Here is a 56,524-nt window from a genome sequence, read left to right as displayed (position 1 = left end):
ATCCTGTCGTGCAGAAGGTCGGTCTCCTGCCCCGAGGCGCGCAGGGAGGCCAGGGCCGCCTCGGCGCGGGACGCGGCCAGGTTCAGCTCGTTGACGGCGCCGGCGAAGGCCATCTGACCCTCGCGCAGGGTCTTCAGCCGCCGTTCCAGCCGCACGCCATAGCCCAGGGCGGCCGCCAGCAGCAGCATCAACAGGGCGTCCATGACCACGCCGATCATCGGCTTTTCCTCATCAGGGATCCGGCCGCCTCGGGGTTGATCGGCCCTTCGACGCGCACGGCGATATGCTGGCCCTTGCGACCCATCTTGCCGGTCGTCAGGGGGATGGAGCCGGCGCGGATCGAGATGTGGGAATCCGGCGTCGCGTTCAGCATCAGGGTGTCGCCGACCTTCAGGTCCAGCACCTTGGACAGGGGCGCCTGCTGTTCGTCCAGCACGGCGCGGACCTCGGTGTCGGTGGTCCAGAGCTCGGTGGCCAGGTGGCCTTCCCAGATGTTGTCGCGGCCGAATTTCTCGCCCATGAACTGCTGCAGCAGCATCTTCCGGATCGGCTCCAGGGTGGCGTAGGGCAGCAGCAGTTCGATGCGCCCGCCCCGGTCCTCCATGTCGATCCGCAGCTTGACCAGGATGGCGGCGTTGGCCGGCCGGGCGATGGCCGCGAACCGGGGGTTGGTCTCCAGCCGGTCCAGGTTGAAATGCACCGGCGTCAGCGGCTCGAAGGCCGATGAGGCGTCGTTCAGCACGACCTCGACCATCCGCTGCACCAGCACCCGTTCGATGGTGGTGTAGGGCCGGCCCTCGATCCGCAGGGCCGCGGTGCCCCGGCGTCCGCCCAGAAGCACGTCGACGATCGAATAGATCAGGTTCGAATCGACCGTCAGCATCCCGTAGTTGTCCAGCTCCTCGGCGCGGAAGACGGCCAGGATGGCGGGCAGGGGGATGGAGTTCAGATAGTCGCCGAAGCGGATGGAGCTGATGTTGTCCAGGCTCACCTCGACATTGTCCGAGGTGAAGTTGCGAAGGCTGGTGGTCATCAGCCGCACCAGGCGGTCGAAGACGATCTCCAGCATCGGCAGGCGTTCGTAGGACACCAGGGCCGAGTTGATGATGGCGCGTATGCCGGTGCGTTCGCCGTCGTCCCCCTCGCCGAGTTCGAAGCCCAGAAGGCTGTCGATCTCGTCCTGGTTCAGCACCCGCTCCGAACCGGGGAGGGGGCGGTGTTCGGCCTCGTCGGCGACGGGCGGATCCTGGACCGCGTCGTTCATCGCCTACTGCACCAGCATTTCTTCGATCAGCACGGCGTCCACCTTGCCCGGCGCGGCGATCAGATTGACCCGGCGCAGCAGTTCGGCCTTCAGCTGATAGGTGGCGGCCGAGCCCTGCATCTCCTCGGGGCGCAGTTCGCGCAGGAAGCCCTGGAACATGTCCTGCATCCGCGGCGACTCGGCCTGAAGGTGCTCGGCCAGGGCGGCGTCCTTCATCTCCAGGGTCAGCTTCAGCTTCAGGAAGGTGGGCCGGCCGTCGGCGGCCTGAACGTTCACCACCAGGTCGGGCAGGGTGTAGAAGGTGACGCCGTCCGGCCCTTCGGAGATCACGCCCTTGGACGGATCGGCCGCGCCCTCCTTGCCGCCGCCGTGACCGCCGCCGCCCTTCTTCTTCTCGGACTTGCCGTGGCCGCCGGCCTTTTCGCCGTGATCCTCGCCGGCCGCCTCGGCGCCGTGGGCCTGGGCCGGCTTGGGCTTCATCAGGAAGAAGGCCGCGCCGCCGCCGCCGCCCAGCACCACCAGGGCCGCCGGGACGATGATGAACAGCAGGGGCAGTTTCTTCTTCTTGGGCGCGGCCTCGCCCTCGCCCTCGACGCCGGGCTCGCCCTCGACGACGGCCGGAACCTCGGCGTCCGAGGCGGCGGCCTTGTCCTTCTTCTTGCCCAGTTTCAGCATGCGCGCGCGACGCCCCGGATGATCCCACCCTCAGATGGGGCGGTTTTGGTTAACGGGACGTTTAGGAACGGCAAATCCTGCCGGGCGCCGGGGGGCTGCATCAGGCTCAAATCCCCGCCACGCCTGCATTAACCCTGTTGGCACGGGGGTTGCGAGAGCGAGGGGCGAAGGAGCCCTTTCGTGGAAAACGCCGCCTACATCGGACTGTCCCGCCAGATGACGCTTCGCCGCGAACTCGACATCGCGGCGAACAACATCGCCAATGCGGACACCACGGGCTTCAAGGCCGAGCAGCTCCTGCTGGGGACCGAGGTCGGCCAGCGCGCCCGCAACGACGCGGTGCGGCCGGGCGTCAGCTTCGTTCTGGATAACGGGGTGGGCCGCGACTACGGCCAGGGCGCCCTCAGCCAGACCGGGCGGCCCCTGGACTTCGCCATCGAGGGCGAGGGCGTCTTCTTCGAACTGCAGACGGGCCAGGGCCTGGCCTACACCCGCGACGGCGCCTTCACTGTGGACCCGGAGGGCCGGCTGGTCACCGAGGCCGGCCATGCGGTCCAGGGCGAGGGCGGCGAGATCGTCCTCGACCCCGCGCGCGGCGAGGCCGCCGTGGCGGCGGACGGCACGGTCAGCCAGCAGGGCCAGGCGGTCGGGCGGCTGAAGCTGGTCCGGTTCGACGCCCTGTCGGCCCTGTCGAAGGACGGGGACGGCCTCTACCGCAACGCCTCCAACGCCGCGGCCGTGGACGCCGCCGACGCCCGCGTCCGCCAGGGGATGCTGGAGGCCTCGAACGTCAATTCGATCCTGGAAATCACCAATCTGATCGAGATCAGCCGCGCCTACGAGCGGATCACCCGGATGATCGAGAACACCAACGACCTGTCCCGGCGCGCCGTCGAGCGCCTGGGCCGGGCTTCATGATGACCGTCGCTCAAGCAGCGAGGCGCCGCGCGCCGAGCGTTAGCGACAAGGAGGAACAGACATGCGCGCTCTGAGAACCGCCGCCTCGGGCATGCTGGCCCAGCAGCTGAACGTGGAGGTCATCTCCAACAACATCGCCAACATGAACACGGTCGGCTTCAAGCGCCAGCGGGCCGAGTTCCAGGACCTGCTGTATCAGAACGTCGAACGGATGGGGGCCCAGTCCTCGACCCAGGGCACGGTGGTGCCGACGGGCATCCAGATCGGCGCGGGGGTCAAGGCCGGCAGCGTCTATCGCATCACCGAACAGGGCACCCCGACCCAGACCGGCAACCGCTACGACCTGGCCATCGACGGGCGCGGCTATTTCCAGGTCATCCTGCCTTCGGGCGAGACGGCCTACACCCGGGCCGGGAATTTCGCCGTCAACGGCGAGGGCCAGCTGGTCACCGACGACGGCTATCAGGTCCAGCCGGCCATCAGCATCCCCCAGGACGCGGTCGACGTCTCCATCTCCAAGTCGGGCCAGGTCCAGGTCATCACCCAGGGCCAGACCGAGCCGTCGATCGTCGGCCAACTGGAGCTGGCCACCTTCTTCAACGAGGCGGGGCTGGAGGCCATCGGCGACAACCTGATGCTGGAGACCACGGCGTCCGGTCCGGCCACGGCCGGGGCGCCGGGCGAGGTCGGCTTCGGCCAGGTGCTGCAAGGCTATACCGAGGCGTCCAACGTGGACGCGGTCAGCGAGATCAGCGCCCTGATCGTGGCCCAGCGCGCCTATGAGATGAACTCCAAGGTCATCACCACCGCCGACGACATGCTGTCGGTCGCCGCCCAGGTGAAGAACTGATGAGCATCCTCTTCCCCCTGAACCCGCCGCCGCGTCCGCCGCTGCTGGGCCGCCGCGGCCGCTGGACCGCCGCCCTGGTCGCCGCCGTCGCCGCCCTTATGGCCGCCACCCCGGCCCTGTGCGGGCCGGTCGTCCTGAAGGCCCAGCCGGTCGATTCCGACGGGCGGGTGACCCTGGGCGACCTGTTCGACGGGGCGGGGGCCGCCGCCGATGTCCAGGTGGCCGTCCGCTCCGGACCCTCGGTGGTGCTGGAGGCCGGCCAGCTGCAGCTGTTGGCGCGCCAGTCGGGCCTGGAATGGTCCAACCCCCAGGGACTGCGCCGGGTCGTGGTCCGCAACGCGGCCCTGTCGCCGGGCGCCGCCCAGCCGCAGGCGGGGGCGCCCGCCGCCGCCGCGCCCGCAGCGGCCGCCGTGGCGCGGCCGGCCGCGAACGCCGAGCGGGTGATCGCCCGCAACGACATCGTCACCGTCGCCTATCAGGTCGGCGGGGTGACCCTGACCGTCATGGGCCGAGCCCAGAGGAACGCCGCCGTGGGCGAGCCGGTGGCGGTTCTGAACACCACCTCGGGCCGGCTGATCGACGCCGTCGCCATCGGCCCGGGCCAGGCCATGGCCGGCCCCGCCGCCCAGGCCGCCCGCAACGCCGCCCTGCAACAGTTCGCCGCCCGCTAGGAATCTCCGTCATGCGTAAGTTTCTGATCGTGTCCGCCGCCGCCCTGATCCTTGGGGCCTGCTCGACCGTGGCCGAGACGGTGCGCGGGCCCGAACTGGCGCCCATCGGCTATCCCGCCGCCCTGGTGCCGGTGCAGCAGGCCTATCTGCCGTCGCCCCAGGCGCGGGTGGAGGCGACCCCGGCCAGCGCCAACAGCCTGTGGCGCTCGGGCGCCCGGACCTTCTTCGGGGACCAGCGGGCGCGCCATATCGGCGATATCCTGACGGTCAACATCAATATCGACGACCGGGCCCAGACCCAGAATTCGACCAACCGCAGCCGCTCCAACGACATCTCGGGCGGGGTCAGCAATTTCTTCGGCCTGGAGAACAGTCTGGGCCGGGCCTTCCCGGGCGGCTTCGACCCCCAGAACATGATCGGTCTGGAAGGCCAGTCCAACGCCACCGGCTCGGGCTCGGTCAACCGGGCCGAGAAGGTGAACCTGACCATAGCCGCGGTGGTTACCGAGGTGCTGTCCAACGGCAATCTGGTGATCCAGGGTCGGCAGGAAGTGCGCACCAACCGCGAAGTGCGCGAACTGACCGTCGCCGGCATCGTCCGGCCCGAGGACATCTCGGCCGGCAACACCATCAGCCACACCCAGATCGCCGAGGCGCGCATCAGCTATGGCGGGCGCGGCGACATCAGTCGGGTCCAGGCCACCCCGGCGGCCCAGAGCCTGGTCGAACGGTTCAGCCCGTTCTAAGGGGCGCTATGCTCGCGACGCGGTCGCTCGCGGCTTGAGCGCGAAAGGGCCCCAGCTTTGCCGTGAACCGTTAACGGACGCCCGCGTTCAGCACTCGAATGCGAGCGCCCATCATGCTGAAGACCCTGATCCCCGCCGCCGCCGCCCTGGGCCTGGCCGCCTTCGCGGTCCAGTCCTACGGCGCCGATCCCGCCACCGAGGCCGCGGCCGAGGCGTCGCCGGCCATGGGCTGGCATCTCAGCCATGAAGGGACGATGGCCAAGCTGGCCTATGGCGTGGCCAATTCCGACCAGCTGGCCATCATGATGACGTGCGAGCCCGGCGCCACCCAGGCCGTCGTCTATGGCGAGGTCCAGCCCCTGGGCGCGCGCCTGATCCAGGCCTTCATGACCTATCCGGCCGCCATCGACCCGATGACCGGCGGACTGGAGGCGGAAACCCGCATCGGCCTGAACGATCCGGCCCTGACCGGCCTGGCCCGCGACGGCGTGCTGCCGGTCGGCGGCGACGCGGGCCGGGGCGTGCTGCCGGCCACCAAGGACGAGCGTCGTCTGGCGGCCGAATTCCTGGCCTATTGCGGAGCGCGCCGCGCCTGAGCAAAATCCGCCGGAAGGCAAGCGGGGCGCTGCGACCATGATCCATCTGCTGGCGGCCGTTTCGGCCTTGGCGCTTCAGGCGGCGGCTCCGGCCTGGACCTGGAGCCTGTATGAGGGCGACGGCCCCGTGGTCCTGGCCAATGACGTCCCCGACACGGCCCGTCTGCGCGCCACCCTGGAATGCCAGCCGGGCGACGGGGTGGCCCAACTGGCCCTGTACGGCCAGACGGGCGAGGGCGGGGCGGCGACCCTGCGGTCTGGCGCGGCCTCGGCGGCGACACAGGCCGAGGTGGGCCGCACAGGCCGGCTGAAGGCCGCCCTGCGCGTGGACCATCCCGTCTTCGCCGCCTTCGTCGACAGCGGCCGGCTGACCCTGGCGGTGGCGGGGCAGGAACGGTCGGTCGAGGTTCCGGCCGCCCATATGGCCAAGCTGCGCCGTTTCGCCGAACTTTGCGGCGGCTAGGGGAGGGCGACCGATGACGATCCGCACCGTTCGGCCGATCCTGGCCCTGGGCGCCCTGGGCGCCCTGGCCGCCCTGGTCTCGGCCTGCGCCACCACCCCGTCCGTCGAAGGAGCGGCGGGCGAAGGCGGCTCGGCTCCGGCGCCGGTGGCCGGCTACGACTGGTTCCTGAACGACCACGACGGCTCGGTGCAGCTGGTCTATGGCCAGGCCGAAAGCGACGACGTGCGGCTGAGCCTGGTCTGCGAGGGCGGCCGCGAGGCGCGGCTGGAGGTGGCCGCCCATGCGGCCCAGGCCCGACCGGCCGAAATCCATCTGGAATCCGGCGGCGAGACCGAGCGTTTCCAGGCCGAGGCCGAACCCTATGGCGTCGGCGACGGCTACTGGCTGACCGCCATGGCGCGGACGACCGAACCGGTGTTCCAGCGCTTCCGTCAGACCCGCTGGATCGCCCAGTGGGAAGGCCAGGACCGGCACGTCTATGCGGCCCACCCCGGCTCCGGCGACCGGATCGAGACCTTCTTCAGCCGCTGCGGCTGACCGCGGCCAGGGCGCCCAGACCCACGGCGACGGCGCCCAGGGGCCCGGCCCGGTCGCCCAGGCCGGGATGAAGGATCCGCTGGCCCATCTGGCCGTCGATCAGCCGCGCCTGGGCATAGCCGCCCAGGCTTTCGCTCAGGGCGCGGCGGATGCGCGGCAACAGGTGCGGCTGGCCCATGCCGACGCCGCCGCCGATCAGGATGCGCTGGGGCGCCAGGGTGTAGATCAGGTTGTGGCAAAGGGCCGCCAGCACATGGACCGGCTCGTCCCAGGCCGGATGGTCGGGCGCCAGGGTCTCGGCCGGGCGTCCCGCCCGCGCCGCGATGGCCGGACCGGCCGCCAGCCCCTCGGCGCAGTCGCCATGATAGGGGCAGACCCCTGCGAACCCCTCATGCCCCCTCAACCGGGGCGAACGCAGGTGGCCGGCCTCCATATGGCCCAGTCCGCGCACGGTGCGTCCGGCGACGACCGCCCCCACCCCGATGCCCGTGCCCACGGTGACATAGGCGAAGTCCGACAGGCCCCGGGCGGCGCCCCATCGGCCCTCGGCCAGGGCGGCGCCGTTGACGTCGGTGTCGAACCCGATGGGCAGGCCCAGGCCCTTCAGCGGCGCCAGCAGGTCGATCCCGTCCCAGCCGGGCTTCGGCGTGCCGATGGCCGAACCATAGGTCGCCGAGCCGGGGTCGATGTCGATCGGCCCGAAGCTGGCCACCCCGATCGCGTCCAGGCCGTGCGCCGCCTTCCAGGCCGTCAGCTGGTCCGAGACGGCGGCCAGGGTCGTGTCCGGGTTTCCGGTGTCGATCCGCGTCTGGGCCAGTATGTCGTCCGGCCCGCGCGCCAGCAGGCAGGCCACCTTGGTGCCGCCCAGTTCGACCCCGGCGATCAGGGGATGTCGCGTCATCCGGCGGCCCTTCGGCGAATCGGCGCCCCGGCGGCGCCCCCGAAACCTATAGCCGGTCCCTTGCCAGCCTCGCACGGGAGGCCATGTTAAAAACCGGGACGAAGGAGCGGCGCCATGACCGATCAGGCCTTCGAAGACGATGCGGCCCCCGAAGGCCCGCCGCGCGCCCCCTTCTGGGCGCGGCCCCTGCTGGTCCGGCTGGGGCGGTTGTGGGGTCGGGGGCGGCTGGACGTGGTCCTGCCCGGCGGCGGCCGCTGGCGGCTGGGCCGGGAGGCTCGCCCCCATGCGGTCTGGCGGGTGCGGCGCTGGCGCGCCCTGGCGCGGATGGTCGGGCGCGGCGACATCGGTTTCGCCGAAGGCTATCTGGCCGGCGACTGGGACACGCCCGACTTGACCGGCCTGCTGGTCGCCTTCGCCGACAACTACGAGGGGCTGGCGCGGATCGTGACGGGATCGCGCCTGCTGCGCGGGCTGGACGCCGTCGGCCACGCCCTGTCGCGCAACAGCCGCCGGGGCGCGCGGCGCAACATCGTGGCCCACTATGACCTGGGCAACGCCTTCTACGCCGGCTGGCTGGACCCCGGCATGACCTATTCCTCGGCCCTGTTCGACCGGCCGAACCTCGACCTGGAACAGGCCCAGAGCGCCAAATACGCCGCCCTGGCCGACGCCGCCGGGATCGGTCCGGACAGTCATGTGCTGGAGATCGGCTGCGGCTGGGGCGGCTTCGCCGAATACGCGGCCCGCGAGCGGGGGGCGCGGGTCACCGCCATCACCCTGTCGCCCTCCCAGAAGGCCTATGCCGAGGCGCGGATGGCCGCCGCGGGCCTGGCCGACAGGGTCCAGATCCGGCTGATCGACTATCGCGATGTCGCGGGCCGGTTCGACGCCGTCGTCTCCATCGAGATGTTCGAGGCGGTGGGCGAGGCCTACTGGCCCGTCTTCTTCGGCCGGGTGCGCGACCTGCTGGCGCCGGGGGGGCGGGCGGCCCTGCAGATCATCACCATCCGCGACGACCTGTTCGACAGCTATCGCCGCCGCCCCGACTTCATCCAGATGCATGTCTTTCCCGGCGGGATGCTGCCGTCCCGGTCGGTGTTGGACCAGCTCATGGCCGAGGCCGGGCTGGCCGCCCGGGTCGAGCGCCGCATGGGGCCGGACTACGCCCGCACCCTGGCCGAATGGCGCGAGCGGTTCGACGCCTGGGCCGCCCGCGCGGACGACCCGCCGACCCCCCGCTTCCAGCGGCTGTGGCGCTATTATCTCGGCTATTGCGAGGCCGGTTTCCGCACCGGCCGCATCGACGTGGTCCAGGTCGCCGCCGGGCGGGCGCCGTGATCTAGCCGTCGATCAGGGCCTGCAGCACCTCGGCCATCCGGTCGACCATGCGGCGGCACTGGTCTGCGTTCAGCCCATAGCCGCCGGTGACTTCGCGGCTGACGGCCATGCCCATGATGAAGCCCGCCGCCAGCCGGGCGCGCACCGCGCCGTCGGGCCCGCCGACCCAGTCGGCGAAGGGGCGGTGGAAGCGGGTGTCGGCGTTTCTCTGAATGATCTCCATCGCCCTGGCCGAGGCGATCGACCGCAGCAGGATCATCAGCCCGCGCAGCTTGCCGGCGTGGGTCGGCTGCAGGATCACCGCCTGGGCGACGCGACGGCCGAAATCGGCCCGGTCGCCGTCCATCAGGTCCAGCCCCTTGTCGCAACTGTCCAGGACGATCTCGAACAGTTCTTCCTTCGAGCCGAAATAGCGGGACACCAGGGCCGCATCCACGCCGACGTCGCCGGCGATGTCGCGCATGCCGACTTCGTCATAGCTCTGGTTCGAAAAGCGCTCTTGCGCCGCGGCCAATATGGCGGCGCGCGTCGCCTCGGCGTTGCGTGGACGCGGAACGTTGCAGAGCAAGATGTTCGGGTCTCCAGAAATATCCCCACCGCACATATGGCTTTGTCATCAGGCGTTGACAAGCGCCGCGACGCTCACCATTAAGTCACCGGGCGTTGACTGCGGCCTCCCCCTTGCCGCGCATCTTCCGAAATTCAGGGACCGATCCTCCATGCGCACCGTCAAAATCGCGGTTGCGTCCGTCCTCGTGGCGGTCGCGATGCAGAGCTGCACCCAGCGCAGCGAGGCCCAGGCCCCGCCCGCCCCGGCGGTCACCGTGGCCCAGCCCCTGGCGCGCCAGGTCCAGGACTGGGACGAGTTCTCGGGCCGGTTCGAGGCGACCCAGACGGTCGAGGTGCGCGCCCGCGTGGGCGGCTATGTCTCGGGCGTCCATTTCCGCGACGGCGACTATGTGCGGCGCGGCCAGCTGCTGTTCACCCTGGACCCGCGCCCGGCCCAGGCGGCCCTGGCCTCGGCCCGCGCCTCCCTCGCCCAGGCCCAGGCCCAGCTGTCTCTGGCCCAGGCCAACCTGACCCGCTCCGAAGGGCTGCTGGCCTCCCAGGCCGTGTCCCGGGCCGAGGTCGACGCCAATCGCGCCGCCGTGGGCCAGGCCGAGGCCGCCGTGGCCGCCGCCAACGCCGCCATCCGCGCTCGCCAGCTGGATCTTGAGTTCACCCGCGTCACCGCCCCGATCGCGGGCCGGATCTCGGACCGGCGCGTCGATCCGGGCAATCTGGTCGGCGGCGGATCGTCGGCCGCCGACGTGCTGACGACCATCGTGTCCAGCGCGCCCATCTATTTCGTCTTCGAAGGCTCCGAGGCCCTGCTGCTGAAATACCAGCGCCAGAGCCGCCAGGGCGACGCCCCGATCGAGGTGCGGCTGCAGGACGAGTCGGACTACAGCCGCACCGGCCGCCTGACCTTCACCGACAACGCCGTGGACCCCGCCTCGGGCGTGATCCGCTTCCGCGCCCTGATCGCCAACGCCGACGGCTTCCTGAAGCCGGGTATGTTCGGCCAGGCGCGACTGGCGGGCGCGGCCGGCTATCAGGCCCTGCTGGTGCCCGACGCCGCCATCGCCACCGATCAGGCGCGCCGCGTGGTCCAGGTGGTCGCCGCCGACGGAACCGTCTCCACCCGCGCGGTCCAGACCGGACCCCTGGTCGAGGGGCTGCGCGTGATCCGCTCCGGCCTCCAGCCGGACGACCGGGTCATCATCTCCGGCGGCCAGCGCATCCAGCAGCCGGGCATGAAGGTCCAGGCCAAGGTCGGCCAGATCCGGCCGGTCGCGACCCCGGCCTCGGCGCCCGTGGCCACCCCGGCCCCGGCGTCCAGCGCCAGCTTCTCCAACAGCCTGGCCGTCGGCGGCTAGATCATGAACATTTCACGCTTCTTCATCGAACGGCCGATCTTCGCGGCCGTGGTCGCGGTGTTCATCACCCTGATGGGGGTGTTCGCCTATCCGCTGCTGCCCCTGTCGCAGTATCCGGAGATCGCCCCCCCGACGATCACCATCAACACCGCCTATCCCGGCGCCTCGGCCGAGACCGTGGCCGAGACCGTGGCCGCGCCGATCGAGCAGGAGGTCAACGGGGTCGAGGGGATGCTGTATCTGTCCTCGTCCTCGACCTCGGACGGCGGGGTGGCGATCACCGTCACCTTCCAGCCGGGAACCGATCTGGATGACGCTCAGGTGCTGGTCCAGAACCGCGTCGCCCTGGCCGAACCGCGCCTGCCGGAACAGGTCCGCCAGATCGGGGTCACGGTCAACAAGGCCGAAAGCGGCTTCCTGATGATCGTCGGCCTGACCTCGCCGAACGGGGCGCTGGATAACGACTACATCGGCAACTACGCCAACTCCCAGCTGCGCGACCGGCTGTTGCGGATCGACGGCGTCGGCAACGTCATGGTGTTCGGCGGCGGCAACTATTCGATGCGGATCTGGATCGATCCGGCGCGCGCCGCCGCTCGCAACCTGACGGCCCAGGAGATCGTCGGCGCCCTGCGGGCCCAGAACGTCCAGGCCGCCGCCGGCGCCATCGGCCAGCCGCCGTTCGCCACCAACGCCGCGGCCTTCCAGCTGCCGGTCCAGGTGCAGGGCCGGCTGACCGATCCGGACCAGTTCGCCGACATCGTCATCAAGACCGACGCCCAGGGCCGGGTCACCCGGGTGCGCGACATCGCCCGGGTCGAACTGGGGGCCCAAGACTATGGTATCAAGGGCTTCTTCGACGGCGAACGCGGCGTCGGCATCGCGGTGATCCAGCAGCCGGGCGCCAACGCCCTGGCCACGGCCGAGCGTGTGCTGAAGGAGGTCGAGACCGCCCGCGAGACCCTGCCTCAGGGGATGGCCATCTCCATCCCCTACAACCCGACCGAATTCGTCGCCGCCTCGGTGGAGTCGGTCCAGCACACCCTGATCGAGGCGATCTTCCTGGTCGTGCTGGTGGTCGTGGTCTTCCTGCAGACCTGGCGGGCGGCCGTCATCCCCATCGTGGCCATTCCCGTGGCCCTGGTGGCGACCTTCGCGGTCCAGCTGCTGCTGGGCTATTCGATCAACTCGCTCAGCCTGTTCGCCCTGGTGCTGGCGGTCGGCATCGTGGTCGACGACGCCATCGTGGTGGTCGAGAACGTCGAACGTTACATCCGCCAGGGCCTCACCCCGCGTGAGGCGGCCCACCGGTCGATGCAGGAGGTGTCGGGCGCCCTGATCGCCATCGGCCTGGTGCTGGTCTCGGTCTTCGTGCCGACCATGTTCGTGCCGGGCATTCCGGGCATCTTCTATCGTCAGTTCGCCATCGTCATCTCGACGGCGGCGGTGGTGTCCCTGCTGGTGTCCCTGACCCTGTCGCCGGCCATGGCGGCCCTGCTGCTGAAGCCGCACAGCCACGAGGCGCCGCGCCGGCGTCCGGGCCTGCTGGGCACGGGTCTGCATTACCTCGGCGAGGCCGGGCGGCGCTTCAACGCCGGTTTCGACTGGCTGTCGGACCGCTACGGCCGGCTGACCGCGCGCCTGGTCCGCACCGTGGGCGTCATGCTGGCCATCTATGTCGGCCTGCTGGCCCTGACCGGCTGGCGCCTGATCGACACCCCCTCGGGCTTCATTCCCGAACAGGACCAGGGCTTCCTGATCGGGGTGGTGCAACTGCCGCCCGGCGCCTCGCTGGATCGCACCGAGGCGGTGATGATGCGCGCCAACCAGATCATCAAGTCCACCGAAGGGGTGGACGGCACCGTGGCCTTCGCCGGGCTGGACGGCTCCAGCTTCTCGTTCGGCTCCAACGCCGCGACCCTGTTCGTCCGCCTGGACGACTTCAAGGAGCGCAAGACGCCCCAGACCGCCGCGGCCGCCCTGGCCGGCGCCATCACCGGCGCGACGGCGGGCATCGAGGACGCCAACATCTTCGTCATCGCCCCGCCCGCCGTTCAGGGCCTGGGCAACGGCAACGGCTTCCAGCTGATGGTCCAGGACCGTTCCGGCGCCGGCTATCGCGCCCTGGAAGGGGCGACCTTCGCCATGATGGGCGCCGCCGCCCAGGCCCCGGACCAGGTCCAGCAGGTCTTCTCGACCTACAACACCGGCTCGCCGCGCATCACCGCCGACGTCGACCGCGAGCGCGCCCTGATGATGGGCCTTCAGCCCGCGGACGTGTTCAACACCTTGGGAATCTATCTGGGCTCGGCCTACGTCAACGACTTCAACTATCTGGGCCGCACCTTCCGGGTGACCGCCCAGGCCGAGCCGTCGGCGCGCGACGACATCGCCGACATCGCCAACCTCAGGGCCCGTTCGGCCACCGGCGCCATGGTGCCGATCGGATCGGTGGCGACCCTGCGCGAGGATTCCGGCCCGGCCCGCGTCGTGCGCTACAATCTGTTCCCGGCTTCCGAGCTTCAGGGGCAGGCGGCGCCGGGCGTCTCGTCCGGCCAGGCCCTGACGGCGATGGAGGCCATGGCCGGCCAGGCCCTGCCCGAAGGCTTCTCCTACGAATGGACCGGCCTGGCCCTGCAGGAGAAGGAGGCCTCCGGCGGCGCGACCATGGTCTTCGCCCTGGCGGTGATCTTCGTCTTTCTGGTGCTGGCCGCCCAATATGAGGCCTTCACCCTGCCGCTGGCGGTCGTGCTGATCGTGCCGATGTGCATCCTGGCGGCCATGATCGGGGTCAACCTGCGCGGCCTGGACAACAACATCCTGGTCCAGGTGGGGCTGGTGGTGCTGATCGCCCTGGCGGCCAAGAACGCCATCCTGATCGTCGAGTTCGCCAAACAGGCCGAGGAGGAGGGGCTGAACCGCTGGGACGCCGCCATCCGCGCGGCCCGGACGCGTCTGCGGCCGATCCTGATGACCTCCTTCGCCTTCATCTTCGGCGTGGTGCCGCTGATGGTGGCCACCGGGCCGGGGGCCGAGATGCGCCAGTCCCTGGGCACGGCCGTCTTCTTCGGCATGCTGGGGGTGACCCTGTTCGGGCTGATCTTCACGCCGGTCTTCTATGTGGCCTGCCGCTGGATCGCCGCCCGGATGCCGCGCCGGCCCGAGCCTGATCCCACCATTCCGACCACCTACGGCTTGCCGCCCCACGACCGTCCCGATGCGGACGGCGCCGCGGCCGCGCCCCGCGTGGGAGACGCCTGATGACCCCGCTCGCCTCCATCCGCTTCCTGACCGTCAGCGCGATCGCCCTTGCGGCGGCCGGGTGCGCGGTCGGGCCGAAGGCGCCTGACGCCGACCTCCCCCCCGCCGCGTCGGGCGCCTTCATCGGGGCCTCGACCCCCGCCGTGTCCAGCGCCGCGGCGCGCGACGACTGGTGGCGGCTCTACGACGATCCGGTCCTGGATCAGCTGATCGCCCAGGCCCTGGCCGAGAACCACGACCTGGAGGCCGCGGCCGCCAATCTGCGACGGGTCCGCGCGGCCCTGGGCGAGGCGCGCACCGGCCGCCTGCCCTCGACCACCACCACCGCCGCGGCGAACCGCAGCCGCGCCTCGGCCGCCACCGTCCCCGGCCTGCCCGCCGGGCAGAGGGCGCCGGAAACCGACGCCTATGACGTCGGCCTGGACGTGGCCTACGAGATCGACCTGTTCGGCCGGGTCGGATCGTCGATCCGCGCCGCCCGCGCCGATGCGGACGCCGCCGCCGCCGCCCTGGAGGTGGTCCAGGTCTCGGTCGCGGCCGAGACCGCGCGCGCCTATGCCGACGCCTGTTCCGCCAACGCCCAGATCGCGGTGGCCGAACGCACCCTGTCGCTTCAGACCGAGACCGCCGGCCTGACCCAGCGGCTGCTGGACGGCGGGGCCGGCAACGGGCTGGACGTGGCCCGCGCCCGCGCCGTTCTGGAGCAGACCCGCGCCAGCCTGCCGCCCCTGCGGGCCCAGCGCGACGGCGCCCTGTTCCGGCTGGCCACCCTGACCGGCCGTCCCCCGGCCGAGGCGTCCGAGGCGGCCCGCGCCTGCGCGACCCCGCCGCGCCTGAGCCAGCCGATCCCGGTCGGCGACGGCGCCGCCCTGCTGGCCCGCCGTCCCGACGTGCGCCAGGCCGAACGCACCCTGGCGGCCGCCGCCGCGCGGGTGAACGTGGCCACGGCCGACCTGTTTCCCAGCATCCGACTGGGCGGCTCGATCGGCGCGACGGCCCTGGATGCCGACGGCCTGGGCGACAGCGAGAATTTCCGCTTCAGCGTCGGGCCGCTGATCAGCTGGTCCTTCCCCAACATCCTGGCCGCCCGCGCCCGGGTCCAGCAGGCGGGGGCGGGGGCCGACGCCGCCCTGGCGGCCTTCGACCAGACGGTGCTGCTGGCGCTGCAGGAGACCGAGACGGCCCTGGCTGACTACGCCAATGAACTGGACCGCAACGCCGCGCTGAAGGCGGCGCGGGACCAGGCGGCGACCGCCGCCCGTCTGTCGCGCCTGCGCTTCGACGCCGGCGCCGACAGCTTCCTGACGGTGCTGGACGCCGAACGCACCCTGGCCGGCGCCGACGCCCAGCTGGCGGCGTCCGACGCCCTGATCACCACCTACCAGATCGGCCTGTTCAAGGCCCTGGCCGGCGGATGGACGTCACAGCCGGCCGGCTGACCGCATCGGATCGCCCCCTGTGACATCACGGGAGATCGTCACGAAATACAACTAAAAGGCGCGTTTCGTTGCGGCGCACAAAAAAGCCGCGCTTTGCTGGGAGACCGGCAAAATCCGAGCGCCTCTCCCCGGGCGCGCGAGCGTAGGCGTGGCGTAGTGGCGTATGTGAACGACAGACAACAGGCCTGTCAGGTTTGGTTGGATCAGGCTCTGCCATTGGCCGCCTCGTGGACCCGCGTCGGGTCCGGAAACGGGGGGCGGCCATGAGGATCGCACTAGTCGCGGGCACCAGGCCCGAGGTCATCAAACTGGCGCCGCTGCACGCGGCCCTGGCCGCGCATCGGCGATTCCAGCCGGTCTGGATCTCCACCGAACAGCAGGGCGAGCTGAACGCCCGCGCCCTGGAGGATCTGGGCATCCGTCCGGACGTGCGCCTGGCCCCGCCGTCACCCGAACGGTCGGTGGGCGGCCGGTTCGCCCAGATCATGGATCGGCTGGACGAGGCCTTCGCCCGGATCGAGCCGGACCTGGTCCTGGTCCAGGGCGACACCTCCAGCACCGGGGCCGGGGCCATGGCGGGCTTTGCCCGTCGCATTCCGGTCGGCCATGTCGAGGCGGGCCTGCGGACCTTCGACCTGGACCGGCCCTTCCCCGAGGAGGCCTGGCGCTGCGTCGTCGGCCAGCTGGCCATGGTGCATTTCGCCCCGACCCAGGCGGCGGCCCGCAACCTGGCGCGGGCGGGCGTGCCCGCCGACCGCATCCATATCACCGGCAACACCGGTATCGACAGCGCCCGCATCGCCGGCGACGGGGTGACGCCCGAGCCCCTGGCGCCCGGCCTGCGGCGGATTCTGGTGACCCTGCATCGCCGCGAGAACTGGGAGACGGGGCTGGAAGGCGTGCTGCGCGCCCTCGTCGCCGTGCGCGACGCCCTGGACGATATCGAGATCGTGTTCGTCGCCCACGCGAATCCGATGCTTAGGACGCGGGTCGACGCCTATCTTGCGGGCCAGCCTCGCATCCGGATCACCGACCCCTTGGACTACCCCGCCTTCCTCGCCCAGCTGAAAAGCGCCAGCCTGGTCCTGTCGGACTCCGGCGGAGTGCAGGAAGAGGCGCCCGTGTTCGGCGCCCCGGTCCTGGTGCTGCGCGAAAGCACCGAGCGGATGGAGGCGGTCGAGGCGGGCGTCGCGCGCCTGGTCGGCGTCGATCCGGACGCCATCGTGCGCGAGACCCTGGCCCTCATGAGCAACGAGCCGCTGCGGATGGAGATGGTGCGGGCGGTCAGTCCGTTCGGCGACGGTCACGCCGCGACGCGCATCGCCGACATCCTGGAAACGGTCCTGCTTCCGGCCCGCGACGCGGCCACTATCCGGGCGGCGGTCTGACGCCATGATCGACGCGGGGGTGGGCGAGCTTCAGTCGGTTCTGGCCGAGGCCGGCGCGTGGTTCGCCGTTCACCGGCCGGACGGCGATCAGGTGCGGAACGGGCTGCTGGACTACTGGAGCCTGCTGCAGGTCGCGGTGATGGTCTCGGCGGTGCTGATCCTGGTCTCGTCGATCGACGACATGTTCATCGACCTGGCCTTCTGGGTCCGGCGCATCGTCCGCTTCTTCACCTTCTGGGATCGGCCGCCGAGACAGGCCTGGCTGGATCGTCATCCGCAAAAGCGGATCGCCATCATGGTGCCCGCCTGGCAGGAGGCGGATGTCATCGCCAACATGGTGGCCAACACCTTCAAGACCTTCGACTACCAGTCGTTCCACCTGTTCGTCGGGGTCTACGCCAACGACGCCGACACCCGGCGCGAGGTCGACAAGGTGCGCCGCCTGTTCCCGAACGTGCACCGGGCCGAGGTCCCGCACGACGGCCCGACCTCCAAGGCCGACTGCCTGAACTGGATCGTCCAGAACATCCTGCTGCACGAACAGAAGACGGGCGAGATGTTCGACGTCTATCTGATGCACGACGCCGAGGACGTGGTGCACCCCTATGGGCTGAAGACGATCAACTGGTTCATCGACGAAGCGGCCATGATCCAGATGCCGGTCCTGTCGATGGACCGCAAATGGACCAAGATGGTCGCCTGCCACTACATGGACGAGTTCGCCGAGTTCCACACCAAGGACCTGCCCGTCCGGTCGGCCCTGTCGGGGATGACGCCGTCGGCGGGCGTGGCCACCGCCTTCCACCGCGAGGCCATGACCGCCCTGGTGCGCGAAAAGAACGGCCAGCCGTTCAACACCGACAGCCTGACCGAAGACTATGACGTCGCCCATCGCCTCAGCGCCCTGGGCTACCATTCCGAATTCGTGCGCTATCACGCCCGCATCCTGCGCACCCGCAAGGCCTGGTTCCGCAAGGGCGAGGTGATCTATCGCCGCCGTGAACTGGTGGCGACCAAGGAGTTCTTCCCCGACAAATTCGCCACCAGCGTGCGCCAGAAGGCGCGCTGGATGCTGGGCATATCCCTGATGGGCTGGCAGCAGCTGGGCTGGTTCGGAAGTCCGATCAACCGCTATTACCTGTATCGGGACCGCAAGGCCCTGTTCACGGCCCCGACCGGCATGTTCGGCTATGTCATCGTGGCCCAGGTGCTGGGCATGTGGGGCTTCGAGGCGCTCTGGCCCCAGGCGGTCGAACTGCCGCCGATCATCGACCGGCCCTGGGTGTGGACGGTGGTGATGCTGAACTTCCTGTTCCTGGTGAACCGCATCCTGCATCGCCTTTGGTTCACCTTCAGCAACCACGGGCTGAAGCACACGCCGCTGGCGCCGGTGCGGATCGTGGTGTCGAACCTGATCTCGTTCGGGGCGTTCTGGCGGGCCATGCGGCAGTATCTGACCCATCTGATCACGCGCCGCCCGATCGCCTGGGACAAGACCCAGCACGCCTATCCCTCGCTGGACGAGCTTCAGCAGGGCGCGGGTCGCCTGGGCGACACCCTGCGCTTCTGGAACCATGTGTCCGAGGCCGACCTGACCCGCGCGCTGGAGACGCAGAAGGTCCATTATCGCCCGCTGGGCCTGATGCTGCTGGACCTGGGGGCGGTCGAGGACGAGTATCTGGCCGAGGCCTTCGCCGAGCGGGGCGAGACCTATGCCTCCATGTTCGATCCGTTCCGGATCGCGCCCGAGGTGCTGGACCTGCTGACCCCCCAGGAGGCGGCGACCTATGGGGCCGTGCCCTTGCGGCGCACCAACGGCTCGGTCGACATCGCCCTGGCCGAGCCCCTTCCGACGCCGCAGCGTATCGAGCTGGAACGCATCCTGGGTCGGCGCGGCGTCAAGAACGCCCGCTTCCTGTTCGCCCCGCTCAGCGACATCGCCTTCGCCGTCCGTTTCGCCTGGGAGCCGGAGGCCTTCGCCCAGGTGCGCGAACAGACCGCCCGCCTGCGCGCCTCGGGCGTGATGGACGCCTCGCAGGAGGCGATGCTGTGGCGCAGCGTGCGGGCCGGCTACGCCCGCCTGGGCGACCTTCTGGTGCGCGAAGGCGCCATCAGCCACGCCGACCTTCAGTCGGCCCTGGCCGCGTCTCGCGCCCGCGGCCAACCCCTGGCCGAAACCCTGATCGACATGGGCCTGGCCCCGCGTGAGCGGGTCGAGGCCGCCCTGAAGGCCCAGAAGAGCGCCGCCTGGGTCAACCAGGCCCTGCTGGACGCCCTGAAATCCCCCGCCGCTGAGCCGGAACCGGCCCCGCATGTGTGAGACCCCCGCCATGACCTTTCGTTCCGCCCGCCTGATCGGCGCCGCCGTCGCCGCCCTGGCCCTGCCGGCCATGATCCCCGCCACGGCCCTGGCCCAGGACCCCGCCGCCGTCCAGGCGGCCCAGGACGGTTATGACCGGCTGAACCGAGGCGATACGACCGGCGCGGCCCAGTCGGCGGCGCGCGCCGTCACCCTGGCGCCCGACAGCCTGGACTACCGTCTGCTGTGGGCCGACGCCCTGCTGCGCGGCGGCCGCCATGCGGAGGCGCTGGACGCCCTGGCGCCGGTGTCCGGCGTGCGCGACTATCGCGTGCAGAGCCGCATCGCCGAGGCCGCGACCGGGGCGGGCCGCACCGACCAGGCCGCCCGCGCCTTCGCCCTGGCCGGCGAGCTGGCGCCCGAGGCCGGCGCCCGCGCCTATGCCGCCCGCGCCGAGGTGCAGGCCCTGCTCCAGGCCGGACGCCGGGACGAAGCCGCCCGCGCCTTCGACGCCGCCTGGGCCTTGGGCGTCCTGCCGGCGGACGATCCGGCCAACGCCGCCATGCTGGCCGTCGCGGTCGGCGACGACGCCCGCGCCCTGGACGCCTTCGCCCGGGCCGAGGCCCGCGCCCCGCTGACCGGCGCCACCGCCCTGGACGCCGCCTATACGGCCAAGCGGGCCGGACGCGACGCCGACGCCGTGCGCTGGTTCCGCCAGGGGCTGAACAGCTTGCCCAGCAACGATCACCTCAGCCCCCAGCGGCGCCACGAGATCGGCCGCGAGATCGAGACCCTGGAACGGCGCGGCGGCTTCAACGCCACCCTCGAACACGGCCCCGTCTCGACCCTGTCGTCCGGCGGCGGCGGCGAGGACGTGACCCAGGCGGGCGCCGAGGCCTATTGGCGGGTCGGCGGCTATCGCAACGGGCGGCCGCTGGACGTCTTCGTCCGCGCCTATGGTACGCTGGACGCCCCCGCCGGCTATGCGACCGGCGGCGACAGCGTCCAGGGCTGGGTCGGGGCGCGGTGGAAGCCCTTCGCGGCGACCAATCTGGTGCTGGAGGCCAGCCGCATGGTCGCCATCGGCGACGCGGCCCGCGACGACACCATGCTGCGCGCCGCCTGGTCGGCCGAGGCGGGCGGCGACCTGCGCTACGACGCCGACAGCTGGACGTCGTGGCGCCTGTATGGCGACCTCGCCCACATGATCGACGCGGACCAGACCCTGGGCGTGCTGGACGGCCAGGTCGGCCGTACATGGCGCGCCGGGTCGCGCGACCTGTTCACCCTGGGCCTGGGCGCCACCGTCTGGCACGACAGCGCGCTTGCTGACGACACCTCGGTCGGCGCCGGGCCGCGCCTCAACTGGCGCCGCTGGTTCAACGCCCGCGAAGGCGCCGCGCCCGGCTCCTATATCGACCTGGGCCTGGGCTATGACGCCGACATTTCGGGCGATCGCGGCGGGCTGAAGGTCCGGCTGTCCCTGGTTTACTGAGCCGGGGCGTCGAACAGGGGCTGACGCTCCATCCCCCTTCCGCCTATGGTCGCGCCGGACCATCAAGGGGGAATCGCGATGTTCAGAACCGCCATCGTATCGGTGCTGGTCGGCGTCATGGGGCTGGCGGGCGCCGCCCATGCCCAGACCCAGGCCCAGGTGTCGCCGTTCGACGCCGTCGATCCCTTCATCGGCACGGCGGGCAAGGGCCACACCTTCCCCGGCGCCGTGGCCCCCTTCGGCATGGTGCAGCTGAGCCCCGACACCGACATCCGGCCGTTCCGCCAGTCCTATGACTGGGCCTCGGGCTATCGCCACGACGATCCGACCATACTGGGCTTCTCCCACACCCATTTCTCGGGCTCGGGCCATTCCGATCTGGGCGATGTCCTTCTGACCCCCCTGTCGGGCGAGGTGAAGTGGGAGCCGGGCGAGGCCGACCAGCCGGGCTCGGGCTATCGATCCCGCTTCGACAAGGCGACCGAGACGGCCGAGCCGGGATATTACGCCGTCGATCTGACCGACTCCGGCGTCCGGGCCGAGCTGACGGCCGGGGTGCGGGTGGGCCTGCATCGCTACAGCTTCCCGTCGGGCCAGCCGGCCCATGTGCTGCTGGATTTCCGCCGCTCCATCTATGACTATCCGGGCAAGGTGCTGTGGTCGCGCATCCGGGTGCGGGACGACGGGACCATCACCGGCTTCCGCGAGACGCGCGGCTGGGCCCCGGCGCGCCAGCTGTATTTCGCCATCCGCTTCTCCCAGCCGATGACCGGCCACGCCATTCGCAACACCGAGACGGACATCCCCTACAACGGCTTCCGCCAGCCGGGCCGCACGCCCGAGGAGAAGCAGGTTCTGGAAGGCCGGGCGCTGGAGGCGGCGTTCGACTTCGGCCCCCTGGACGGACCGCTGCTGGTGAAGGTGGCCATCTCGACCGTCGATGAGGAAGGGGCGATCCGCAACCTGGACAGCGAGGGCGGCGACTTCGACTTCGACGGCCAGCGCGCCGCCACCCGCACCGCCTGGGAACAGGCCCTGGGCGCCATCGACATCGAGGCGTCAGAGGATATGCGCACCAGCCTCTACACCGCCCTCTATCACGCCCTGATCGCGCCCAGCGTCTCGGGCGACGCCGACGGCCGCTATCGCGGGCCGGACAACCAGGTGCACCGGGCCGAGGGCTTCACCTTTCACTCCTCCTTCTCGCTGTGGGACACCTTCCGGGCCGAGCATCCGCTGCTGACCCTGGTCCAGCCCGAGCGCCGCAACGCCGACATGATCAACTCCCTGCTGGCCTCGCAACGGCACAGCCCGCACGGCATCCTGCCGGTCTGGTCCTTCGCCGGGCAGGAGACCTGGACCATGATCGGCTATCACGCCGTGCCGGTGATCGCCGACGCCTGGATGAAGGGCATCCGCGGCTTCGACGGCGAGGCCGCCCTGGACGCCATGATCGCCAGCGCGACCTACCGGCCCTACGGCGGACTGGGCGACTATATCGACCTGGGCTACGCCGCCATCGACCGCGAGCCCGAGGCGGCGTCCAAGACCGTCGAATACGCCTATGACGACTGGACCATCGCCCGCATGGCCCGCGACCTGGGCCGGGCCGACGTGGCCGCGACCTTCGAGCGGCGGGCCGGCTTCTGGCGCAACACCTTCGATCCGGTCACCGGCTTCGTGCGCGCCCGCAAGAGCGACGGAACCTTCCGCGAGCCGTTCGATCCGGTGGCGATCAACTACGGCTCGGACTACACCGAGGGCAACGCCTGGCAGTATTCCTGGTTCGCGCCCCAGGACCTGGGCGGCCTGGTCTCGGCCATGGGAGGCGACGCCGCCACGGTGGCCAAGCTGGACGCCATGTTCGACTACGACAACACGGGGCTGGACTATTCCCACGCCGAGGACATCGCCGGCCTGATCGGCCAGTATATCCACGGCAACGAGCCCAGCCACCACACGGCCTATATGTATGTCTACGCGGGCCAGCCCTGGCGCACCCAGGAGCGGCTGAAACAGATCGTCGACAGCCAGTACAGGACCACCCCCGACGGCCTGGCCGGCAATGACGACCTGGGCCAGATGTCGGCCTGGCTGATGTTCACCGCCATGGGCTTCTATCCCGTCACGCCGGGGTCGAACGAATATGTCATCGGCCGGCCCTTCGTGGACCGCACGACCCTGAACCTGCCCAACGGCCGCCGCTTCACCATCCGGGCCGAGGGGCTGTCGGACGACCATCCCTACGTCGGCTCGGTGACCCTGAACGGCCGGCCTCTGAACCGGTCGGTGGTGACCCACGACCAGATCCTGGCCGGGGGCGAACTGACCTTCGTCATGAGCGCCGAACCGAACCGCGCCTGGGCCACAGACGCAGGCTCGCGCCCCTTCTCGATGACGCCTTATGGGCAATAGACACCTTCCCAGATCCTCCCCCCCGTTTACGGGGGAGGGGGGCCACGGAGGGGTGGAGGGTGCGACCTCACACCCCGACCTTCGACCTCACACACTCCTCCCTCTCCCATAGGGAGAGGGCTTGAACGCCCAAGAGCCCGTCAGGGCGATTGGACTTGCGTGAAAGGGTGAGGGGTTTCGCTCTCACCGGGCGGGCGCCGTAACCCCTCACCCTTTCGGCTATGCGCATCGCTTCGCTCTGCGAGCCTCAAGCCCTCTCCCTCTGGGAGAAGGTCAGGAACGCCAACTGCGCGCGTCAGGAAACCCATCTCCTTGGTCTCACTCATCAATCCCCGCCGCCAGCCCCCTCCCACACGCCTGGGCTGAGAACGGCCCTATACTCCCCTGGTCCCGTCGCATGGGGAGGCCGCGAGGCCAGCGACTTCGCGGCGGCGGGAGCGGAGGAAGCGGGGCTGTGCGTGTCACTCACACGCACGGGCCTGCGGTCGTCGGATCGGACAGTCATTGGCGACGGGTCCGGCGATCGAGGGAGGGCCGAGGGGGTTACTCTGGCCGTTCCGGGACCGGGTCGTTGGCCCGGCCCGCCCGCCGCGGGCCACCGGGAGTAGCCGAAAAGATCGGCGCCCGCCCCGAGCTCGTGGAAACCCTCCGTGCGGAGCGTCAGACCTCTCGCCGAACACGGCACTCATACATCCCCGCCGGGCGATGGCCCGACGCTCCGCCGCCTTCCCATCACTTCGCAGCATCCGCTGGCGGAGGCGTCGCCAATTCTTCCTTCTCCCCTTGTGGGAGAAGGTGGCCCGCGTCAGCGGGTCGGATGAGGGGTCTCTCCGGCCCGTGCCATTGGCCTTCTGACGACGGACAGGCCCGTGCGACCCCTCATCCGTCAGGCTTCGCCTGCCACCTTCTCCCACAAGGGGAGAAGGACATGCTCGGCTCCCGGCCCGCCACGGGCAGGGCGTTCGCGGGCGCGGCGCTGCCGGATCACCAACGGTTACGACTTGTAAAGCCTGTCGCCCGGTGGTCTTCTCGCGCCGATCGCCGGGGGAGGCGGATGCGCTGCGGGCCCGTTCAGGCTCTGGTCGCTGTTAGGGCCCGGCACATGCGAAAAGGCATCGAATGAATATCGTCATCTTGCTGGGGGTGATCGTCACCCTGGTGACAGGCTTCCCTGTCCTGATGCAGATCCTGAAGAACCATCCCAAGGGTCTGATCACCTGTTTCTTCGCCGAGATGTGGGAGCGGTTCTCCTTCTACGGCATGCGCGGCCTGCTGATCTTCTATCTGACGCAGCATTTCCTCTTCGACGACGGCTTCGCCACCGGCCAGTACGGGACCTACGGGTCTCTGGTCTATCTGCTGCCCCTGATCGGGGGCATCGTGGCGGACCGCTATATCGGCACGCGCAAGGCGATCGTCTTCGGCGCCATCCTGCTGGTCATGGGCCACGGCCTGATGGCCTATGAAGGCGGCGGCGCGCGTCAGAGCCTGGACTATCAGGGTCAGGCCTATGAGATCGTGGTCGAAGGCCGCGGCGACGCCCGTCACGCCCAGGTGGTGATCGACGGCCAACCCTATGATTACGCCCGCGAAGACGGGGTCTTCACCATCGTCGACCTGCCGGCCACGGCCAGTGTGCCGGCGACCCTGCCGCAGGGCTCCTTCACCCTGGAGACCCATCAGGACCGGACGGCCGTCAACATCTTCTACCTGGCCCTGTCCCTGATCATCATGGGGGTCGGCTTCCTCAAGCCGAACATCTCGACCCTGGTCGGGCAACTGTATCCCCAGGGCGACCCGCGTCGGGATTCCGGCTTCACCCTCTATTACTACGGCATCAACCTGGGTTCGTTCTGGGCCGCGGTCCTGTGCGGCTTCCTGGGCCAGACCTATGGCTGGGGCTGGGGCTTCGGCCTGGCCGGCCTGGGGATGCTGGCGGGGTTGATCGTCTTCGTCCTCGGCAAGAAGCTGCTGCAGGGCAAGGGCGAGAGCCCCAACCCCGAACTGATGCGCCGCCCGATCGTGGGGCCGATCAACCGCGAATGGCTGATCTACATCCTCGGCTTCGTCGGGGTCGGCCTGCTGTGGTTCGTGGTGCCCAACCATTCTCTGGTCGGGATCGGCCTGCTGATCTCGACGGTAGCGGCCCTGGGCTTCGTCACCTGGTTCATCGTCTTCAAATGCGACCGTGTGGCGCGTGAGCGGATGATGCTGGCCATGGTGCTGGTGTTCGGTTCGGTGATCTTCTTCACCCTGTTCGAACAGGCCGGTTCGTCGCTGAACCTGTTCGCCGAACGCAACGTCGACCTGGCCATCACCAGCCAGGCCTACACCCTGTTCGGCATGCCTGTGGGCTCGCCCGCCCAGGTGGCCGCCGCCGGTCTGGACACCTCCAACTGGTGGGGCTGGATCAACACCTCCCTGACCGCGTCCCAGACCCAGTCGTTCAACGCGGGCTTCATCCTGATCTTCGCGCCGATCTTCGCCGCCCTGTGGGCCTTCCTGGGCGAGCGCCGGATCGATCCGAACCCGGTGGTCAAATTCGGCCTGGGCATCATCCAGGTCGGGCTGGGCTTCCTGGTCATCGTCTGGGGCGTGAAGTCCGGCATGGTGGACGAGGCCTTCCGAACCCCCCTGGTGCTGCTGGCCATCCTGTATCTGCTGCACACGACCGGCGAGCTGTTCCTGTCGCCGGTGGGCCTGTCGGAGATCACCAAATTGTCGGTTCCGGCCATCGTCTCCTTCATGATGGCGGTCTGGTTCATGGCCTCGGCCATCGCCCACTATGTCGGCGGCATGATCGCCGGCCTGGCGGGCGCCGAGACCGTGGGCGGCCAGGTGACCGATCCGGGCGCGGCCCTGCAGACGTCCATGGACGTCTTCAACCGGCTGGGCTGGTGGGGCGTCGGCATCGGCCTGGGCTTCATCGTGGCCAGCTTCTTCATCGCCAAATGGTCGAACGGGGTGAACGACCCGAACAATCATCCCGGCCCGGCCGTCACCGACGGCGGCCGCGAGGACGGCAATGTGGCTCGGCCGGCGGACTCCACCGCCGGCTGACCCCCAAGCCTGAAACCAGGGAGGCGGCGTCCGTGCGGACGCCGCCTCTTTTTTTGGCCCTACCGTTCGCCGCGCGGCGGCTCTCTGCCTGAGGGCATTGCTTGCCCTATGCTCGCGACGCGGTCGCTCGCGGCTTGAGGGCGGAGGGTCAGAGCGTTTTGCGGAACTGCAGCCAGAACCAGGGATAGGAGCTGGTCTCCTGGACCTCGTGGAACGACAGGGGCGCGGTGTCGCGGTTTCCGGCATAGACCCAGCGTTCACGGCCCAGGATGCGCGGATCGGCGTTGCCGACCTCCAGCCGCACGGTCAGGTCCGGGCGCGGCTTCCACTGGCCATAGACCATGATGAAGGCGGTCTTGTCGGTGCGGCGCAGTTCGCGGGTCCGATAGTTATAGCCCGCATCCCGGTCGCAGCCGTGGTCGAAGCCATAGCTCCACCGGCCGCCGCGCAGATCCTGGTTGAAGGCGACGCCGCAGCCGAAGCCGTCATTGCCCGGAAACGCCACCGTCTCGCCGGTGACGGGGTCGGTGATCTCCGAATGGCTCCAGGTCGCGCGGGCCTGGAAGCGCGCATTGGGCACGCCCAGCCGGTCCAGCGGCAGGGTCAGCTTGACCTGGCCCTGGTCCATGGTTCCGTCGCCGATGTTGCCGACCGCGTCGAAGCCGCCGACCAGGGGGATGATGCCGACGAAATCCTTGATCTCGACATGGGCGGCCAGCAGTTCCAGCACCGCCTCGTTCCAGAAGCGGCGCTCATAGACGATCTCGAAGGCGTCGGTCTTGTCGGGGACCAGGTCGGGATTGCCCGCCGTCACCTGGCCCAGGTCGACCTCGGAGGAGGCGACGAAGTCGCCGAAATCCAGCTGGCCCACCTGGCGTTCGTAGCTGAGGCGCAGCTGGTGGCCCGCCCCGGGGGTCCAGGTCAGCTGCACCCGGGGCTTGGGATAGACGAAGGATTTGGACCGGTCGCTGTCGCCGGACTGGCTGATCTCCGACACCTCGACCCGCAGGCCGGCCTCGATCGTCAGATTGTCGCGGGGCCGCCAGGTCGCCTGACCGAAGGCCTCGGCGCGCAACTCTTCGACCTTGACCGAGGCCGAGGGCAGGGCGATGAAGACGCCGTTCTCGGCATAGGTGGTGGTGCTGTCCAGCACGTTGTAGGCGACCTCGCCCCCGCCTTCGAACGCCCAGCGGTCGTTGGCGCGGAATCGGGTCAGGGCCCGGACGATGCTCTCGCCCTCGGTCTCGTCGGCGGTGAAGACCGACTGGAAGCCGCCACGGGTGAAGACGCTCCTGTCCTCTCCGGTCGAAGACCGTTGCAGCCCGGTCAGCTCCAGTTCGGTGCGCGGCCCCAGGCGGCGGCTCCAGCTGATCCCGATCTCGCCGTTCAGCCCTTCGGAGAACTGGTCGCTGCGCTCGTCCTCGCCCGCGCCGGACAGGATGGTCAGGGACTGGCCGTTCTCGGAGTTGTTGTAGCTCAGCATGCCGTTCAGCCGCAGTCGGCCTCCCGCCAGGGGCTGCTGCAGGGCGCCCGAGCCGCTGACGTTCTGGAACAGGTCGTTCAGGTCCAGACGCGCGTCCTGGATCAGGGCGCCGGCCGGATCATAGCGCCGCCGGAAACCGTCGCCGACCAGATCGACCCGCTTGTCGCTGGTGGCGCTGAAGGCGAACTCGCGGCTGGTTTCGCCTTCGCGGCGCGTGTACTGGCCGCGGATCAGCGGACCGATATATCCGTCCGGATAGAGATAGGGGCTGATCTCCACCACCCGCTCGACCGACGCGGTGCGGTGCAGCACCACATTGGCGATCACCGGCCGCCCCTGCATGTCGATGCCCGGCGCCCCGCCGCGGATCAGTTCGATGCGGGCGACCGACGAGGCCGAGATGCGGCGCAGATAGGATTCCAGGCCTTCGGACTTGATGGCCGGCCGCTGACCGTCGACCAGGACATTGCCGCCGGCGCCGGCATAGCCGCGCGTGCTGCTGTCGCCGGACTCCAGCGAAAAACCGGGCAGACGGTTCAGCATGTCCAGCACCGTGTTCGGCGCCGCCTCGGCGAAGAAGGCGGGCTCGAACGCCAGGACCCCGCGCCCATCGGCCGATGGCGGGGGCGCGGCCGGCGCCGACTGGGCCAGGACGGGCGAGGCCGCCAGGCTGAGGGCAAGGGCCAGGCCGCTGACGCTGCACAATGCGGTTTTCATGGAAATCCCCCTTCGTCCTCCGCCATGCCGGTTCCGGTCGGGCGAGGCCAGTTACATCGCGGTAAAGAAGCAGGTCGGCGGAGGGCGATCTCAGAAGGTCTTGCGCAGCTGGAAGCTCCAGAAGGTGCGCGGGTCGGTGGTGCGGGTCTCGATATAGGCGATCGGCCGCGTGTTCCTGTCGGCGTAGGCCGTGCGGACGGCGACGAAATCATCCCAGTCGGTGAACTGGGCCCGCAGCGACAGGGTCGGCGAGGGCTTGTATTCGACATAGGCCTGGAAATAGTCGCTGCCGGCGCGCCAGCGGCTGGTGAAGTCGGGGTTGTAGGTGCTCTGGCCGATGCGGGTCAGGACGTTGACGCCCCACTGGATCTTCCAGCTGGCGATGTCCTGGCTGACCCCGAAATTCGGCTGGCTTTCTCGCAGGTTGGAGACGCTGCGCTTCTGGCCCGTGGTCGGGTCGGTGACCTCGGTGTCGATCCAGTTGTTGCGGAAGGTGAAGCGCCCGCCCTTGAACCCGAAACGGTCCGCCGGGACCACCAGATTGACCGACAGCTGCTCGAACGTCCCGTCGCCGATGTTGCCGACGGCCGAATAGCCGTTCGCCAGGGGGATGACGTCGATATAGTCGCTGACGGCGTCGCGGCGGTAGCCGATCGAGAAGATCCCTTCGCCCCAGAAGCGGCGCTCATAGGTGACCTCTCCGACCCAGCGCGATTCCGGCTCGAGATCGACATTGCCGCCGAAGACGGTGTCGTCGCCCAGTTCGGCCGAGGCGGCGAAGTCGCCGAAGTCCAGCTGGCCCACCTCGCGCTCGACGCGCAGGCGCAGCTGGTGGTTGGGGATGGGCGTCCAGGTGGCCTGGAAACGCGGCTTGGCGAAGAAGAAGCTCTTTTCCTGGCTGGCGTCGCCGGACTGGCTGATTTCGGACGCCTCCAGCCGCACCCCGCCTTCCAGCACCAGATGTTCGGTCGGACGCCAGGTGCCGCGGCCGAACACCTCGCCGCGCGTCTCTGCCACCTTGACCGTGGCCGAGGGCAGGGGGATGGGCGCGCCGTTGACCGTGAAGTCCTGTTCGACGTCCAGCATGTTGTAGGCGACCTCGCCCCCCGTCTCGAGCGTCAGGGACGGCGACCGCTCCCAGCGCAGCAGGCCGCGCAGGATGGTCTCGGACTCGACCCCCTCGGCCGTGAAGGTCTGGTCGTCGCTGCGGATCGGGCCGATGTGGCCGCGCGAGTTCGAGACGCTCTCGAAATCCGCGAAGGTGTGGATGAAGCGGCCTTCCATCGTCACCCCCTGGCCCATCGGCCGGGTGTAGACGACGCCCAGTTCGGCGTTGAGGTTCTCGTCGTTGGTCTCGCTGTAGCGCAGCAGGTCCGGCGCCTTCTGTTCGGTCACCCCATGCCAGTCGCCGCGCCCGACCCGGCCGGTCAGGTCGATCTTGCCGCCGGCCAGGGGCCCGGAATAGTTGCCGCGCACGCCCTGGCTGCCGCCATAGGCTTCGGTGCGCAGGGCCTCGTCGCGCAGGATGTTTCCGTCGGCGTCGGTCCGCACCACCCGGCCGATGCCGTTGCCGTCGCTCATGCTGATGCCGTCGCTGAGGAAGACGCCCCAGGTGCGGTCGCCGTTGCGGGCGCTGAACTGATAGCTGCCGCCGAACAGGTCCCGGCCGCCGTTGAACAGGTGGTTGTTCAGCTGCAGCACCGACTGGCGGGTGTTCTGGACCTTCAGGATCACGTTCACCACGACCGAGAAGCCCTGCATGTCGATGCCCGGCGCGCCGCCGCGGATCAGTTCGATGCGCTCCACATCCGCGGCCTGGGTCCGCGACAGGACCGAGGAGCCGGTGTCGTTCTTGGACGCGGGACGGGCGCCGTTGATCAGGATGTTGCCCACGGCGCCTTCGAAGCCCCGGCTGCCGTCGCCGTCCACGACCGAGAAGCCGGGCACCCGGTTGACCATGTCCAGGGCGGTGTTGGGCCTCTGGTCGGCGAAGAAGTCGGGCCGGAACACCAAGACGCCGCTCTGGCCCGCGTCGGCGCTTGGGGCGGGGGCCGGTTGCTGGGCGGCGGCGGGATGGGCGATGGCGGCGAAGGCCAGGGCGGCGACGGCCCCGGCTGTGACGGTGCGGACGGTGTTCATTTGGTCTCCCCTTGTGGCCACGAGGAGAGGCGGGCCGGCTGGCCAAGTCTCGTTACAAGTCAGTTAGTTGGATTAAATTTCAGTCAGATGCTGAGCGTTTTGTAATGTCACGCCCGGCGCGCGCCCGATTTGTTCCTGTTATCAGGCGGGTGATGAGGATCCTGCCGAGCGCCAAACCTGTCTTCGGTTTAATCCTGGCCCTGCTGACGGCGCTCCCCACCGCGACCCTGGTCCAGGAGCCGACGACGGCGGTGGACGAGGTGATCGTCACGGCCCGCCGCTCGGGCGCGCCGATGTGGGAGATCACGCGCGGCGATTCGACCCTGCTGCTGGTCGGCGAACTGGTCGGAGCGCCGGACGACCTGGACTGGCGGCCCGATACGCTGGAGGCCGCCACCGGCCAGGCGCAGCGCGTGATGACCGCGCCGGTCGGACGGGTGTCGGGCGGCGACATCCTGCGGCTGATCTGGCGCATCCGCACCATCGGCTCCCTGCCCGAAGGTGTCAGCCACGCCGACTATCTGGGCGTCGAGGATTTTGCCCGGCTGGAGGCGGTGATGGCTTCCGAGCGGAACCCGGCCTGGCGACGCAGCAGTCCGGTCATGCTGAGCTTCGACCTGCTGAAGGACCGGGCCGGTTATCGGCGCGGCGACCGGCTGGCGGGGGATGCGGTGCGGCGCGCGGCGCGCAGGGCCCGCATCCCGTCGCAATCCATCGGCTTCGTGCGCGGGGACGAACTGATCGAATCCCTGATCGCCCAGCCGCCGGCCGAATACGCCCCCTGCGTCCGCGCCGCCATCGCGGCTGCCGAGGTCGGGCCGGACGGTTTTCGCGCGCGGGCCGAAGCCTGGCGTCGCTGGCGCGTGGCCGAGGTGACGGCCTCGCCGCTGGACCGGGCCCTGTTCCAGTGCTGGCCCTATGGCGACCCGGCGATCGGGCCGCAGTTGAACGGCCTCTGGGTCCAGGCGATCGACGGCGCCCTGAACGAGACGGGCGTCACCCTGGCGGTGGCGCCGCTGCGGCTGCTGGCGGAACCGGGCGGGGTGCTGGATCGGCTGGAGGCCGCCGGTTTTCGGATCGACGGCCCCCAATGGAAGGCGCCGCCCGAGGATTGAGGGCGTCAGACCGCCGTGCCGCCCACGGTCAGGCCGCCGATCTTCAGGGACGGCTGGCCGATGCCGACCGGCACGCCCTGGCCCGCCTTGCCGCACACCCCGACGCCCGGATCGAAGGCGAAGTCGTCGCCGATCATGCTGATGTTGGTCAGGGCCGTGGCCCCGTCGCCGATCAGGGTGGCGCCGCGCACCGGGGCGGTGATCCGCCCGTCCTCGATCAGATAGGCCTCGGTGCACTGGAAGACGAATTTGCCGTTGGTGATGTCCACCTGGCCGCCGCCGAAATTGGCGGCGTAGAGACCGCGTTTTGTGCTGGCGATCATGTCGGCCCGGCTGTCGCGGCCGCCTTCCATGAATGTGTTGGTCATGCGCGGCATGGGCATGTGGGCGAACGACTGGCGTCGCCCGTTGCCGGTGGCCGCGGCGCCCAGCTGGCGGGCGCTCAGCCGGTCGTGCATCAGCCCGACCATGATGCCGTCCTCGATCAGGACGGTGCGGCCCGTGGGCGTGCCCTCGTCGTCGATGGTCAGCGAGCCGCGACGCCCGGCGATGGAGCCGTCATCGACCACGGTGACGCCCGGCGCGGCCACCCGCTGGCCCATCTTGCCGCTGAAGACCGAACTGCCCTTGCGGTGGAAATCGCCCTCGAAGCCGTGGCCGACCGCTTCGTGCAGCAGCACGCCGGGCCAGCCGGCGCCCAGGACCACGTCCATCTCTCCGGCCGGACAGTCGACGGCGTCCAGATTGATCAGCGCCTGGCGCAGGGCCTCGTCGATCTGGCCCTGCCAGCGGTCCGGCGCGATCCAGGTCTCGAAGCCCGCGCGGCCGCCGGCGCCGGCCGAGGCCGACTCGCGTCGGCCGTCCTTCTCCACCGTGACCGAGACGTTCAGCCGCACCAGGGGGCGCACGTCCTGCACCCGCCGCCCATCGGCGCGCAGGATCTCGATGGCCCGCCGCTCGCCCACCAGGGAGGCCGAGACCTGAACCACCCGCGGGTCACGCGCGCGCGCCCAGGCGTCCATTTCCGACAGCAGGGCGATCTTGTCGGCGAAGGCGGGCGCCGCCAGCGGATCGACCGCGTCATACAATTTCTGGTTGGTGGCGCGCGGCGCCTCGGCGGTGACGCCCGCATGGCCGGCCTTGGCCAGGGCGGCGGCCTCGGCCGCGCGCTGCATGGCGGCCACCGAGATTTCATTTGCGTGGGCGTAGCCGGCGGTCTCGCCCGCCACCACGCGCAGGCCGAAGCCCTCGACCGCGTCATAGGCGGCGCTCTTCAGCCGGCCGTCGTCGAAGACCAGGCTCTCGCTCTCGGTCTTCTCCAGGAACAGTTCGCCATCGTCGGCGCCGGCCAGGGCGCCGTGCAGGATCGACAGGGCGTCGTCGGGCGCGACGCCGGCGGTTTCCAGGATGGGGGGCGGGGAGACGGACACGGTCATCCCGTCCAGATAGGGGCTCGCGCCGCCCGCGTCACCCGCCCCGCGTCCCGTCTCAGAAGGATTCGTTGATCGCGCCCGAGCCGCTGATGGAGCGGGTGACGCTGGCCGGACGCCGGGTCAGGTCGACATCACCCGATCCGGAGATGCTGATGTCCGCGCGGCCGGTGGGGCCGACCTTGGCCCCGCCCGATCCGGCGATGTCGATCTCGGCGTCGACCAGGGCCAGGTTCGACAGGTCCGCCGTGCCCGATCCGCTGATCGACAGGTCCAGCCGCCGCGCCTTGCCGGCGCCGGTGACTTCCGCCGAGCCGGAGATGTCGATCTCCATGGTGTCCTGATCGTAGTTGCGGATGTCCAGCTCGCCCGAGCCGTTGACGGCGAACCGGCGCACGGCCGGGGCCGTCACGGTGATGCGGATCATTTCGGTGTCCGCCCAGGCCTCGAACCCGTCGCGGCGCAGGCCGAAGGTGACGCGGTCGGCTCCGTCCTTCAGGAAGATGCGGCCGCCCTCGACCCCGACCCGGTCGATGATGTCCTGGGGGCCGGAGATGACGACGCCGGCCTGATCGCCCTGGATGAAGGCCACCTTCAGGGCGTTGTCGATCGTGAGGGCGTCCTGGCCGGTCCAGGCCAGGTTGCGGGTGGCCTGGGGGCCGGGCTGGGCCGCGCCGTTGACGCGCTGGAAGCGGATGTGGTCGCCGTCGCCTTCCTGGATGGTCCAGGCCCAGCCGTTGCGGGCCAGGTCGCGCCCGCCCAGGGCGGCGGCGCCGGCCATGCAGGCCAGGCACAGCACCAGGGCGGCGCCGGTGATGATGAGCAGGGTGCGGGTCATGCCGTCTCTCCAGCGGCTTGGGGCTCAAGGGCCGGCTTCAGCAGCCGGTAGTGAAGGCGGGCGAACCAGATCAGGCCGTTGACCAGCCACACCGTGACCAGGGTGGTCAGGGCGCCGGCGGCGGTGGCCCCGGCCATCAGCCCCAGTCCGCCCAGGACGGCGGCCGCGGCCCCGCCGGGGAAGGCGGCGAAGGGGCCGACCACGAAGATGATCCCGCCGCCGATGAAGACGCCGATCACGGCGATGAAGACCCCGAACAGGGCGCCCAGCACCCCCATCAGCAGCGGCAGCAGGATCAGGATGTCGATGGCTCCCAGGCCCAGGACGGCGAAGACGGCGGCCGCCGCGGCCGAGGGGTTGCGCTCCTGGCTCCAGCGCTGGGCCGTGGATTCGGCGCGCAGTTCACGCGCCAGGCGGTCGGGATCGCCCAGGGCCGCGGCCACCTCGGCCTCGGACCGGCCGGCCTGGGCGCCGTCCTCGAAATGGGCCTCGTAGTCGGCGGCGATCTCGGCGGCGGCGGCGGTCGGCAGGCCGACCAGTCCGCGCTTCAGTCGCGACAGGAATTCGGCGCGCGTCATCAGGCGTCTCCCGTTTGGGCGGCGTCGGCGTCGGAAACGACGGCGTCGACGGCGCGGGTGAAGGATGTCCATTCCGCCGCCTGGGCGTCCATTGCGGCGCGTCCGGCGGCGGTCAGGCGATAGTATTTGCGCGACGGCCCCGCCGATGATTCGACCAGATAGGTCTCGACCAGGCCGTCGGACTGCATCCGCCGCATCAGCGGATAGATGGTGCCCTCGCCCATGCCGATGGCGTCGGACAGACGGCTGGCGATCTCGTAGGCGTAGCTGTCGGCGCGGGCCAGAAGGGCCAGGACGCAAAGGCCCAGCACGCCCTTCTTCAGCTGGATGTCTATGGTTTCGGGCACCTCGGTTCTCCTGTGCTCGAAGGGTGAGTATCGCACGATACCATGTGATGCAAGGTAGCTGTCGTTACATGAATGCGATTTAATCCGGCGCCATTCCGTCGCAAGGCGGCCCCCTCGCTTGGCAAGCGCCCGGCGATCCGATAGGGACCGGCCCATGACGCGGCGGCCAGGGGCTCTCCGCGCCCTCTTGCGATTCATTCGCAAAGGGCCGTCGCAGAACGACTTTTTATAAGGAACGTCTCGAATGGGGATGGGCATGCGAGCCAAGGGGCTGCTCGGAGGCGCGACCGCCTCGGCCCTGGCGGTGTTCGCCGCCGCGCCGACCTGGGCGCAGGAACTGGTGGGTCAGCCGACGCCGGGGGGGCTTGGGCTGCAGCCCGCCGCTTCGCCGTTGAAGGTCGAGGCGCACATGTTCCACGACGTGATCCTGATGCCGATCATCACGATCATCACCTTGCTGGTCCTGGGCCTGCTGCTGTGGATCGTGTTCCGCTACAACAAGCGCACCAATCCGACGCCCGCGCGCTGGAGCCACAACACGGTCATCGAGATCATCTGGACCGTGGTGCCGGTGCTGGTCCTGGTCTTCATCTCCCTGTTCTCGTTCCGGCTGCTGTTCGCCTATCACGACATGCCGGACCCGGACGTGACGGTGAAGGTCACGGGCAACCAGTGGAACTGGGCCTATGAATATCCGGACCAGGGCGTCGCCGAATACATCTCGAACATGGTGCCCGAGACGGAACTGGCCGAACGCGGCCTGCCGCACAGCCTGTATCGCCTGGCCGCCGACGAACCGATGGTGGTGCCGGTCGGCAAGACCGTCCGCCTGCTGATCACCGCTTCGGACGTGATCCACGCCGTCGCCATGCCGGCCTTCGGCCTGAAGACCGACGCCGTGCCCGGCCGGGTCAACGAAACCTGGTTCCGCGCCGACCGCGTCGGCTCCTTCTACGGCCAGTGCTCGGAACTGTGCGGCGTCGACCACGCCTTCATGCCGCTGCAGATCAATGTCGTCACCGAGGCCGAGTTCGCCGCCTGGGTCGCCTCCAAGGGCGGCTCCGTGACCCCGGCCACGGCCGAACAGGCGCTGGGCGGCACGGCCGCTCAGGTCGCCGCCGGCACGACCGGCGCCCCGGTCCTGGCCGACGGCCAGGCCGGCGCGATCCCCACCGCCCAGACGGCGACCACGCCGACTGCCCCTTCTTCCGCTCCGGCCGCGCCCGCGGCCGAAGCCCGCTGATCCGCGAGAGCCCCGATCATGGCCACCGCAACCCAAGACCTCGACCACGCCCATGACCACAAGCCGGGTTTCTTCACCCGCTGGTTCATGTCGACCAACCACAAGGATATCGGCATCCTGTATCTGGGCTTCGCGATCTTCGCGGCCCTGATCGGCGGCGCCCTGTCCGGCCTGATCCGCTGGGAACTGGCCGAGCCGGGCATCCAGCTGTTCCGTGAAGGCAGCTTCATCCAGCAGCTGGGCCTGATCGACGCCAGCAAGCACGGCTATAACGTCACGGTCTCGGCCCACGCCCTGATCATGGTGTTCTTCGTCGTCATGCCGGCGACCATGGGCGGCTTCGCCAACTATTTCGTGCCGATCATGATCGGGGCGCCGGACATGGCCTTCCCGCGCATGAACAACATCTCCTTCTGGCTGCTGGTGGCGGGCTTCGTCCTGTTGTGCCTGTCGATGTTCGTCGACGGCGGGCCGGGCCGGGGCTTCGGCGGCGGCTGGACGGTCTATCCGCCGCTATCGACCATGGGCCACACCGGCCCGGCGATGGACCTGGTGATCTTCTCGCTGCACGTGGCGGGCGCCAGCTCGATCCTGGGTTCGATCAACTTCATCACCACCATCTTCAACATGCGCGCGCCGGGCATGACCCTGCACCGCATGCCGCTGTTCGCCTGGGGCGTGCTGGTCACCGCCTTCCTGCTGCTGCTGTCGCTGCCGGTCCTGGCCGGCGCCATCACCATGCTGCTGACCGACCGCAACTTCGGCACCAGCTTCTTCGATCCGTCGGGCGGTGGCGACCCGGTGATGTTCCAGCACCTGTTCTGGTTCTTCGGCCACCCCGAAGTCTACATCATGATCCTGCCGGGCTTCGGCATCATCAGCCATATCGTCTCGACCTTCTCGAAGAAGCCGATCTTCGGCTATCTGGCCATGGCCTACGCCATGGTGGCCATCGGCTTCATTGGCTTCATCGTCTGGGCGCACCACATGTACACGGTGGGCATGCCGGTCGAGCTGCGCGCCTATTTCGTGGCCGCGACCATGATCATCGCCGTGCCGACCGGGGTGAAGATCTTCAGCTGGATCGCCACCATGTGGGGCGGCTCGATCACTTTCAAGACGCCGATGCTGTGGGCGATGGGCTTCATCTTCCTGTTCACCCTTGGCGGGGTGACGGGCGTGGTCCTGTCGAACGCCGGCATCGACTACAGCCTGCACGACACCTATTACGTCGTGGCCCACTTCCACTATGTGCTGTCGCTGGGCGCCATCTTCTCGATCTTCGCCGGGTTCTATTACTGGTACGAGAAGATGTTCGGCGTGAAATACAATGAGTTCCTGGGGGCGCTGCACTTCTGGATCATGTTCATCGGCGTGAACCTGATCTTCTTCCCGCAGCATTTCCTGGGCCTGCAGGGCATGCCGCGTCGCTATGTCGACTATCCGGACGCCTACACCTACTGGAACCACGTCTCCTCGATCGGCTACGCCGTGACCCTGGTGGGGGTGGTGGTCTTCCTGGTCATGCTGGTGGAATCGGCGGTCCGCCGCCGCAAGGCCGAGGCCAATCCCTGGGGCGAAGGCGCCACGACGCTGGAATGGACCCTGTCCTCGCCGCCGCCGCATCACCAGTTCAACGAACTGCCGGTGGTCAAGGCCGACGAGCACTGAACCCCCGGCGTCAGCCGGGTCCGGGGGCCGCCCTTCCAGTCCGGAGGGGCGGCCTTCGCCTTTTCAACGCGCCGCAAAGGCGTAAACAGCGAACGCGATGACCGAAGCGCCCGCCCATCCCGAGCTGTCGACGGCCCAGCCGCAGGACTATGTCCAGCTGCTGAAGCCGCGCGTCATGTCGCTGGTGATCTTCACCGCCGTGACCGGCCTGGTCGTGGCGCCGGGCGACATCCATCCGCTGTCGGCGATCCTGGCCATACTGTGCATCGCCGTGGGCGCCGGCGCCGCCGGGGCCCTGAACATGGCCCTGGAGGGCGAGACCGACGCCCTGATGCGCCGCACCCGCGGCCGCCCCGTCGCCGCCGGCCGGGTGCGAAAGGGCGACGCCATGGCCTATGGGGTGGTGCTGGCGGCCTTCTCGGTCATGCTGCTGGGCATGGCGTCCAACTGGCTGGCCGCCGGCCTTCTGGCCCTGACCATCGTCTATTACGCCGTCTTCTACACCCTGATGCTGAAGCGGCGGACGCCCCAGAACATCGTCATCGGCGGGGCGGCGGGCGCCTTTCCGCCGGTCATCGGCTGGGCCGCCGTCACCGGCGATGCGCCGTGGCAGGCCTGGCTGCTGTTCCTGATCATCTTCCTGTGGACCCCGCCGCACAGCTGGGCCCTGGCCCTGTATTCGGCCGGCGACTACGCCCGGGCCGGGATCCCGATGATGCCGGTGGCGCGCGGCGCGCGGTCCACCCGGCTGCAGATCCTGATCTACAGCCTGCTGTTCGTGCCGGTGGCCGTGGCCCCCGCCTTCACCAGCCTGGGCGGCCTGCTGTATGGCGTCGTGGCGGTGACCGGCGGGCTGATCTTCCTGGGCCTGGCGGTGCGGGTCTGGCGCTCGCGCGCCGGGGACCAGCCGGACAAGGCCGAGGCGGTGGGGCGAGAGGCCGCATTGTATGATGTCCGCGCCGAGGCCAAACCGGCCCGCAACCTGTTCGCCTTCTCCATCCTGTATCTGATGGCCCTGTTCGCCGCCCTGCTTGTCGAGCAGCTGCCGGGCCTGCCGCCTTCCCTGGGACTGTAAGCCGATGACCGTCCGCCTGACCCCCGAGCAACTGGCCGCCCGCAAGCGCCGCAACCTGGCCCTGGGCCTGTCGCTGGCGGGTTTCATGGCCCTGGTCTTCATCGCCACCTTCCTGCGGCTTCAGCACAATCTCCAGCAGTCGGCCGCCGCCCCGGCGCCCGCGCCTGTCGCGGAGGCCCCGGCCCAGCCGTGAAGAGCCGCAACGCCATCGCCATCGCCTGCGTCTTCGCGGTGATGTTCATGACCGGCGCCGCCTTCGCCGCCGTGCCCCTGTATCGGCTGTTCTGCCAGGTCACCGGCTTCGACGGCACGACCATGCGGGCGGACAAGGAATCGGACGTTGTGCTGGACCAGAGCGTCCTGGTGCGGTTCGACACCAATGTGCGGGGCCTGCCGATGGTGTTCCGCGCCGAACAGGTGACCCAGAGGGTCCGGATCGGCGAGACGGGCATCGCCTATTTCGACGTCACCAACACCTCGGACCAGCCGATCCACGCCACCGCCGCTTACAATGTCGTGCCCGAACGGGCCGGACCCTATTTCCAGAAGCTCCAGTGCTTCTGCTTCGACGGCCAGGTGATCCAGCCGGGCGAGACGCGGAAATTCCCGGTCCAGTATTTCGTCGCCCCCGAGATCGCCACCGACCGCGAAAGCCAGGGCGTACGCGAGATCACCCTGAGCTACACCTTCTATCCGACCCAGGGTTTCGACACCCCCGGAGCGGCCGGATGACGAAGCGCGGCCGAAGCACTGGCGTCCCCGCCGGGGCGGCGCTATAGCCCCTCATTGAATCACGACCTTTCGCGCGAGACCGGAAGACCCATGGCCGACGCCCACGCAGTTCCGCATCACGACTACCACCTGGTGAACCCCAGCCCCTGGCCGCTGGTGTCGTCCATCGCCGTCGTCATCATGATGGTCGGCGCCGTGGTCTGGATGAAGGGCCTGGCCACGGCCGACGCCGGTCCGGTGGCCGGCGCCCTGCTGGCCAAGGGCGACAAGGCCCTGTTCTTCGCCGGCCTGGCGGGGGTGCTGGTGTCGATGTTCGGCTGGTGGTCGGACGTCATCAAGGAAAGCCGCCAGGGCGACCACACCCCGGTCGTCTCGATCGGCCTGCGCTACGGCATGATCCTGTTCATCACCTCCGAAGTGATGTTCTTCGCGGCCTTCTTCTGGATCTTCTTCGAGATGGCGGTCTTCAACGAGGCGCGGGCCCATATCCCCGAGGTCGGCGCCTGGGCCGACACGGCGCGCGCCTGGACCGCCGCCAACGGCGATTCGATCTGGCCGCCCAAGGGGGTCGAGACCCTGGATCCGTGGCAGCTGCCGCTGCTGAACACCCTGATCCTGCTGCTGTCGGGCACCACCGTCACCTGGGCCCACCACGCCCTGCAGATGGGCGACCGCAAGGGCGCCAAGCTGGGCCTGCTGATCACCGTCCTGCTGGGCGTGCTGTTCACCAGCGTCCAGGCTTACGAATACAACCACATCATCCACGAGCACCTGTTCTTCAGCGACGCGGCGGCCAACTCGGGCCTCTACGGCTCGATCTTCTTCATGGCCACGGGCTTCCACGGCTTCCACGTCCTGATCGGCACCATCTTCCTGGCGGTCTGCCTGCTGCGGCTCTACGCCGGCCAGATGACCCCGCAGAAGCATTTCGGCTTCGAGGCGGCGGCCTGGTACTGGCATTTCGTGGACGTGGTCTGGCTGTTCCTGTTCGCCTTCGTCTACGTCGTCTTCGGGTGACGCAGAGGCCTCAGGCTCAAGAGACCGAAGCGGCGCGGGACCCGGTGTCCCGCGCCTCTTTGCTTCCGGGCGAGGGCCCGATTCATCCGCTGCGCGCCGGCCTGGCCTGCCGCTGCCCCGCCTGCGGCCGGGGGCGGCTGTACGCCGGCTTCCTGAAGGTGGTCGACCGGTGCGCCGAGTGCGGTTTCGATTTCAGCGGCCTGAACACGGGCGACGGCCCGGCCGTCTTCATCATGCAGATCGCCGGCGGGGTGGTGGTGTTCAGCGCCCTGGCCGTCGAACTGGCCTTCAGTCCGCCCATGTGGCTGCACCTGGTGCTGTGGCTGCCTCTGGTGGTGGTCCTGGCCCTGGGTCTGATGCGGCCGGCCAAGGGGCTGATGATCGGCCTGCAGATGCGCAACGGCGCCGCGGAGGTCCGCCATGACCGGGGCTGAGCGGGCGCGGTTTCCCTGGGGCCTGACCGTGGTCGTGGCCGCGGCCCTGGCGATGCTGATCGCCCTGGGCGTCTGGCAGGTGCGGCGCCTGGCCTGGAAGGAAGGTCTGATCGCCGCCGCCGCGGCCGCGGCCGCCCGCCCCGTCGCGCCGCTTCAGATCGTCCTGGCCGAAGGCGGCGACGGCGAGTTCCGGCGCGTGGCGATCGACTGCCCCGGCCTGGCTGCGGCCCCCTATGTCGAACTGCGCACCCTGCATGACGGCGAGGCGGGGGTGCGGCTGGTCTCGGCCTGTGCGGCCGGCGGAGCGACCTGGCTGGTGGATCGCGGCTTCGTGGCCGAATCGGTCTCGGCCCGGCCGCCTGTGACGCCTGACGCGACGCCGACGCGGGTCGAGGCGGTGATCCGGCGCGCTCCGCCGCCCGGCCCGATGACCCCGCCGCCCACCGGAAGGGTCTTCTACGGCCGCGACACGGCGGCCATGGCGCGGGCCCTGGGCGTTTCCGGCCCCGTCGATCCGCGCACCCTCTATGCGGTCGTCTCCAGCAATCCGGACTGGCCGGCCCTGCGCCCCATCGCCCCGCCGGTCGCCTTCTCGAACAACCATCTCGGCTACGCCCTGACCTGGTTCGGCCTGGCCGCCGCCCTGGTCGCCGTCTACGCCAGCCTGCTGTGGCGGCGCCGGGCATGAGCGCGCGGATGCACAGCCTGTCGAACGGCGTCAGGGTCGTATGCGACCCGATGCCGGGGCTGAAGACCCTGGCCCTGGTCGTGGCCGTCGAGGGCGGGGCGCGGTGGGAGCCGCGCGACCGCTCCGGCTGGTCGCACCTGCTGGAGCATCTGGTGTTCAAGGGCGCGGGCGGGATGAGCGCGCGCGACATCGTCGAGCGGATCGAGGCCCGGGGCGGGTCGATCAACGCCGCCACCGGCTATGAGCGGACCAGTTTCGAGGTGCGCGGCGTCGACGGCGCCCTGCCCGAGGCCATGCAGGTGGTGTCGGACCTGGTCTTCCGCCCGACCCTGGACCCGGCCGAGATCGAACGCGAGAAGGCCGTGGTCGGCCAGGAGATCGCCGAGGCCTTCGACACCCCCGACGACCATGTGTTCGAGATGGCCCAGACCCGCGCCTTCCACGGCCAGGCCCTGGGCCGGCCGATCCTGGGCTCGACGCGCAGCCTGGCGCCGGCCGAACGCGACGCCGTGGCCGACTGGCGCGCGCGGCTGTATTCGCCCCGGCGCATGGCGGTGGCCGTGTCCGGCGCGGTGGACGAGACCGAACTCCTGGCCCTGGCCGAGCAATGGTTCGGGGCCGAGGCCGGCGTCCAGGCCGAACCGCCGGAGGCCGCGCGCTTCACCGGCGGCCAGGCGCGGCTGGGCCGCCGCATCGAACAGGCCAATCTGGTGCTGGAGCTGCCCGGACTGTCGGCGGTCGATCCGGACCTTCCGGCCATGCGGCTGCTGACCGAGATCCTGGGCGGAGGGATGGCCTCGCGCCTGTTCCAGAGCGCCCGCGAGGCGCGCGGCCTGGCCTACGCCATCGACGCCTGGCACGAGACCTATGCCGACATCGGGGTGCTGGGTGTCTATGCCGGATGCGCCGCCGACCGGGCCGACGAACTGGCCCGGGTCTGCGCCGAGGAGATTCTGGCCCTGGCCGAACAGGGGCCGACCCAGGCGGAGATGGACCGGGCGCGCGCCGTCCTGACCGCCTCGCTGTGGATGGCGGACGAAAGCCCGATGAACCGCGCCGGGCGGCTGGCGGCCCAGGTCCTGATCCACGGCGCCCCGCGCGCGTCGGCGACCCTGGCGGCCGAGCTGGCGGCGGTCGACGCCGAGGCGGTGCGGCGCGCCGCCCGGCGGACCCTGACGCCGCGCCTGGCCTCCACCGCCGTGCTGGGCCCGCGCGCGGCCGGCGGCGCCGGACTTGTGTTCGCCGAAAGCCTGTTTCCGCCCGGAACCGCGGTCTAATCTGCTCTCCATGGCGCTGCTGGACTGGATGACGGAGGCGACGGGGCCCCTGGTCGAGGGCCAGGGCGTGCGCCTGCGCCCGCCGCGCGCCGTGGACTTCCAGCCCTGGGCCGACCTGCGCCTGCGGTCGGCCGCCTATCTGAAGCCGTGGGAGCCGGCCTGGCACGACGACGACCTGACCCGCGCCGGCTTTCGCCGGCGGCTGGCGGTCTATGCGCGCGAGATGGAGCATCAGACCGCCTGGCCCTTCTTCATCTTCAGCCCCGACGGCGCGACCCTGCTGGGCGCCATCACCCTGTCCAATGTGCGGCGCGGCGTGGCCGAGACCGGGACCCTGGGCTACTGGATCGGTCAGCCCTTCGCCGGGCGGGGCCACGCCACCGCGGCCGTGCGGGCGGTTCTGGACTTCGCCTTCCGGACCCTGGACCTGCACCGGGTCGAGGCGGCCTGCGTCCCGGCCAACCAGGCCTCGCGGCGCGTGCTGCTGAAGGCCGGGTTCCAGCCGGAGGGCCAGGCGCGGGCTTATTTGAAAATTAACGGCGCATGGGCAGATCATCTGCTGTTCGGCGTGGTGTCGGACGACTGGATCGGCGACGTCTGAGCGCGCGCCCCTGGAAGGCTGGTTCGACGCCGTGAACGCGCGATCGCGAACGCTGGGCTGGGATGCGACGAGCGCGATCGAGGCGCTGGCCGCCGCCGACGCCGCCCTGTGGGAATGGACGCCGGCCGAGGATCGGCTGCGCTTTTCCGGCTCGACCCGTCCCCTGGGCCTGGGCGCCCTGGCCCCCGAATGCCCGGCCGCCGCCTTCCTGGCCCTGGCCCAGCCGCAGGATCGCGGCCTGGCCGAACGGGTGCTGAAGCCCCAGGACGAGGGCGCCGAGATCGCCGTGCGGATGCGGATGCGCGGGGCCGAGGTCTGCCTGTGGCGCGGCGTCTGGCTGGAGGACGGCCTGCGCGCGGCGGGGATGGTGACCCTTGAGACCAAATTCGCCGGAACCGGCCAGGACATGCTGACCGGCCTGCTGGATCGCCGCACCTTCGTCCAGCGGGTGGCCGAGGCCCTGGTCCAGCCCGGCGACTATGAGCTGATCGTGGCCGACGTCGACCGGCTGCGGCGGCTGAACGAGGCCCTGGGCCATGAGCGGACGGACCTTCTGCTGTCGGCCCTGGGGTCGCGGCTGAACGCCGCCTTCTCTCACGCCGCCGCCCCGGCCCGGGTGGGCGAGGACGAGTTCGCGGTCCTGCTGACGCGCGGGAGCGGCCCGGCGGGAGACCGGGTGCGCGAGGCCCTGGAACAGCCGCTGCGGGTGGCCGGGTTCGACATCTATCCGACGGTCTCCATCGGCGCCGTGGCGGCCGAGGGCGGGCCGGACGCGCCCGATGCCTCCGAGCTGCTGCGCCGCGCCGCCCTGGCGGTCGAACAGGCCAAGTCGGCCGGGCGCGGCGGGGCCGCCGCCTATGGCCGGGCGCTGGAAAGCGACAGCCTGAGCCGCCTGGCCATGGAATCCGACCTGCGCAACGCCTTCGTGCGCGGCGAGATCGAGCCCTTCTTCCAGCCCATCGTCAACCTGCACACCGGGGCCGTGGCGGGGTTCGAGGCCCTGGCCCGCTGGCGTCACCCCCGGCGGGGCCTGGTGCCGCCGGACGAGTTCCTGACCCTGACCGACGAGATGGGCCTGATGAACGACCTGGGCCTGCTGATGATGACCCAGGCGGCGAAACAGCTGGCCGAATGGCTGCATCGCCACCCGACGGCGGGCAAGCTGTTCTGCAGCGTCAACCTGTCGGTGGGCGAGATCGAGCGGCCCAACCTGGTCGAGGACGTCGAACGGGTCATCAAGGAGACCGGCCTGCCGCGCGGCGCGCTGAAGCTGGAGGTCACCGAAGGCGACATCATGCGCGACACCGAACGCGCCGCCGAGGTGCTGCGTCAGCTGAAGGGGGTGGGGGCGTCCCTGGCCCTGGACGACTTCGGCACCGGCTTCTCGTCCCTGTCGTATCTGGCCAAACTGCCGTTCGATACGCTGAAGATCGACCGCTATTTCGTGCTGACGATGGACAAGGACGAAGGCTCGGCCAAGATCGTCAAATCGGTCGTCAACCTGGGCCGCGACCTGTCGCTGGAGGTGGTGGCCGAGGGGGTGGAGAACGCCGACCTGGCCATGCGCCTGGTCGAGGCCAGCTGCCACTACGGCCAGGGCTTCGGCTACGCCCCCGCTCTGCCGGCCCAGGAGGCCGAGGTCTATCTGAACGAGAGCCTGGCCGACGGCGCCGCGCCGCTGAAGCGCCGCTCGGCCTGACCCGCTTTCAATCCTCCCCCGAGGGGGGAGGATCTTGGGCCTCAGGCGCGGCCGCCCTGGGCCGAGAGGCGGCCGGCGTCGACGCCGATGCGGGCCAGGGCGCGGGCCCATTTGGTGTCGTGGTCGGCGTCGAAGATCAGGTCCAGGTCGGCGTCCGACATCAGCCAGACGTTCTCGGCCAGTTCGTCCTCCAGCTGACCCTCGCCCCAGCCGGCGTAGCCCAGGACCAGAAGGGCGCGGTCCGGCCCCGCCTCAACATCGGCCATGGCCACCAGGGCGTCGCGGGTGCCGGTCATGGCCAGGCCGTCGCCGAACGCCAGGCTGGATTCGGGGCTGACCCAGTCGTCGGTATGCAGCACGAATCCCCGTTCGCGCTCCACCGGGCCGCCGGCCAGGATCTGGCGTTCGGGCGCGGTCTCGGGCACGGCCAGGTCCAGCCGGTCCAGCACCGCCTTCAGATCGACGCCCGAGACGGGCCGGTCCAGGCGCAGGCCCATGGCGTGGTCGGGACCGTGGGCGCAGATCAGGATGACGGCGTGTTCGAAACGCGGATCGCCGATGCCGGGCATGGCGACCAGCAGCCGTCCGGAAAGCGACGGGGACTGGGACATGGGGCGATCATCGACGCCATCCCGCCGCGGCGCAAGCGGGACCCTGGGTCGCGGCTTGGCGGATGGGCCCTGCCGTCCTATCTGAGCGGGATCGCGCCCACGCCCCGTCGGGCCCAACCGGAGAGATTCCCATGACCATCAAGGTCGGCGACCGCATTCCCTCGACCCTGCTGGGCCTGATGACGGCCGACGGTCCGCGCCCGGTCAACAGCGACGAGGTGTTCAAGGACAAGACCGTGGCCCTGTTCGCCGTGCCCGGCGCCTTCACCCCCACCTGTTCTGCGCGTCACCTGCCGGGGTTCAAGGACAAGCGCGCCGAACTGGCCGGCAAGGGCGTCGACACCGTGGCCTGCCTGTCGGTCAACGATCCCTTCGTCATGGGCGCCTGGGCCAAGAGCCAGGATGTCGACAGCGACGAGATCCTGATGCTGGCCGACGGCAACGGAGAGCTGACGCGCGCCCTGGGCCTGTCGATGGACGCCACCGGCTTCGGCATGGGCGAGCGGTCGCAGCGCTATTCCATGCTGGTCAAGGATGGGGTGGTCGAACAGCTGAACATCGAACAGGGCGGCGAGTTCAAGGTGTCCTCGGCCGAGCATCTGCTGACCCAGCTGTGATCCTTCGCTGACGTCGGGGGTTGGTGAAGGCATGACCGACGTCTTCACGCCCGAGAAGCGCAGCGCCGTCATGCGGCGGGTCCGCGGCGCCGACACCGGGCCCGAGCGGCGGGTGCGATCCGTGCTGCGCGCCGCGGGCGTCGGCTATCGGCTGGGCGGGCAGGGCCTGCCCGGCCGTCCCGATCTGGTGATGAAGGGCCGACGGGTGGCCGTCTTCGTGCACGGCTGCTTCTGGCACGGTCACGACTGCCGGCGCGGCGCCCGCCAGCCCAAGGCCAACGCCGACTACTGGATCGCCAAGATCGCGCGCAACCGCGCCCGCGACGCCGCCCATGCGACGCGCCTGGCCCAGGACGGCTGGGCCGTGATCACCGTGTGGGAGTGCGCCCTGAAGGCCGCCGATTTCGACCGGCGTCTGGTCGCGGCCGTGAAGGCCGGTCAGGCGGCGACGATCTCGGGCGAGGCTTCGTCGGCGGCCTGAGCGTCGCTGAGGACATGTTGCAGGGCCCCGATCAGGGCCGCGGGCGTCAGGGGCTTGGAGACGAAATAGGCCATGCCGGCCGCCCGACACGCCTCGACATCCTCGGGCTGGGTGTCGGCGGTGACGGCGATCACCGGGGTGCGGGCGTTCGGGCCGGCGCCGGCGCGCAGCCGGCGGGTGGTCTCGCGGCCGTCCAGCTCGGGCATCCGCACGTCCATGAAGATGACGTCGAAGGCGCGCGCCTCGCAGGCCGCCAGGGCCTGCAGCCCGTCGGCGGCGGTGGCGATCTCGCACCCCAGGGGCTGGAGGATCAGCTGGATGGCCCGGCGGTTGATGTCGTGGTCGTCGACCACCAGGATCGACAGGGGGCGGCCCTCGTCCTCGGCCTGGGTCTCGTCGGCGGCCTGAACCGACGGCTCCAACGCCGCCGCTTCCGGGGCGGGCGCGAGCGTCGCGGCCGGGGCCAGGGGTTCGGGCGCGGGCGGCGTCGGGGCGGCGGCCCGATCGGCCAGGGCGCGGGCGATGGCGCCGCGGCTGGCCTGGTCCAGGCCCGTATCGTCGATGGCGGGCACGGGGCGGCCCGACCCCTCGGGCAGGGTCAGGGACAGGGTGAAGCGGGCGCCCTGACCCGGCTGGCTGCGCACCGTCAGGCGGCCGCCCATCAGCTGGGCCAGCTCGCGGCTGATGGCCAGGCCCAGGCCCGATCCGCCGAAGCGGGCGCCGACGCCATCGGCGGTCTGGTCGAAGGCGGTGAACAGCCGGTCCAGCTGGTCGCGCGTCATGCCGGGGCCGGTGTCCGCCACTTCGATGGTGACGGCGTGGTCGCCCGAATCCTCGCGCCAGGCGTTCAGCCTTATGGTGATGCCGCCGTCCTGGGTGAATTTCAGGGCGTTGGACATCAGGTTGTTCAGCACCTGGCGGATGCGCATGGCGTCGCCCCGCACAGAGGCCGGCAGGCTGTGTCCGCCGACGATGGTCAGGCGCAGGCCCTTGGCCAGGGCGGGGCCGCGCCACAGGCGGGCGGTCTGGGCCATCAGGGCGCGCAGGTCCACGTCCGTCGCCTCGACCGACATCCGTCCGGCCTCCAGCCGGGAATGATCCAGCAGGTCGTCCAGCAGCCCCTTCATCATCTGTCCGGCGTCGGCGATCAGGGCGGCCTGGCCGCGCGCGGAACCGTCGGCGTCGCTGCCGATCTCGGCCGCGCCGGTCAGGATGGCGCCGATGGGGGTGCGAAGGTCGTGGGCCACCGCGGCCAGGAAGGCGGCGCGGCCGGCCATGGCGCGCTCGGCCGCGTCGCAGCGTTGCTCGGCTTCGATCCGGGCGCGGGATTCGGCGATGGAGGCCTGGTTCATCCGCTGCCAGGTGGTCAGGCAGAAGGCCACGAACACCACCAGGGCGGCGCCGGCCGCCGTGGCGTAGGCCGGGGTGGCGCCATTGGCCGTCATGAAGGCGGGCGTCATGGCCATGAAGATCAGCTGGGGCGCGATGGTCAGGGCCAGGACCAGACCGGAGCGGGGGGCGTTCACCACTGAATAGACCAGCACCGCCGGCAGCAGGACCCCGGCGCAGATGCCGCCCATGGCCCCGCCGGTCAGCCACAGCGGCACGGACAGTCCGCCGATCATCCCCGTGTTCAGGAACAGGATCAGTCCGCCCAGGGCGCTGCGCCAGACGGGCAGGGTCTCGGTGCGGCGGCTGATGATCGGGCTGAAGATCGCGGTCTCCAGCAGCTGCATGGCGAAATAGGCCGCCACCCAGGGCAGGCTGAAGGCGTAGCCCAGCAGGGGGCTGATGATCAGGCCGGTGGCCGCACCGACGCACAGGCGGATCAGCAGGGCTCGACGGCGCTGCCGGACGGCGGTCGCCCAGCCGGTCTTCTCGCCGATCTGGAGCGTCTGACCCATTCACCATCCCCGACACAGGGCGTTCGCGGCCCTTTGGGAAGACTATGGCCGAACGGCCCTAACGCTCCGTCAACGCAGGGCGCCGACGGCCTGGGAAAGGGTGGAGAACCCCTCGGCGCGCAGGCGCCGGGCCAGGTCGCGCCGGATGCGCCCGACCAGGCCGGGACCCTGGTAGATCAGGGCCGAATAGATCTGGACGGCCGAGGCCCCCAGGCCGATGCGGCGCCAGGCGTCCTGGCCCGACCCTATGCCGCCGACGCCGATCAGGGGCAGCCGGCCGTCCGCCGCCTCGGCCGCGGCGATCAGGGCGGTCTCGGCCCGGTCCTTCAGCGGCGCGCCGGACAGGCCGCCGGCCTCGCCCCGCCAGGCCGACCGCAGGGTCGCGGGCCGGTCCAGGGTGGTGTTGGAGACGATCAGGGCGTCGATGCGGTGATCCCGGGCCGCCTCGACGATCAGGCCGATCTCGGCGGCGTCCAGGTCGGGGGCGATCTTCAGGAAGACCGGCGCGCGCGCCCCGGCCGGCCGCGCCTCGGCGATCCGGCCCAGCAGGTCGTCCAGGGCGTCGCGGCCCTGCAGCGCCCGCAGGCCCGGCGTATTGGGCGAGGAGATGTTGATGGTGAAATAGTCGGCCCGCCCCGCTAGGCGCCGCAGGCCCAGGACATAGTCGGCGACCCGGTCTTCGCTGTCCTTGTTGGCCCCCAGGTTGGCGCCGACGATGACCCCGGCCGGGCGGCGGTCCAGCCGGGCGGCGAAGGCCTCAAGCCCCGCGTTGTTGAAGCCCATCCGGTTGATGATGGCCTGGTCGTCGTCCAGGCGGAACAGGCGGGGCCGAGGATTGCCCGGCTGGGGCCGGGGGGTGACCGATCCGCATTCGACGAAGCCGAACCCCAGCCGCGCCAGCCCGCCCAGGGCGACGCCGTCCTTGTCCAGCCCGGCGGCCAGGCCGATCGGATGGGGCAGGTCCAGCCCCGCCACCTGGGTCCGCAACAGGGGATCGGATACGACGGCGCGCGGCGGCGGCAGCAGGGACAGGCCGCGCACCGCCAGATGATGCGCCGTCTCGGCCGGCAGGCGGCGCAGGGTCCAGCCGCCCAGGTCGCCGAGGCTCACGCCGCGTCCCCGAACCGCATCACCCCGTCGGCGGAGACCGAGAAGGGCCGGGCGTCGCGCACGCTGTCGCCCCTCAGTTCGCCATAGATGTGCGGGAACAGGGCGCCGCCGCGCGACGGCTCCCAGACCACCGCCGGACCGTGCGGGTCCAGGTCGACCTCCAGCAGCATCAGCGCGTCCTGCCCGGCGTAGTGGCGGGCCGCGGTCTCGGCCAGCTGGTCGGCGGTCGACAGGTGGATATAGCCGTCGCGGCGATCGACTTCGGACCCCGCATAGGCGCCCATGCGGCGGATCAGGCCCCAGTCGGCGGCGGTGACGATCTTGAAGGCCGTGCTCATTCCGCCAGGCCGGGGTCGCGGGGCGTCAGCCAGGCCTCGTGCGAGGGCCGGCCCGCCGCGTCGATGGCGAAGACGGCCGCCGCGCCGCTGGGGAAGCCGCCGGTCATCCGATCCATCAGGGCCGGAGAGGCGGCGCCCTGCAGCAGATAGTCCGCCGCCAGCAGCTGGACGCCGGGATTGTGGGCCAGGACCAGCAGGCAGCCGGCGTCCTCGGCCGCCGCGGCGATGGCGGCGTGCAGATCGGCGGCGGGCGCGTCATACAGGTCCGGCTCGATCCGCACCTCGACGTCGCCGAAGGCGTCCTGCACCAGGTCCCAGGTCTGGCGCGTGCGGGTCGCGGTGGAGACCAGGGCGACATCGGGGCGCAGGCCCCGGCGGGCCAGGGCGCGTCCGATCCGGGCGGCGTCCTCGCGGCCCCGGGGGCTGAGCGGCCGTTCGCGGTCGCCCCCGGCGTGGGCGCGTTCGGCCTCGGCGTGTCGCATCAGGATCAGGCGGTGCATGGGGTCCGGCCTTACCGGCGTTCGCCCGCCGGGGCCAGACCTCTGGACGCCGGGATGGGCCGCGCGGGGGCCGGCGCCAGCTCGCCCAGGGCCGCCACCGCCGCCTCGGCCAGTCCGGGCCGGACCGGGGCGTAGGTGCGGCGTCCCGCCTCCAGCAGGATGACCCCGGCCGATCCGGGCGCCACGGCCCGCGCCATCCGGTCCCAGGTCTCGGCCAGGGGGAACAGCGGCGGCCAGGGCGGGGCGAACAGGGTGGCCGACCAGGCCATGGGCTCCAGCCCCGCCTCGCGCACCAGACGCTCCATCTGCCGGCGGGTGAAGGGCCTCCCGTGGCCGAAGGGGGTGGATTCGGCACGCGCCCACAGTCCGCCGCGCGCGGCCGCCGCCAGGATGATCCGCCCCGCCGGGGCCAGCACCCGCGCCGCCTCGGCCAGCAGCCGGCCCGCATCCTCGGCCTCCTCCAGGGCATGGACCAGAAGGATGCGGTCGAAGGCCCCGGCGGCGAAGGGCAGCCGGGTCTCCTCCACCAGTAGTGATCTGTTGCGCGGCGACGCGACGGGCCAGGCCTCGGCCCCCTGTCCGCCCGGCATGGCGGCGATGGCGCGCCGGGCGCCGCTGAAGGCGTCCAGCCACGGGGTGGCGTAGCCCAGCCCCAGGACGTCACAGCCCTCGGCCGTCCCCCAGGCCTCGTGCAGGCGGCGCGCCACCAGCCGCCGGGTCAGCAGGCCGGCGGGCTCATCGTAGAAGGCGCGGAGATCCTGAACGGGGCGGCGCATCGCTGGAACATAGGCGGCCCGTCCGCGCCGGGCTAGGATGGGTCATGGCCCTGAACATCCGCCTCTTCCCCTGCCTGTCCGACAACTACGGCATCCTGGTCCGCGACGCCGCGACCGGGGCGGTCGCCGCCATCGACGCGCCCGACGCCGACCGCATCCTGGCCGAGATCGAGGCCGCCGGCTGGGGGCGGCTGGACCTGTTGCTGAACACCCACTGGCACCCCGACCATACCGGCGGAAACGCGGCGCTGAAGGCGGCGACCGGCTGCGAGATCGTGGGGCCGGAGGAGGTGCGTCGCGCCGCGCCCCTGGACCGCGTCGTCGCCGACGGCGACACAGTGGATCTGGGCCGGACGGTGTTGCAGGCGACGGCGACGCCGGGCCACACCCTGGGGCATCTGGTCTATCGCAGCGCCGCGGATGACGAGGCCTTCGTCGGCGACACCCTGTTCGCCCTGGGCTGCGGCCGGCTGTTCGAAGGGACGGCCGAACAGATGTGGGACAGCCTGCGCCGCCTGGCCGCCTGGCCCGACCAGACGCGGATCTGGTGCGCCCACGAATACACCGCCGCCAACGCCCGCTTCGCCCTGAGCCTGGACGACCGGCCCGAGATGCGGGCCCACGCCGAGGCCATCTTCGCCGCCCGCGCCCGGAACGAGCCGACCGTGCCCACCACCCTGGCCGTGGAACGGCGGTTCAACCCCTTCCTGACCGCAAGGGACGCGGCGGAATTCGCGGCCCGGCGGGCGGCCAAGGACGACTTCGCGGGATAGGCCGCCCTATTTGGCGATCCGCAGGTTCTCGATGGCGCCGGCGATGCGGTCGAAGGCCTGGCCGATGCCCGAGGCGTTGGTGACGTTGAAATAGTTGGCCGGCTGGGTGGCGCAGTCGCGCAACAGTTCCTGGGTCCGGCTGTCGACCTGGACGCCGACCGTATAGAGGATGATGTCGCGGTCGCGCAGGTTCACGCACAGTTCCGCCAGGCGGTCGTCCATGGCGTTGCGCCTCTGGGTCCCGCTTGAGCCGGAGCCGACGCCCAGCCGGTCCTGCCAGATCATCCCCACCCCCGTATATTCCGAATTGTCGGGGTTGGAGGCCGTGTTGTTCACGTTCTCGCCGTCGGTCATCAGGATGATGATCTTCTGCAGCCGATCGGTCCCATAGGGCCGGCCGTCGCGATAAGGGGCGTTGGGCGACAGGGTGTGCCAGCCCCACATCAGACCCATCGGGATATTGGTGGTGCCGGTCGCGGCCATCCGGCTGACCGCGCTCTTGAGCCCGCTGAAGTCGTCGGTCAGGCGCATGACCGGCTCCAGGCCGCAACCCTGGTTCGGTCCCAGGTTGACCCCTATGCCGCTGCGCAGCCGGCTCTTGACGTATTTGCTGTCGTCCTTGGTCAGCCGGTCCCAGGCCTGCAGCCGCAGGGCGTTGGTCAGGGTGCCCAGAAGATTGCTGATCAGCCCGCTCAGGCTGGTGGTCGGTTCGTCCAGATAGTCGTTGTCGAAACTGTAGCGACGCCAGGTGCTGTCGTTCGGGAAGGTGTCCCGGTCCGGCGAGTCCGGCGAGAAATAGGGCACGAACATCGTCGCCTGGTTCGAGGTCGACGGCGCCGTGTCGCGCACATCGTTGGGATAGGCCCGGCTTTCGATACAGCCGCCCCAGCCGATCTGCATGGAGTCCAGCAGGGCGAAACGGTCCTGGCCGTTGGCGAACAGGCCGGTCGAACCCGTGGCGCCGGTGTGGTTGGTGGCGCGGCTGACCCAACCCAGGCCGGTCGCCCCGCTGCGGTTTCCGGTCGAGGTGAACCCCGAATGCGGCCGCACGGTCATCGAGAAGGGCACCAGGGAGATCTTGACCGCGTCCGGCTCGACGCTGCGGGCGTCGGCGGCGGCCAGGCGGTCGATCAGGTCGCGCGCCGCCGTCTTGGTGTTGGCCAGCTTGGTCCCCTGCATCGATCCGGTGTTGTCCAGCACCAGGGCGATCTCGACCATCTTGTTGGACCGGAAGACTTCCGAATGGGCGCCGACCGGCAGCTGGTCGTCCATGAATTTGCCGTAGGGCGGCAGGAAGATGTTGGCGACCAGGGCCTTCACATCGACCTTGGAGTCGGCGACCACCACCCCCTCGTCATTGAGGACGAAGGTCGTCTTGTCCTCCCGCAGGGTGATTTCCGGATAGGCCTTCAGATTGGCGCGCAGGGCGTTCAGCCCGACGGTGCGGATCTCGGCGCTGGTGGTGTAGGGCGAGCGGGCGGCGGCCAGGGCGGCCGCGTCCAGGGCGTCCTGCAGGTTGACCCGCACGGTCGAGGCGCGGTGGATATCCACCCCGCCCAGGGTCATCAGGATCAGCGGCGGCAGGCTCAGGGCGAAGATCATCGCCACATTGCCCCGCCGCGCGCGCGCGAAACGGCCCGCGAAGCCCGTCAGGCCCCGGCCCAGGCCGGTGATGGCGTCCGTGATGCCCAAGAGGCGTCCCCGTGTCTGTGCGAACGGACGCCAGGGTCCGCCATCGCGCAGATTGCAGGACGACGGTTAAGGGATGCCCTACCGGCGAAGGTTAACGGGAGGGAGCGCGACGGCCTCTCCCTCCCCCTGTGGGGGAGGGTGGCTGAGCCCGAAGGGTGAAGGCGGGCGGGGGCGCTTCGGCAAGTCAGGCTTGGTGCGTGTATCGCCTGGCCCTCCCCACCCGGCGCTTCGCGCCACCCTCCCCCGCAGGGGGAGGGAGAGGAGGTCCGTGTCAGCCCCAGCCGCAGTCCTTGCCGCGGTTCTGGGCCTCCAGCCAGGTGTTCAGCGGCGCGAAATAGTCGGCCACGGCCGAGGCGTCGTTGCCGTCCTCGCCGGTGAAGGCGGCCATGGCCTCCTGCCACGGGCGCGACTGGCCCATTTCCATCATGGCGTTGAAGCGGGCGCCCACCTCCTCGTTGCCGTAGATCGAGCAGCGATGCAGCGGCCCGGTCCAGCCCGCCATCTTGCAGGCCGCGCGGTGGAACTGGAACTGGTAGATGTGGGCCAGGAAATAGCGGGTGTAGGGGGTGTTTCCGGGGATGTGATATTTGGCGCCGGGGTCGAAGGCGTCGGCCGGGCGTGGGCCGGGCGGGACCAGCCCCTGGTATTTCAGCATGTCCGCCGTCCAGGCGTCGTTATAGCCCTCGGGCGCGGTCTTGCCGCTGAACACATCCCAGCGCCACCGATCGACCATCAGGCCGAAGGGCAGGAAGGCGATCTTGTCCAGCGCCATCTTCAGCAGGAAGGGGATGTCCTCCTCGGCCCCCGGCACGGTCTCCAGCAGGCCGATCTGGTTCAGATAGGTCGGGGTCAGGGCCGACAGGCCGATGAAGTCGCCGATGGCCTCGTGGAAGCCGTCGTTGGCCCCGTTGCGGAACAGGAAGGGCTGCTGGTTGTAGGCCCGCTGATAGTAGTTGTGCCCCAGTTCGTGGTGCACGGTGTAGAAGTCGTCGGCGTTGACCTGGGTGCACATCTTGATGCGCAGGTCGTCGACATTGTCCACGTCCCAGGCCGAGGCGTGGCACACCACCTCCCGGTCGCGCGGCCGGGTGATCTGGCTGCGCTCCCAGAAGCTGTCGGGCAGGGGCGCCAGCCCCAGTGAGGTGTAGAAGCCCTCGCCCGTCTTCACCATCCGGGTGGCGTCGTAATCGGCGCGGGTCAGAAGTTGCGTCAGGTCGTAGCCCTGGCCCTCGGCCGTGCCGGGCGGGGCCACCACGTCATAGATATTGCCCCACTGCTGCGACCACATATTGCCCAGCAGGTCGGCGCGGATCGGCCCGTGGTCCGGCTGGACCGCATCGCCGTAACGGGCGTTCAGCCGCCCGCGCACATAGCAGTGCAGGTTCTCGTAGAAGGGCTTGACCTGATCCCACAGCCGGTCGGTCTCGGCGGCGAAGGCGTCGGGCGCCATGTCATAGCCCGCCCGCCACATGGCGCCGGTGTCGGCGTAGCCCAGTTCGCGGCTGCCTTCGTTGGCGATCTCGACCATGCGGGCGTAGTCGTCGCGCATGACCGGCGAAATGGTGCGCCAGCCTTCGTACAGGGCCTTGGTCTCGGCCGGATCGCGGCTCTCGGCCATCTTCAGGCTGGCGTCGTCCAGGGTGATCTGCTCGCCCCTGAACGCGAACTTGCCGGTCGAATAGGTGGAGTCCAGCCGGGTGGTGATCTCGGCCAGTTCGGCCGCCGCCCCGGGCCGGTTGGGCGCCGGCAGCACCAGCCCCAGGCGCAGCAGGTTCAGCTTGCGCCGCACCTCGGCGGGAACCTGGACATCGTTGAAGCGGGCGGCCTCATTGGCCAGCTGCACCTGCATCTCGGTCAGCTGAGCGTTGGCCCGGCTTTCCAGCCACATGGTGTCGAAGGTGATGTTGGTGGCCCGCACCCACTGGATGCGGCCGACATATTCATACATCTCGGCCAGGCGCGCCTCGGCGTCGGCGACGAAGGCGCTTGCGCCCTGGGCCGTGGCGGGGAAGGCCGTCGCGGCGGGGGCCTGGGGCGCGGCGGCGGCGGGGCCGGCCACCGCGAAGGTCAGGCAGGTGCTCAGGGCGCAGGCGGCGGCCGCGGCCATCAGTTGGCGTTTCATGGGCTATCCTCCGGTTCGCGGACCTTGCCGGCCGCTGTCTGGCCCGCATGGGAGCGCGCCCTGGCGCGCCGCGTCAAGCCGCCGTCATCTCAGCACACAGGCGGCCAGGCCTTCGCCCCTCACCGCACCCATGGCGGCCTGGATGCGGCCCGCCCGCCGCCGGACATAGGGGCCGGGGCTGGCGGCCTGATACCGGCGCGGACTGGGCAGGATGGCCGCCAGCCGCGCCGCCTCGCGCGGGCTCAGGTCGGCGGCGCTCTTGCCGAACCAGCGGCGTGCG

Annotated in this window: 51 protein-coding genes (2 of these 51 only partly in view); 31 read left to right on the top strand and 20 right to left on the bottom strand. The window is 70.3% G+C overall.

Annotated features, from left to right (window positions below):
* The 3 genes in view from KF910_RS11050 to KF910_RS11040 are tightly spaced (at most 3 nt apart) and all read right to left on the bottom strand, a layout consistent with a single transcriptional unit that may run on beyond the window.
* Positions 1-218, bottom strand: the 5' portion of a protein-coding gene (locus tag KF910_RS11050) for a DUF6468 domain-containing protein (protein ID WP_292262730.1). 358 nt of this gene lie to the left of the window's left edge; the window shows 218 of its 576 coding nt (coding positions 1-218); the start codon lies at positions 216-218; the stop codon falls past the left edge of the window.
* Complete coding sequence (fliM, locus tag KF910_RS11045) at positions 215-1,264, bottom strand: flagellar motor switch protein FliM (RefSeq protein ID WP_292262718.1); 1,050 nt, start codon at positions 1,262-1,264, stop codon at positions 215-217. Before fliM ends, KF910_RS11050 begins: the two co-directional genes overlap by 4 nt.
* 3 nt (positions 1,265-1,267) lie before the next feature.
* Entirely contained in the window at positions 1,268-1,939 is a 672-nt protein-coding gene (locus tag KF910_RS11040; protein ID WP_292262712.1) for a flagellar basal body-associated FliL family protein, read from the bottom strand.
* Positions 1,940-2,119: 180 nt separating this feature from the next.
* Between KF910_RS11040 and flgF the strand changes: the two genes are divergently transcribed.
* The 7 genes from flgF (at position 2,120) to KF910_RS11005 (ending at position 6,721) form a co-directional block, all read left to right on the top strand.
* Positions 2,120-2,857, top strand: a complete 738-nt coding sequence (gene flgF, locus KF910_RS11035) for a flagellar basal-body rod protein FlgF (protein WP_292262708.1) — start codon at positions 2,120-2,122, stop codon at positions 2,855-2,857.
* A 61-nt stretch (positions 2,858-2,918) separates the two neighbouring features.
* A complete protein-coding gene (gene flgG / locus KF910_RS11030; protein ID WP_292262703.1) occupies positions 2,919-3,707 on the top strand; it encodes a flagellar basal-body rod protein FlgG in 789 nt (262 codons plus the stop codon).
* Positions 3,708-3,805: 98 nt separating this feature from the next.
* Positions 3,806-4,378, top strand: a complete 573-nt coding sequence (locus KF910_RS11025) for a flagella basal body P-ring formation protein FlgA (RefSeq protein ID WP_416354703.1) — start codon at positions 3,806-3,808, stop codon at positions 4,376-4,378.
* Positions 4,379-4,389: 11 nt separating this feature from the next.
* Positions 4,390-5,124 (top strand): flagellar basal body L-ring protein FlgH, encoded by a 735-nt coding sequence (flgH, locus tag KF910_RS11020; protein ID WP_292262687.1) that lies wholly within the window; start codon positions 4,390-4,392, stop codon positions 5,122-5,124.
* Positions 5,125-5,237: 113 nt separating this feature from the next.
* Positions 5,238-5,720, top strand: coding sequence for a hypothetical protein (locus tag KF910_RS11015; RefSeq protein ID WP_292262664.1), 483 nt, complete (start codon positions 5,238-5,240; stop codon positions 5,718-5,720).
* A gap of 37 nt (positions 5,721-5,757) precedes the next feature.
* The gene (locus KF910_RS11010) at positions 5,758-6,183 is read left to right on the top strand and encodes a hypothetical protein (protein ID WP_292262659.1); all 426 of its coding nucleotides are present in this window, start codon (positions 5,758-5,760) and stop codon (positions 6,181-6,183) included.
* Between the two features lie 13 nt (positions 6,184-6,196).
* Complete coding sequence (locus KF910_RS11005) at positions 6,197-6,721, top strand: hypothetical protein (RefSeq protein WP_292262656.1); 525 nt, start codon at positions 6,197-6,199, stop codon at positions 6,719-6,721.
* Here the strand turns inward: KF910_RS11005 and KF910_RS11000 are convergent.
* Complete coding sequence (locus tag KF910_RS11000) at positions 6,705-7,622, bottom strand: ROK family protein (RefSeq protein ID WP_292262650.1); 918 nt, start codon at positions 7,620-7,622, stop codon at positions 6,705-6,707. The genes KF910_RS11005 and KF910_RS11000 overlap by 17 nt on opposite strands.
* Positions 7,623-7,736: 114 nt before the next feature.
* Between KF910_RS11000 and KF910_RS10995 the strand changes: the two genes are divergently transcribed.
* Positions 7,737-8,960, top strand: a complete 1,224-nt coding sequence (locus KF910_RS10995; protein WP_292262642.1) for an SAM-dependent methyltransferase — start codon at positions 7,737-7,739, stop codon at positions 8,958-8,960.
* A gap of 1 nt (position 8,961) precedes the next feature.
* Here the strand turns inward: KF910_RS10995 and KF910_RS10990 are convergent, their stop codons facing one another.
* Positions 8,962-9,528, bottom strand: a complete 567-nt coding sequence (locus tag KF910_RS10990; RefSeq protein ID WP_292262635.1) for a TetR/AcrR family transcriptional regulator — start codon at positions 9,526-9,528, stop codon at positions 8,962-8,964.
* A 151-nt stretch (positions 9,529-9,679) separates the two neighbouring features.
* Between KF910_RS10990 and KF910_RS10985 the strand changes: the two genes are divergently transcribed.
* From KF910_RS10985 to KF910_RS10950, 8 genes are all read left to right on the top strand, one after another.
* A complete protein-coding gene (locus KF910_RS10985) occupies positions 9,680-10,879 on the top strand; it encodes an efflux RND transporter periplasmic adaptor subunit (RefSeq protein WP_292262610.1) in 1,200 nt (399 codons plus the stop codon).
* 3 nt (positions 10,880-10,882) lie between these two features.
* Positions 10,883-14,140 (top strand): efflux RND transporter permease subunit, encoded by a 3,258-nt coding sequence (locus tag KF910_RS10980; RefSeq protein WP_292262601.1) that lies wholly within the window; start codon positions 10,883-10,885, stop codon positions 14,138-14,140.
* Complete coding sequence (locus KF910_RS10975; protein WP_292262592.1) at positions 14,140-15,579, top strand: efflux transporter outer membrane subunit; 1,440 nt, start codon at positions 14,140-14,142, stop codon at positions 15,577-15,579. Before KF910_RS10980 ends, KF910_RS10975 begins: the two co-directional genes overlap by 1 nt.
* Positions 15,580-15,842: 263 nt before the next feature.
* Positions 15,843-16,967, top strand: a complete 1,125-nt coding sequence (gene wecB, locus KF910_RS10970; protein WP_292262586.1) for a non-hydrolyzing UDP-N-acetylglucosamine 2-epimerase — start codon at positions 15,843-15,845, stop codon at positions 16,965-16,967.
* A gap of 4 nt (positions 16,968-16,971) precedes the next feature.
* Entirely contained in the window at positions 16,972-19,287 is a 2,316-nt protein-coding gene (locus KF910_RS10965) for a glycosyl transferase family protein (RefSeq protein ID WP_292262575.1), read from the top strand.
* Between the two features lie 10 nt (positions 19,288-19,297).
* Positions 19,298-20,761 (top strand): NfrA family protein, encoded by a 1,464-nt coding sequence (locus tag KF910_RS10960; protein ID WP_292262570.1) that lies wholly within the window; start codon positions 19,298-19,300, stop codon positions 20,759-20,761.
* Between the two features lie 78 nt (positions 20,762-20,839).
* Entirely contained in the window at positions 20,840-23,176 is a 2,337-nt protein-coding gene (locus KF910_RS10955) for a GH92 family glycosyl hydrolase (RefSeq protein ID WP_292262562.1), read from the top strand.
* A 1,119-nt stretch (positions 23,177-24,295) separates the two neighbouring features.
* Positions 24,296-26,236 (top strand): peptide MFS transporter, encoded by a 1,941-nt coding sequence (locus KF910_RS10950; RefSeq protein WP_292262554.1) that lies wholly within the window; start codon positions 24,296-24,298, stop codon positions 26,234-26,236.
* A gap of 148 nt (positions 26,237-26,384) precedes the next feature.
* Here the strand turns inward: KF910_RS10950 and KF910_RS10945 are convergent, their stop codons facing one another.
* Together KF910_RS10945 and KF910_RS10940 are read right to left on the bottom strand one after the other, a co-directional pair.
* Positions 26,385-28,436, bottom strand: coding sequence for a TonB-dependent receptor plug domain-containing protein (locus KF910_RS10945; protein ID WP_292262550.1), 2,052 nt, complete (start codon positions 28,434-28,436; stop codon positions 26,385-26,387).
* Positions 28,437-28,526: 90 nt separating this feature from the next.
* Positions 28,527-30,575 carry a TonB-dependent receptor plug domain-containing protein gene (locus KF910_RS10940; protein WP_292262545.1) on the bottom strand — a complete coding sequence of 683 codons (2,049 nt, stop codon included), beginning with the start codon at positions 30,573-30,575 and terminating at the stop codon, positions 28,527-28,529.
* Positions 30,576-30,727: 152 nt separating this feature from the next.
* On the opposite strand from KF910_RS10940, the gene KF910_RS10935 reads away from it, so the two are divergent.
* The gene (locus tag KF910_RS10935) at positions 30,728-31,690 is read left to right on the top strand and encodes a TraB/GumN family protein (protein WP_292262542.1); all 963 of its coding nucleotides are present in this window, start codon (positions 30,728-30,730) and stop codon (positions 31,688-31,690) included.
* A gap of 5 nt (positions 31,691-31,695) precedes the next feature.
* Here KF910_RS10935 and tldD read toward each other — a convergent pair whose 3' ends face one another.
* From tldD to KF910_RS10915, 4 genes are read right to left on the bottom strand one after another with little or no spacing between them, the layout of a single operon-like run.
* Positions 31,696-33,126 carry a metalloprotease TldD gene (gene tldD, locus KF910_RS10930; RefSeq protein ID WP_292262532.1) on the bottom strand — a complete coding sequence of 477 codons (1,431 nt, stop codon included), beginning with the start codon at positions 33,124-33,126 and terminating at the stop codon, positions 31,696-31,698.
* Positions 33,127-33,178: 52 nt separating this feature from the next.
* A complete protein-coding gene (locus KF910_RS10925; protein WP_292262508.1) occupies positions 33,179-33,958 on the bottom strand; it encodes a GIN domain-containing protein in 780 nt (259 codons plus the stop codon).
* Entirely contained in the window at positions 33,955-34,536 is a 582-nt protein-coding gene (locus KF910_RS10920; RefSeq protein ID WP_292262485.1) for a DUF1700 domain-containing protein, read from the bottom strand. The genes KF910_RS10925 and KF910_RS10920 overlap by 4 nt, the downstream gene beginning before the upstream one ends.
* Entirely contained in the window at positions 34,536-34,883 is a 348-nt protein-coding gene (locus tag KF910_RS10915; protein ID WP_292262480.1) for a PadR family transcriptional regulator, read from the bottom strand. The genes KF910_RS10920 and KF910_RS10915 overlap by 1 nt, the downstream gene beginning before the upstream one ends.
* Before the next feature lie 250 nt (positions 34,884-35,133).
* On the opposite strand from KF910_RS10915, the gene coxB reads away from it, so the two are divergent.
* From coxB to KF910_RS10860, 11 genes are all read left to right on the top strand, one after another.
* A complete protein-coding gene (gene coxB / locus KF910_RS10910; RefSeq protein WP_416354702.1) occupies positions 35,134-36,126 on the top strand; it encodes a cytochrome c oxidase subunit II in 993 nt (330 codons plus the stop codon).
* Between the two features lie 18 nt (positions 36,127-36,144).
* Entirely contained in the window at positions 36,145-37,797 is a 1,653-nt protein-coding gene (gene ctaD / locus KF910_RS10905) for a cytochrome c oxidase subunit I (RefSeq protein WP_292262456.1), read from the top strand.
* 97 nt (positions 37,798-37,894) lie between these two features.
* On the top strand, positions 37,895-38,872 hold the full coding sequence (locus KF910_RS10900) for a heme o synthase (RefSeq protein WP_292262450.1): 978 nt from the start codon (positions 37,895-37,897) through the stop codon (positions 38,870-38,872).
* 4 nt (positions 38,873-38,876) lie between these two features.
* Entirely contained in the window at positions 38,877-39,065 is a 189-nt protein-coding gene (locus KF910_RS10895) for a hypothetical protein (RefSeq protein WP_292262447.1), read from the top strand.
* Positions 39,062-39,604 carry a cytochrome c oxidase assembly protein gene (locus KF910_RS10890; protein WP_292262443.1) on the top strand — a complete coding sequence of 181 codons (543 nt, stop codon included), beginning with the start codon at positions 39,062-39,064 and terminating at the stop codon, positions 39,602-39,604. Before KF910_RS10895 ends, KF910_RS10890 begins: the two co-directional genes overlap by 4 nt.
* Before the next feature lie 90 nt (positions 39,605-39,694).
* A complete protein-coding gene (locus KF910_RS10885) occupies positions 39,695-40,621 on the top strand; it encodes a cytochrome c oxidase subunit 3 (RefSeq protein ID WP_292262439.1) in 927 nt (308 codons plus the stop codon).
* 44 nt (positions 40,622-40,665) lie between these two features.
* Positions 40,666-41,055: a DUF983 domain-containing protein gene (locus KF910_RS10880; protein WP_292262434.1), complete on the top strand. Its 390-nt coding sequence runs from the start codon at positions 40,666-40,668 to the stop codon at positions 41,053-41,055.
* A complete protein-coding gene (locus tag KF910_RS10875) occupies positions 41,042-41,743 on the top strand; it encodes an SURF1 family protein (RefSeq protein ID WP_292262426.1) in 702 nt (233 codons plus the stop codon). The genes KF910_RS10880 and KF910_RS10875 overlap by 14 nt, the downstream gene beginning before the upstream one ends.
* The gene (locus KF910_RS10870) at positions 41,740-43,020 is read left to right on the top strand and encodes a M16 family metallopeptidase (RefSeq protein ID WP_292262423.1); all 1,281 of its coding nucleotides are present in this window, start codon (positions 41,740-41,742) and stop codon (positions 43,018-43,020) included. Before KF910_RS10875 ends, KF910_RS10870 begins: the two co-directional genes overlap by 4 nt.
* 10 nt (positions 43,021-43,030) lie before the next feature.
* A complete protein-coding gene (locus KF910_RS10865) occupies positions 43,031-43,621 on the top strand; it encodes a GNAT family N-acetyltransferase (RefSeq protein WP_292262414.1) in 591 nt (196 codons plus the stop codon).
* A 31-nt stretch (positions 43,622-43,652) separates the two neighbouring features.
* Positions 43,653-45,320, top strand: coding sequence for a putative bifunctional diguanylate cyclase/phosphodiesterase (locus KF910_RS10860; RefSeq protein WP_292262404.1), 1,668 nt, complete (start codon positions 43,653-43,655; stop codon positions 45,318-45,320).
* 41 nt (positions 45,321-45,361) lie between these two features.
* Here the strand turns inward: KF910_RS10860 and KF910_RS10855 are convergent, their stop codons facing one another.
* Positions 45,362-45,931 carry a YqgE/AlgH family protein gene (locus KF910_RS10855; protein WP_292262397.1) on the bottom strand — a complete coding sequence of 190 codons (570 nt, stop codon included), beginning with the start codon at positions 45,929-45,931 and terminating at the stop codon, positions 45,362-45,364.
* 131 nt (positions 45,932-46,062) lie between these two features.
* On the opposite strand from KF910_RS10855, the gene KF910_RS10850 reads away from it, so the two are divergent.
* Both KF910_RS10850 and KF910_RS10845 read left to right on the top strand, forming a co-directional pair.
* Complete coding sequence (locus KF910_RS10850; protein WP_292262392.1) at positions 46,063-46,548, top strand: peroxiredoxin; 486 nt, start codon at positions 46,063-46,065, stop codon at positions 46,546-46,548.
* A 31-nt stretch (positions 46,549-46,579) separates the two neighbouring features.
* Positions 46,580-47,029, top strand: a complete 450-nt coding sequence (locus KF910_RS10845) for a very short patch repair endonuclease (RefSeq protein WP_292262386.1) — start codon at positions 46,580-46,582, stop codon at positions 47,027-47,029.
* Here KF910_RS10845 and KF910_RS10840 read toward each other — a convergent pair.
* The 5 genes from KF910_RS10840 to KF910_RS10820 all read right to left on the bottom strand — a co-directional run bounded on the left by KF910_RS10840 (position 46,987) and on the right by KF910_RS10820 (position 51,657).
* On the bottom strand, positions 46,987-48,933 hold the full coding sequence (locus KF910_RS10840; RefSeq protein ID WP_292262382.1) for an ATP-binding protein: 1,947 nt from the start codon (positions 48,931-48,933) through the stop codon (positions 46,987-46,989). The two genes, KF910_RS10845 and KF910_RS10840, sit on opposite strands and share 43 nt — an antisense overlap.
* Before the next feature lie 69 nt (positions 48,934-49,002).
* Complete coding sequence (locus tag KF910_RS10835; RefSeq protein WP_292262375.1) at positions 49,003-50,043, bottom strand: quinone-dependent dihydroorotate dehydrogenase; 1,041 nt, start codon at positions 50,041-50,043, stop codon at positions 49,003-49,005.
* Positions 50,040-50,381 (bottom strand): DUF952 domain-containing protein, encoded by a 342-nt coding sequence (locus tag KF910_RS10830; protein ID WP_292262369.1) that lies wholly within the window; start codon positions 50,379-50,381, stop codon positions 50,040-50,042. Before KF910_RS10830 ends, KF910_RS10835 begins: the two co-directional genes overlap by 4 nt.
* A complete protein-coding gene (locus KF910_RS10825) occupies positions 50,378-50,881 on the bottom strand; it encodes a SixA phosphatase family protein (protein ID WP_292262363.1) in 504 nt (167 codons plus the stop codon). The genes KF910_RS10830 and KF910_RS10825 overlap by 4 nt, the downstream gene beginning before the upstream one ends.
* A gap of 11 nt (positions 50,882-50,892) precedes the next feature.
* The gene (locus KF910_RS10820; protein WP_292262358.1) at positions 50,893-51,657 is read right to left on the bottom strand and encodes a class I SAM-dependent methyltransferase; all 765 of its coding nucleotides are present in this window, start codon (positions 51,655-51,657) and stop codon (positions 50,893-50,895) included.
* A 44-nt stretch (positions 51,658-51,701) separates the two neighbouring features.
* On the opposite strand from KF910_RS10820, the gene gloB reads away from it, so the two are divergent.
* A complete protein-coding gene (gene gloB, locus KF910_RS10815) occupies positions 51,702-52,430 on the top strand; it encodes a hydroxyacylglutathione hydrolase (protein WP_292262351.1) in 729 nt (242 codons plus the stop codon).
* A gap of 6 nt (positions 52,431-52,436) precedes the next feature.
* On the opposite strand, the gene KF910_RS10810 is transcribed toward gloB, so the two are convergent.
* The 3 genes from KF910_RS10810 to mtgA all read right to left on the bottom strand — a co-directional run.
* The gene (locus KF910_RS10810) at positions 52,437-54,122 is read right to left on the bottom strand and encodes a TadE/TadG family type IV pilus assembly protein (protein ID WP_292262346.1); all 1,686 of its coding nucleotides are present in this window, start codon (positions 54,120-54,122) and stop codon (positions 52,437-52,439) included.
* Positions 54,123-54,393: 271 nt separating this feature from the next.
* Positions 54,394-56,244, bottom strand: a complete 1,851-nt coding sequence (locus tag KF910_RS10805; protein WP_292262342.1) for a M2 family metallopeptidase — start codon at positions 56,242-56,244, stop codon at positions 54,394-54,396.
* 84 nt (positions 56,245-56,328) lie between these two features.
* Positions 56,329-56,524: the 3' end of a monofunctional biosynthetic peptidoglycan transglycosylase gene (gene mtgA / locus KF910_RS10800; protein ID WP_292262337.1), read on the bottom strand. 500 nt of this gene lie beyond the right edge of the window; 196 of the gene's 696 nt are visible here — the last part of the coding sequence; its start codon lies off the right edge, out of view; the stop codon is at positions 56,329-56,331.

The organism is Brevundimonas sp., from assembly GCF_019636155.1.
Lineage (GTDB): Bacteria > Pseudomonadota > Alphaproteobacteria > Caulobacterales > Caulobacteraceae > Brevundimonas.
The sequence above is the reverse complement of the archived record's forward strand: the minus strand, read 5'-3'. Positions and strand labels throughout refer to the sequence as shown.

Excerpts from the sequence above, each read along its gene's own strand:
- fliM (WP_292262718.1), bottom strand. The coding sequence starts at position 1,264 with ATGAACGACGCGGTCCAGGATCCGCCCGTCGCCGACGAGGCCGAACAC.
- KF910_RS11040 (WP_292262712.1), bottom strand. The coding sequence starts at position 1,939 with ATGCTGAAACTGGGCAAGAAGAAGGACAAGGCCGCCGCCTCGGACGCC.
- flgG (WP_292262703.1), top strand. The coding sequence starts at position 2,919 with ATGCGCGCTCTGAGAACCGCCGCCTCGGGCATGCTGGCCCAGCAGCTG.
- KF910_RS11025 (WP_416354703.1), top strand. The coding sequence starts at position 3,806 with ATGGCCGCCACCCCGGCCCTGTGCGGGCCGGTCGTCCTGAAGGCCCAG.
- flgH (WP_292262687.1), top strand. The coding sequence starts at position 4,390 with ATGCGTAAGTTTCTGATCGTGTCCGCCGCCGCCCTGATCCTTGGGGCC.
- KF910_RS11015 (WP_292262664.1), top strand. The coding sequence starts at position 5,238 with ATGCTGAAGACCCTGATCCCCGCCGCCGCCGCCCTGGGCCTGGCCGCC.
- KF910_RS11010 (WP_292262659.1), top strand. The coding sequence starts at position 5,758 with ATGATCCATCTGCTGGCGGCCGTTTCGGCCTTGGCGCTTCAGGCGGCG.
- KF910_RS11005 (WP_292262656.1), top strand. The coding sequence starts at position 6,197 with ATGACGATCCGCACCGTTCGGCCGATCCTGGCCCTGGGCGCCCTGGGC.
- KF910_RS11000 (WP_292262650.1), bottom strand. The coding sequence starts at position 7,622 with ATGACGCGACATCCCCTGATCGCCGGGGTCGAACTGGGCGGCACCAAG.
- KF910_RS10995 (WP_292262642.1), top strand. The coding sequence starts at position 7,737 with ATGACCGATCAGGCCTTCGAAGACGATGCGGCCCCCGAAGGCCCGCCG.
- KF910_RS10985 (WP_292262610.1), top strand. The coding sequence starts at position 9,680 with ATGCGCACCGTCAAAATCGCGGTTGCGTCCGTCCTCGTGGCGGTCGCG.
- KF910_RS10980 (WP_292262601.1), top strand. The coding sequence starts at position 10,883 with ATGAACATTTCACGCTTCTTCATCGAACGGCCGATCTTCGCGGCCGTG.
- KF910_RS10975 (WP_292262592.1), top strand. The coding sequence starts at position 14,140 with ATGACCCCGCTCGCCTCCATCCGCTTCCTGACCGTCAGCGCGATCGCC.
- wecB (WP_292262586.1), top strand. The coding sequence starts at position 15,843 with ATGAGGATCGCACTAGTCGCGGGCACCAGGCCCGAGGTCATCAAACTG.
- KF910_RS10965 (WP_292262575.1), top strand. The coding sequence starts at position 16,972 with ATGATCGACGCGGGGGTGGGCGAGCTTCAGTCGGTTCTGGCCGAGGCC.
- KF910_RS10960 (WP_292262570.1), top strand. The coding sequence starts at position 19,298 with ATGACCTTTCGTTCCGCCCGCCTGATCGGCGCCGCCGTCGCCGCCCTG.
- KF910_RS10955 (WP_292262562.1), top strand. The coding sequence starts at position 20,840 with ATGTTCAGAACCGCCATCGTATCGGTGCTGGTCGGCGTCATGGGGCTG.
- KF910_RS10950 (WP_292262554.1), top strand. The coding sequence starts at position 24,296 with ATGAATATCGTCATCTTGCTGGGGGTGATCGTCACCCTGGTGACAGGC.
- KF910_RS10945 (WP_292262550.1), bottom strand. The coding sequence starts at position 28,436 with ATGAAAACCGCATTGTGCAGCGTCAGCGGCCTGGCCCTTGCCCTCAGC.
- KF910_RS10940 (WP_292262545.1), bottom strand. The coding sequence starts at position 30,575 with ATGAACACCGTCCGCACCGTCACAGCCGGGGCCGTCGCCGCCCTGGCC.
- KF910_RS10935 (WP_292262542.1), top strand. The coding sequence starts at position 30,728 with ATGAGGATCCTGCCGAGCGCCAAACCTGTCTTCGGTTTAATCCTGGCC.
- tldD (WP_292262532.1), bottom strand. The coding sequence starts at position 33,126 with ATGACCGTGTCCGTCTCCCCGCCCCCCATCCTGGAAACCGCCGGCGTC.
- KF910_RS10925 (WP_292262508.1), bottom strand. The coding sequence starts at position 33,958 with ATGACCCGCACCCTGCTCATCATCACCGGCGCCGCCCTGGTGCTGTGC.
- KF910_RS10920 (WP_292262485.1), bottom strand. The coding sequence starts at position 34,536 with ATGACGCGCGCCGAATTCCTGTCGCGACTGAAGCGCGGACTGGTCGGC.
- coxB (WP_416354702.1), top strand. The coding sequence starts at position 35,134 with ATGGGCATGCGAGCCAAGGGGCTGCTCGGAGGCGCGACCGCCTCGGCC.
- ctaD (WP_292262456.1), top strand. The coding sequence starts at position 36,145 with ATGGCCACCGCAACCCAAGACCTCGACCACGCCCATGACCACAAGCCG.
- KF910_RS10900 (WP_292262450.1), top strand. The coding sequence starts at position 37,895 with ATGACCGAAGCGCCCGCCCATCCCGAGCTGTCGACGGCCCAGCCGCAG.
- KF910_RS10895 (WP_292262447.1), top strand. The coding sequence starts at position 38,877 with ATGACCGTCCGCCTGACCCCCGAGCAACTGGCCGCCCGCAAGCGCCGC.
- KF910_RS10885 (WP_292262439.1), top strand. The coding sequence starts at position 39,695 with ATGGCCGACGCCCACGCAGTTCCGCATCACGACTACCACCTGGTGAAC.
- KF910_RS10875 (WP_292262426.1), top strand. The coding sequence starts at position 41,042 with ATGACCGGGGCTGAGCGGGCGCGGTTTCCCTGGGGCCTGACCGTGGTC.
- KF910_RS10870 (WP_292262423.1), top strand. The coding sequence starts at position 41,740 with ATGAGCGCGCGGATGCACAGCCTGTCGAACGGCGTCAGGGTCGTATGC.
- KF910_RS10865 (WP_292262414.1), top strand. The coding sequence starts at position 43,031 with ATGGCGCTGCTGGACTGGATGACGGAGGCGACGGGGCCCCTGGTCGAG.
- KF910_RS10855 (WP_292262397.1), bottom strand. The coding sequence starts at position 45,931 with ATGTCCCAGTCCCCGTCGCTTTCCGGACGGCTGCTGGTCGCCATGCCC.
- KF910_RS10850 (WP_292262392.1), top strand. The coding sequence starts at position 46,063 with ATGACCATCAAGGTCGGCGACCGCATTCCCTCGACCCTGCTGGGCCTG.
- KF910_RS10845 (WP_292262386.1), top strand. The coding sequence starts at position 46,580 with ATGACCGACGTCTTCACGCCCGAGAAGCGCAGCGCCGTCATGCGGCGG.
- KF910_RS10840 (WP_292262382.1), bottom strand. The coding sequence starts at position 48,933 with ATGGGTCAGACGCTCCAGATCGGCGAGAAGACCGGCTGGGCGACCGCC.
- KF910_RS10830 (WP_292262369.1), bottom strand. The coding sequence starts at position 50,381 with ATGAGCACGGCCTTCAAGATCGTCACCGCCGCCGACTGGGGCCTGATC.
- KF910_RS10825 (WP_292262363.1), bottom strand. The coding sequence starts at position 50,881 with ATGCACCGCCTGATCCTGATGCGACACGCCGAGGCCGAACGCGCCCAC.
- KF910_RS10820 (WP_292262358.1), bottom strand. The coding sequence starts at position 51,657 with ATGCGCCGCCCCGTTCAGGATCTCCGCGCCTTCTACGATGAGCCCGCC.
- gloB (WP_292262351.1), top strand. The coding sequence starts at position 51,702 with ATGGCCCTGAACATCCGCCTCTTCCCCTGCCTGTCCGACAACTACGGC.
- KF910_RS10805 (WP_292262342.1), bottom strand. The coding sequence starts at position 56,244 with ATGAAACGCCAACTGATGGCCGCGGCCGCCGCCTGCGCCCTGAGCACC.